This window comes from Klebsiella sp. RCJ4 (genome assembly GCF_009025755.1).
Classification (GTDB): domain Bacteria; phylum Pseudomonadota; class Gammaproteobacteria; order Enterobacterales; family Enterobacteriaceae; genus Klebsiella; species Klebsiella michiganensis.
Map to the genome: position 1 here is coordinate 1 of NZ_WCIN01000037.1, position 57,671 is coordinate 57,671.

Consider the following 57,671-nt stretch of genomic DNA (forward strand, 5'->3'; position numbering starts at 1 on the left):
CCGACCCGGTTGTTTGTGAAGTGATTCACATCTGCCGTGTCAGTGGGAGCGCATTATAGGGAGCTGCCGGGATATAGCAACCCTTAAAATACAAAAAACTTATCAAACGCTCATAATTTAAACTTCTCAAGCCCCATCCACGCCAGAAAAAATGGGAAAAAGCCAGACGCCACGCGGGCTGCAGCGAATTCAGGCAAAAGCGACATTTTGCGAAAATCAACGTTATCCGCTTTACGTTTTCCCCTCTCTTACCGCGTCGTGACTTCAGATGATGAATTAAGCACCAGCCTTGACCCATGACAAAGCGGCTTGAGGGTGCATATTTCTATAATCAGGCCCGTTTCTTCTTATTGGTATGAACCTATGGCTTATCAACTCAACATTAACTGGCCCGAGTTTTTAGAAAAGTACTGGCAAAAGCAGCCGGTCGTATTAAAGAAGGCTTTCGCGAATTTCGTCGATCCGATTACGCCGGATGAGCTGGCCGGGCTGGCCATGGAACCGGAAGTCGATAGTCGACTGGTGAGCCTCAAGAACGGTCAATGGCAGGCCAGCAACGGGCCGTTTGAACATTTTGATGGCCTGGGCGAAACCGGCTGGTCGCTCCTGGCTCAGGCGGTAAACCACTGGCATATGCCCGCCGCTGAACTGGTGCGCCCCTTCCGCGTGCTGCCGGACTGGCGTTTAGACGATCTGATGATCTCCTTTTCCGTACCGGGCGGCGGCGTGGGCCCGCATATCGACCAGTACGACGTCTTTATTATTCAGGGCATGGGCAGCCGCCGCTGGCGCGTGGGCGATAAGCTACCGATGCGTCAGTTCTGCCCGCATCCGGCGCTGCTGCACGTTGACCCGTTCCCGCCGATCATTGATGAAGATCTGCAACCTGGCGATATTCTGTACATTCCGCCCGGATTCCCGCACGACGGAATCACTCACGAAACGGCGCTGAACTACTCCGTCGGCTTCCGTGGGCCAAACGGCCGCGATTTGATCAGCAGCTTTGCCGATTATGCGCTGGAAAACGATCTCGGCGGCGAGCACTACAGCGATCCGGATTTGACCTGCCGCGAACATCCGGGACGGGTAGAAGAGTATGAACTGGAACGCCTGCGCGGCATGATGATCGAGATGATTAACCAGCCGGAAGATTTCCGCCGCTGGTTTGGGCGTTTTGCCACGACGCCGCGCCACGAGCTGGATATTGCGCCCGCTGAACCGCCTTTTGAAGAAGAGGAGATTGTCGACGCGCTGGCGGGCGGTGAAATGCTGACTCGCCTGAGCGGCCTGCGCGTACTGCACATCGGCGACAGCTTCTTTGTGAATAGCGAACAGCTGGAGCCAACCGATCCCGCGGCTCTGGACGCGCTGTGCCGCTATACCCTGCTGGGTAAAGAGGAGCTAGGCGAGGCCGCGCTGCGCAATCCGGCTTTTATCGCCGATCTGACCCGCCTGATTAACCAGGGCTACTGGTTCTTCGACGAATAGCGCTTCATCATCGGTTCATATAAAGAAGGCGCGGAACCCGCGCCTTCTTCTTTACTATCGCTACAGCATCATTTACCGAGCAGCGCCTCAAACTGCGCCTGGTAGTGCGGCGCGTTCCATGAACCATCAAACAGGGTGTAAGTAATATATCCTTTGTTGAGCCAGCCCGAGTCATTATCCCCTTCCGCCGGTTTCATCGCCTCCGGATTCATCGTCTGTTTGGCGGTACCGTCCGCCAGAAGTTCATAACCAATCTGCGGCACAGGGAATTGTTCATTCTCAATATAATGAACACCCTTAATTTCAGCCGACGGCAGCGGCGGATAGTTAATGCTCAACCCGGCCCCCTGCGGCATAATCGGGCTTCCCGGTTTATGCGCGGCGTTAAGTTTATCCACCAGCGAGACGACATAATCCACCGAATCAGGCCAGTACTTATGCGTGCTCGGCCATTTGTTCTTCATCTCTTCTTCCGTGAAGCGGTAGCCAATGCTGGCGGCAATCGCCGGGAAACCGTAGCGTACGGCGCGGGCCGCGGCGCTCACGGTGCCGGAGTTAACCTGCGCCATACCGGTATTGGGACCATCGTTGACGCCCGAAATCACCAGATCCGGCGGCGCGTCTTTCAGCACGCCCCACAGGCCAAAATCCAGCGCATCGGCAGGAGTTCCAGGGAAGCAGTAGCGTTTGTCAGCGGCTTTTTTGACATCAAAAACTTTACCCGTTTTAAAGGTAATTGCCGACCCGATACCGCTCTGATTCGTTGCCGGCGCCACCATCCAGACGTCATACCCTTTGGCCGCCAGTTTTTCCTGCAGCGAAGTGGTCCCCACAGACTGGCAGCCATCATCGTTAACCAGCAGTATTTTCAGCGGTTTTTCAGCAGCCTGTACGCCAGCGGCAGATAACGCCAGAATGGCGGCAGTCAGGATTTTCGTTCTCATCATCACTCCTTGTTGGGTAGCAGAGGTATTTCTTAGGCGCAAAAAAAAACCTAAGACTCCTGCCGCACGCCAAATTGGCGGACAGGGGTCTTAGGTTTTGCCTGTGGTCAGTAACAATCCCAGAGTGCTGCGAAAATAACGCCAGAGCGTAAAAGAGTCCAGCCCGGACATCATTATTCTGTGACGGAGATCAATCCTCTAAAATTATTTAAGCCGAAAACTGCCAATTAATCTGAAAATTAAACTTAAGATACAACTCAATCGACAAAATTACCTCCATGAAGACGATCACATTTATTGACATTCATAATAAATAGAGGATGTCTTTTCTCATAATTAGTGCTAACGTCGCCCTTGTTGGATTGTTACTGTTTAGAACAGGCGAAACCTACGTTATAGACGTTCGAGCGAACATAATCTTATTTATGCTTCGCGTCGAATATCTGACGTAGGTTTTTTTTTGCTTATAAAAAGACCATTCAGGTGGAGCGTTATATGAAGAAGTGGCTAATAGCATTAATGATGGCGGCAGGTGCGGCAACCTGCTCTGCGGCGGAAGTTAAAAACGATGACGGCGTGAATATCTATTTCGCCCGCCATGGCAAAACGCTGCTGAATACGTTTGACCGCGTGCAGGGTTGGGCGGACTCACCGCTTACCGAAGACGGCATTCGCGTCGCTCGTTATCTCGGCGAGGGGCTTAAAGGTATTCCTTTTGATAGCTTCTATTCCAGCGATGCCGGACGTCAGCGTGAAACCATGCAGGTGATCCTTAAGCAAGCCGGAGTAAGTGATTACAAACTTACTGAGCTCAGCGGCCTGCGGGAAGCCTTCTTCGGCGGTTTCGAAGGCGGCTATAACAAAGATATGGCCGACGCCGGCGCCAGACAGCTGGGGCTTAAAGACGGCGCTGCGCTGTTCAGCCAAATGAAAGCGGGCACCCTGGCCGTCGATACCAACCAGAACGCGCTGGCAGCGGCCGACCCAAAGGGTATGGCGGAAAACTATCAGCAGGTAAAAACCCGTACCCAGGCAACGCTGCACACTATCGTTGAAAACGCGCAGGCCCGGGGCGATAAAAACGTGCTGGCAATTTCATCCGGTACCGCAATGCAGATTATGATTTCCGATTTAACCGACGATAACGCGAAAAACAAGCCGCTTGCCAATGCCGCGGTGGTTAAAATTGTTTATAAAGACGGCAAATATACCGTTCCAGAAATTGGCACCATGAAATATGTTGAAGCCGGAAAACAGGCTCTCGATAAAAAATAATACCCACGCTTAATTATTTATTACGGCAGACTTCAGGCGAAAACACCTCGCCTGGATCGCTGCGTCCCTACTCTGGGGTTTATTATGAAAATCAATACTACAACAGTCGCCATTATGCTGCTGGCTATTCCCGCCAGCGCCTGGTCAGCTTCGACCACTAACAGCCTGAAGGAGCGCGATTATATCGATACCGTGCTCGACGATCCGTTATTCAGCCAGTCCCATATGAATTTATCGTTTAAAAACTACTGGAAATATCTTAAGGAAGAAGAGACCGAGCCAAAGAAAGTCCATAATGCCTGGGGTCAGGGCGTCGCTGTCGATTATCAGTCCGGCTATTTTGCCGATATTATTGGCTTTGATGCCACTTACTACGGAGCGGTAAAGCTCGGCGCCAGCGATTACTTTAACTCCCGCGGCGTGCTGTATAACAACGGCAGCGGGAATAAAAAGAGCAACGCTGAAGGCTTTTCCAAATTTGGTCAACGCAACGTCAAGCTACAGTATCGCCTGGCGGACACTCATCTGAACGCCCGCTGGGGCTGGCAGACGATGAAAAACTTTGGCGTCATCTCCAACTCCACCCGCCTCTCTCCGACCACCTACCTGGGCTGGACCGGCGCGGTGAACTACGGTCCCTTCACGCTGCGCGGCGCGTACATCGAAAGCGCGATGGATCGTAACTCGCCGGATAAGAAACGCTTCCAGACCAACAGCGGACAGTACATTAACCATATCGCCAGCGGCGATATTCTGTGGCAAAGCGAGCACCTGAACATGCAGTACGGCTATGGTGAAAGCGATAACTATCTGCGCCGCCATATTCTGTTTACCAATATTAAGCCGATAAAAGCGCTGAACATCGGTACTCAGGTCTACGCCACTCACGCGCTGGACGAGTATAAAGCGATGCCAGCGAATAAGCGTGACTTTGACGACGACGCCTGGCACATCGCCATGGATGTGAAGTGGCAGGCGGACAACTGGAGCACCAAGTGGGGTCTGGGCTATACCGATGCGAACAAGGCCAATGAAGTAGGCTTCTACCCGCGCCATATGAGTAAAAACTCGCGCGGGACCTTTATCTCAATGGCTTACGCCGGTAACGACTATATGCGCGACGGTGAACTGGTTCTCTCTAATATGTCGGACTATAACCTGACGCCGGAGCTGGCGATCGGTCTCGCCGGCAACATCGCCCAGTTTAACTACCGCGGCAACCACGTCCGTACCGGGGAAATTAACGCCTTCAGCCGCTGGGTGCCGACGCACCCAAGACTGAAAAATCTCACCGTCTGGGCGATGTTCGGGCCGGGCTGGTCCTATAAGATGAATGGCAAAACGCCGGTGCTTACCGACGGCCATTACAGCCGGGCCAACTCGCTCTCTTCGGAAGTGATTATCGAATATAAATTTAATCTGTTCTGATACGCCCGCCCCGCCGGTCATGGCGGGGCAACCCTCCCCGGCTACTTCTTCACCTCATTAAGCTCATCGTTATAGCTTTCCCGCGTCACGCAGACGCACAGGATGGTAATCAGTGCCATGCAGGCGAGAAACAGCGAGATGGGCCACGATGCGCCGCCGGACCACACCAGCAGCAAGGTACCGATCATCGGCGTTAGGCCGCCGACGATGTTCGCCAGCTGAAAGCCGAGCGAGACGCCGGTATAGCGCACGCTGGTGTCAAAAAGCTCCGAAAAGAAGGCCGGCTGAACGCTGAACATCATGCCCAGCCCCACGGAATAGCAGAAGGTGGTGGCGAACATAAACATCTTCACCGAGCCGGAATCGATCATCCAGAATAGCGGGAAAGCAAAGATCAGCGTGATGGCGGCGCCGGCCAGATAGACCGGTCGGCGGCCAATTTTATCGGAAAGCCAGCCGAAGAACGGAAAGGTAAAAATGCCGACAAAGCTGGCCAGCAGCAGCCCGTTCAGCGCCGTTTCGCGAGTGAAGTTGAGTTCCCTTGTCACATAGGACATAAAGAACGCCACCGTCAGCCAGCCCAGAACAATCTCCCCCATGCGCATGCCCATCGCCAGGAACACCGCTTTACGGTGATGCTTGAGTACGGTGAGAATGGGAAACTTCTGCTCCGCCGCTTTCGGCGCGTTCTGCTGCTGTTTCTGATTCTCCTGGAACACCGGCGTCTCTTCGATCCTTGAGCGGATAAACATCCCGACAAACAGCAGCGCGATGCTTAACAGGAAAGGCACGCGCCAGCCCCAGGACATCAGGTCATCCTCCGGCAGCATCACCACCAGCGCAAAAACGCCGGTGGCGATAAACAGGCCAAGCACGTTGCCCAACTGAACAAAAGTGCCGAAAAAGCCCCGGCGATGGCGCGGCGCATACTCGGTGATCAGCGTCGTCGCCCCACCCCATTCGCCGCCGATGGCAAAGCCCTGGCAGAGGCGCAAAAAGATAAGTATCAGCGGCGCGGCGTTGCCTATGGTGTCGTAGCTGGGGATTAAGCCTATGAAAAAAGTCGAAATACCCATAATCATCAGCGACAGAACCAGCGATTTTTTGCGGCCGATCTTATCGCCATAGTGGCCAAATACGATGGCCCCGATGGGCCGGCTGACGAAGGTAATCGACAGCGTCAGGAAGGACACCAGCAGCGCCATCAGCGGCGAGAGGTTAGGAAAAAACAGCGACGGAAACACCAGCGCGGCGGCGGTGCCGTAGATAAAAAAGTCATAGAACTCAATCGTTGTGCCGGAAAGACCGGAGCCCAGCACGGTGAGCAGCTTTCTTCTTTCATGCGTTTGTTGCGATGTTTGTTCATTTTTTGCAGGGGTCATGGCGGGCGAGGTAAGCATAGTCATCATTAAATCCTCTGTCCTGAATCATTATTGTTAAGTCGGGCAGCGCCTGGCTAACCGCGGTGGCGAGGGAAAATCGCCCGCAAGCTAACTCGAATTAGCTAATTATAACAAGATACGGAGATTCACAACGTAAATGCTAAAAGAGTGTGACCAGGATCGGTTAAATTTTAACACTCGCGCCAGCGCCGCGAGACAAATCGCTCACGAAATAACGTAAATAATTTATTAAATTCAATTAATTATATATTTAATGCTGATTTACCGTCCCCGCTGCGCTTCCCGTCCGCTTTGCTGCCCGCCTTTATGCCGCCTCAGCAAGCGTTCCCTGTCACCTCGACCCACCGTTTAAAATAAAGAGTTAAATATTAATAAGTTAATAATTGCACATTGATAGCCATCACAAATCCCCAGTAAAGAGTTTGTTCCTGTCTTTTTTTTATCCTAATTTGCTAATTCGAGTTAGCTTAAGAAATTAGCCAGCAACAGAACGATTGATGCCGCGCTTACCCCGGCGCAGCACGCTCAACGATAACTAAGCGACCTATCCCCTACAGGAGAAATTCACATGCTGAATTTAACGTTACCCGCGGAAGCCGGGCTTATTACCCCGCAGCCAGGCGAAGTGTTGATGGTGACCAATGCGGATCTCCGCGAACCGGCTAACGTCACCTGCTGGCCCACGCAGAAGCTGTTTGAAGAGCGTCTGGAAACGGCGCTGGAAACATTAGGCTATCGCCTGCGCCGCGCCCATCCGGTCAACGAGCAGCGCGGTCACGGGTTTATCAGCAGCCAGAAAGAGGGTAGCGAGCTGTTCGCCGGGATCGATCCGGATGCGCCGGTTATTGTCCTGCTTACCGCCTGGCAATACTCCCATCACCTTGCTCCTTCGCTGGTACATCATCGCGGCCCTATTTTGCTGCTCGCCAATTTTGACGGTACCTGGCCGGGCCTCGTCGGCATGCTCTGTATGGCAGGCTGCCTCACCAGCCTGGAGCGCAACTACTCGCGGCTTTGGTCGGAAACCTTCGCCGACGAGGCGTTTATTCGCGGCTTAGACACCTGGCTGCGCGACGGCCATCTCAGCCATAAGCTCAGCTATCTGCATCCGGTTGCGCCCAGCGCGCCGCTGCTGGCCAGCGAAGCCGGGCAGATTGGCGTGAAGGTCGGGCAGTCGATCCTCAAACACAAGGCCATTGTCGGACTGTTCGATACCTTCTGTATGGGGATGATCAACGGCGTGTTCCCGCAAAAAGCGATGATCGACGTGGGGATGCCGGTGGAGTCGCTGTCGCAATCGGCGCTGCTGGTTGAAATGAACAAGGTGCCGACCGCCCTGCGCGAAGCCTGTCTCGACTGGTATGAGACCCGCGGTATGCGCTTCCGGTTCGGCGCCGACGGGGCGAAGGATCTGACCCGGGAGCAGGTGCTGGAACAGTGCGCGATGATGATCGCCATGGCGCGCTTCGTGAAGCGCTTCGGCCTGACGGCGGTGGGCGTGCAGTATCAGCAGGGGCTCAAAGACAGCTGCGCCGCTTCGGATTTTGCCGAAGGCGCCATCGGTAACGCGGAACGTTTCCCGATCCCGGATGAGAATGGCGAGATCGTCTGTCCGGACGCGCCGATCCCCTGCATCAACGAGGTGGATATGGGCAGCGCCATCCCGCAGGTGATGCTGGCGAAGCTGCTCGGCGCGCTGGGCATGGCGAGCGAAACCACCCTTCACGATATCCGCTGGGGTAGCGAGTACAACGGCACGTTCTACTGGGATCTGGAGATCTCCGGCGCTGTGCCGTTCGCCCATCTGAAAGGCGGGATCGCCGGGGCCACCGGCTATCGCCAGCCGGCGATGTTCTTCCCCTATGGCGGCTCGACCATTGCCGGTCAGGGCAAAGCCGGACGCTTTATCTGGGCGCGAGCGCACTACGAAGGCACCCAGGTGATCCTGCATATCGGCACCGGCACCGCCGTCGAACTACCGCATGACGAATTCGAACGCCGCCGCCGGGCGACCAACTACGAGTGGCCGTTACTCAACGCCGTTCTCGACGGGGTTTCGCGCGACGATTTAATGGCGGGACACCAGAGCAACCATCTCAGTCTGGCTTACGTAGAGGAGGAGGTATTATCCGAAGTGCTGAACGCCTTTATTGCCCAGGCGCTGACGCAAAATATGAAAGTCTTTATCGCAGGCGATGCGCATTTATTAATGAAATAACAACTGATTCGCTTATGTAATTTTTACGTTGTTAGCGATCCTGGCAAACATCCGCTTTATTCGTCTCTTTATCGCCCATAAAGAGCGGATCAACGCGCATCTGTCCGGGCGGGCTCTCCGCCTGCCCGGATAAGAGAGGATTATATGTATCAGCAGCAACATATTGAATTTATTATCCAGAAGGCAAAGAAACGGCTCGATCTGCAGGAGGCCCCTGGCTGCACCAAAGCGGGATGGCTGATGATCACCGCATTATTAATTGAGTCATGGGATATTTATTCCATGGCGTTTATTTTATTCGCCCTGAAAGATATTTATGAGCCCAGCAGCTGGCTGCTTGGTTTTACCGCCGCCGGCACCCAGCTTGGCGCGGTGGTCGGCGCGCTGCTCGGCGGCTGGCTGACCGATAAGCTCGGACGGCGTAAAATTTTCCTCTGGTCGATGATCCTGTTCGCGATCTTCGCCGTTCTTCAGGGCCTGGCGCCCAATATGTACTGGCTGGCGATTATTCGCTGCCTCGCCGGGATCCCGGTGGGCGCGGACGTGGCTAACGGCTTTACCTACATCATGGAGGTGATGCCGAAGGGCAAGCGCGAAGTGATGGCTAACCGCTGGCAGTTTATGTTCGCGCTGGGAATTATCGCCGCCATTCTGCTGGTCACCACGCTGGTGGCGCTTGATGTTCACCCGGATATGATCTGGCGCATCGTGCTGGCGGTCCCGGCGATCCCGGCCTGCCTGCTGCTGTTTATGCGTCGGGAGCTGCCGGAGACGCCAGCGTGGTTCGTCGAACGCGGCCGCTTTATCGAAGCGAAAAAAGCCTCCCGTGAATATTACGGCGAACAGGATGGCCGTCTGCTGGACGACATTCTGCCCAATGAAAACGTCACTATCGCCGACCCGACGCTCAAAGAGACGCTGCACGATCTGTTCCGCCGTCCGTTTACCCGCCGCACCACCCTGTTCGGCTGGTTCTCCTGCGCCGTGCAGTCGTTTGAAAACTACGCCTTCTCCTTCTTCCTGCCGCTGATCCTCGTGACCATCGGGATTTCCGGGCAGATCCAGAATAACCTCGCCCTGCTGGCGGTGAACTGTATCGCCGCGCTCTCGGCATTTGTCGGCCCGCTGCTGTTGCCGAAGCTCGGGCATAAAGGACTGAGCAAATACGGCTTCCTGCTGGTCACCATCGGTATTTCGATATCGGCGTGGGGCGTCTACAGCAGCAGCTTCGCATTTATCATCTTCGGCGCGGCGCTAATGCTGTGGGGCCACTACTGGGATTCCGAAAGCGGCATGACGGTGATCTCGCTGGTGGCAAAACCGCGCTATCGCGGGGTGGCCTCCGGCATCGGCTACACCATCGTCAAGGTCACCGCTTTCGTTACCACCCTGGTCTTCCCGGCCCTGTTTGAAGCGGTCGGCGTACCGGTCGCCTCGATGATTATCGCTATCGCGCCGTTCTGCGCCTTCCTCGCCTCCATCTTCCTGCTGCCGGAAGTCTTCGGCCATGCGGTGGGCGACGAAAACGATCGAGAACATGACGCCAGCCCGGCAATCGCCCTGGAGGGTCATGAATCCCCGGCCTCCAAACATTAACCGCCCGGGCCGCAGGGGCGGCCCCCGCTGAACCCATATAAGGAAGGAATCAGATGAACAGCACAAAAATGCCCGTGATTGAAAATATCGAACTGATGACCGCCCGCGTTCCGCTGCCGGAAGGCCCGTGGGGAGATCAAATTCACCACGTCACCGATATCGAAGTGGCGATTGTTGACGTCTACGGTTCTAACGGCCACGTCGGCACCGGCTTTAGCCACACTTCCGGCTGGTGCGGGAAAACCATCTCCGCGCTGATTGCCGAGATTATCCCGGACGTTATTGGCCAGCCGCTCTCCCCGCGCGGCCTGTGGCATCGCTCGTATAAACACGTACACGACGTCGGCGGCGCGGGCGTCACCACCCATGCCCTGGCGGCGCTGGATATTGCCTACTGGGATCTGTTAGGTAAAACCCTCAATGCGCCGATTATCGACATTCTTGGCCGCGTACGCGATCGCGTTCCGCTGTACGGCAGCGGCATCAACCTGCATCTGTCCATTGAGGAAGTGATTGACCAGGTCAAACGCTGGAAAAGCACCGGCTACCTGGCGGCGAAAGTGAAAGTGGGCAAACCGACGCTGGAGGAGGACGTGGAGCGGCTGCGTAAGATTCAGGAAGCAGTGCCGGGCTTCCCGCTGGCGGTGGACGCCAACCAGGGCTGGAGCTTCCCGCAGGCGCTGCGCGCGTTCAAGCTGTTCGAGCCACTCAATCTGCTGTGGATTGAGGAGCCGCTGCCCTCCGACGATATCGCCGGCCACCTGCGGCTGCGCGAACGCAGCGCCACGCCTATCGCGCTGGGAGAAAACGTCTATAACTTAAACCAGTTTACGCAGTACATCGAGAGCGGCAGCGCGGATTACATCCAGGCGGATCTCGGCCGCGTCGGCGGGATCACCGGCTATCTGGATATCGCCGCCATCGCCCGCGCGCACAACCTGCCAATGACGCCGCATTTTGTCATGGAGCTCAGCGCCAGCCTGCTGGCAACGGTGCCGAATATCTCATACGCCGAGATGACCGACGGCGGGCGCTGGAAAGATCTGCGCATCATCGCCGAAGCGGGCGAAGAGGTGGACGGCTACTACGTGCCGAGCGAAAGGCCGGGCCACGGCATTATTCTCGATCGTGATTACCTCGCAACCCACAAAATCTAACCACGCAGTGAGGGGAAAGGACAATGGAAGACACGTTATTCTCGGTTAAAGACAAGGTCATCATCGTGACCGGCGGCCTGGGACAGCTGGGGGCGCAGTATGTGAAGACGTTACACGACCGCGGCGCGAAGGTGGCGGCGCTGGCCACCCGCGTCGATGCCGCGCGCGTCGACCGCGTGCTGGGGGCGATTAAGGACTCCGACCGCCTGCTGTGCGCGGAAGTGAATATTACCGATAAAGCCAGCATTAACCGGGTGCTGGATAGCATTGAAGCGAAGTGGGGCGTCCCGGATGGCCTGGTCAACAACGCGGGCGTCGACACCCAGCCCAGCGCGCCGCCGGAAGTCTCCGGCCCGTTTGAAGAGTTTCCGGAAGAGGTGTTCCGCGAGGTGGTGGAAGTGAACCTGGTCGGCACCTTCCTGATGACCCAGCAGGTCGGCAAGCGCATGAAACAGGCCGGCAAAGGCGGCTCGATCATCAACGTCGGTTCGATCTACGGCGTGGTCTCCCCTGTGCAGGATATCTATAGCTACAAAAAAGAGGACACCGGCATTCCGTTCGTCAAACCGGTGGCCTATTCGGCGGCAAAGTCCGGGCTGTATAACTTTACCCGCTACTGCGCCACCTACTGGGGGCGCGACGGCATTCGCGTCAATACTCTGACCCTCTCCGGCGTCGAGCGCAGCGATCAGGACCCGCGCTTCCAGAAAAACTACACCAGCCGTATCCCCATCGGACGGATGGCGAAAGCCCACGAGTACAACGGCGCGGTGGTGTTTTTGCTCTCCGACGCCTCGGTCTATATGACCGGTTCCAACGTGGTGGTGGATGGAGGCTGGACCGCATGGTAAGCGATAAATGGCAGGTTTTTCGCGGCATTATCTCCGCCGTGGTGACGCCGATGCACGCCGATGAGTCGGTGAACTACGCGGCGCTGGACGCTCTCGCCCGCGCCCAGCTGGCGCGCGGGGTTGAGGGCTTTTACTGCTGCGGCTCCTCCGGGGAGGGGCCGTTGCTGCGTTTCGATGAGCGCCGGCAGGTGCTGGCAACGCTGGTGCAGTCGGCGGGCGGTCGCGTGCCGGTGATCGCCCACGTGGGGACGCCGCGCACCCGGGATGCCGTCGAGCTGGCGAAGCACGCCGAGCAGGACGGCGCCAGCGCGGTGTCGCTGGTGCCGCCCTACTACTACAAATATAGCCGCGAGGAGATTATCGCCTACTACCGTCGGGTGCTGGACGCCATTTCGATTCCGGTGATTTTGTATAATATTCCGCAGTTTACCGGCGTCGAGCTGGATGCCCAGAGCGCCGACGCGCTGCTCGGCGATGAGCAGGTTCTGGGGGTGAAGCATACTTCGCATAACCTCTATTCGCTGGAACGGATGATCGCCCGCTACCCGGAGAAAGTCTTTTTTAACGGTTTCGATGAGATCTTCCTTTCCAGCCTCGCGGCGGGCGCGACGGCCACGGTTGGCACCACGGTTAACCTACAGCCGGAGCTGTTTCTCGCCCTGCGCAGCGCTTTTCAGCAGGGCGACATTGCCCGGGCGCAGCGCCTGCAGCAGCAGATCAACGAGGTGGTGGAGCAGCTGGTCGCGCGCGGCGTGTTCCAGTCGGCGAAGTATCTTACCGCGAAAGAGACCGTCGATACCGGCCCCACCCGCGAGCCGTTTGTGGCGCTGACGGCGGCGCAGAAAGGCGAGCTGGATGACCTCTATCTGCGCTTAAGGGGGTATATCGCCGATGCCGGACAATGACGCGCTCTGTCCCCAGATCCGTCTGAACGATAGCGTCGTGTGCCAGCAGGTCGCGCGGTTTTTACGGGAGACGGAAAGCGATGCGCGAACCCGGGGGCTGGCGGTGGCGGTTGTCGGGCCGGAGGGCGAGCTCATCGCCTTTGGCGCGCACGTTCGCTGCCCACCGCTACCGCGCCAGCTGGCACAGCGCAAGGCCTGGAGCGCCCTGCGCTTTCGCCGTCCGACGGCAACGCTGGCGCAAGAGGTCAGCGCCGGCGCCCTGCAGCTGGCGGTATTTAACGACCCGCAGCTGCTGGCGATGCCGGGCGGCGAGCCGGTGATCGTCGACGGGCTGGCCATTGGCGGCGTCGGGATCAGCGGCCTGCCGCCGGAGCTGGACGCCGGGCTGGCGGCGCGGTTTGTTCAGCGATTGACTTGATGAGGGATCGTTAAGGGTTCCCGGATTGCGGCGCCCGCGCCTTATCCGGGCTACCAGCGCGCGCAGGATGCGGTATTTGTAGCCCCGGCCAGCATAGCGCAGCCGGGGATTGACGTGTTCACACTAGCCGTGTCATTTACTGGCTCCGCTGCTTCTCCACCGACAGCGGACGATGAATCAGGGTCATCGGCACGGTGATCTTCACATCAGCATTTTCCCCCTGCAGCTTCTGCTGCATCAGATGAAACGCGTGCTGCGCCCAGGCGTCCTCATCCTGGCGCATCGACCATACCTCGTTCGGCAGAAATCCCAGCATCTGATGTTCATCGAAGGTGCCGATGGGAATATCCGACGGAATAAAGCCGTAGGTTTCCCGCAGCGCGCTCAGCGTCCCTTCCAGAATGGGCAGAGAGGAGGCGATAAACGCCTTCGGCGGCTCGCGGTGCTGACGGAGAAAATCGAGCATCAGCTGTTTGCCCTCTTCCTGACGGTTATGGCTGGCGGACAATATCCACTCCTTGCCGGCGGGCAGCTCGCTCAGGTAGCCCTGCAGACGACGCTGGATCGACGGCTGCTGGGTATCCCCGGCGATAAAAAAAATCGGCGAGACGTCCACCGCCAGGGTCATCGCCTGCACCAGCTTTTTGCTGCCGTTGTAGTTATCGCTCACCACCAGCGACACGTCGCTCTCGCCAAAATCGCGGTCGAGCAGCACCAGCGGCCGCTTGCGCGCTACCTTCTGGTGATGCAGCTGCGTTTCCCGGGTAGAGGGCACCACGAAGAGCCCGTCAACGTTGCGCGCCAGCAGTCCTTCAACCAGACTGTTTTCATGCTCGCTGTCGCTGTAGGTGCAGGCAATCATTAGCTGATACCCCGCCTGACGGCAGCAGGCTTCGAGCTTTTCCGCCAGGGTGGAGAAAAACAGGTTGGATAAACGCGGGATCACCAGCCCTAAGGTCTCGGTTTTATTGAGCTTCAGGCTGCGGGCGATATGGTTAACGACCAGCCCGTTCTCGGCGATGTAATCATTAATACGCTGCTGCGTTTTGGCGCTGATGCGATACTGCTCAGCTTTGCCACCCAGCACCAGGCGCACGGTGGTAATCGAGATTCCCAGCGCCCTGGCGACTTGCTCAACGGTTTTGGCCATAAACTCATTTTCCATAACGAACAGAACGGCTTAATCATAAACTAATTCGAGTTAGCAATACATTAGCCGCGCTGTTATTTTGAACAAGGCGTCAGTTTTCTGACGCCACTGGCGCTGTCGATCGCGATCCCGCTACGCGGAGGATCGTTAAGATCCTTCCCTGTCCTCTCTGTCGGCGTGTGTGTCGGGAGAGATTCTGGCCGAGTGATTTCACTTTGCCGGTTTAACCTCGGTCACCCAGGTGGGGAGATCCCATGTCCCGCCGAGGCGAAGATAGCGGCACATCCCCGTGGTCGCTTCACGGCTTTTGCGGAACGTTGTGCCATCCCAGAGCCAGCTCGCCGTCCCCCAGCAATCGCCGAGCCCTCGCCCTTTCTGGCTCATAAAAATCTCGCCGTCGCCATACTCAGAACCGGAAACCGTAATAAGCGTTGGATTACCCTCAAGTTTGCTATCCACAACCCAATAGCCGTATCCCTCGTTATAGGCCGCCCGCCAGCACAAGGCCGAAATCAGGGAATGCGCGTTATCCAGCGGCGTCAGGCTGATGGTTTCAGCCTCCTCCCCCTCCTCAGGCTGGAGGCGATCGCACCAATCATCGTTATTTAGCGTGGCCAGAAGCTTCGGCTTGAGCACCGCCAGCTCAGGCGCGGTTAACGCTCTCTCCTGCGCCTTCTCAGGCATGACCCGGTGAATGACCGGGGCAGGAATCGCCGCCCGGACGCTGCTTTCCGGCCTGTCGCCTTTTTTGGTCAACGCGCCCGGCGTGCCGATTCGCCCCTGAACATCGTCCATTTTCAGCAGTACCGCGTAAGCGCCTTCGCCGGAAATCACAAACGGCGCCTCCCCGCCTGTAAATTCGACCTTCCCGCTGCCTTTGATGGCGTTAACGATCGCCCGGGCCTGTTTCTCCGACAGCGGCCAGCTCTCTTTTGCTGGCTTCACATCGCCTGCCGGCTGGCCATTGATCCACAGCGTCAGTTTGCCCGGCAGAACGTCGCTGTCGGTCACCTCCGCCAGCATCAGCTCTCCCGAGACGGCGGTGCCCGCTCCGGCCTGGCGGGTCAGCAGCACCGAACCTCCGCTTCCTTCTTCAGCGCTGTATCCCGCCGCCCGGCAGGTCAGCGTGTTATCGCATACCACTTCCCAGTCTTTGTGGCTGAATGACACGCCTGTTTTCGCCATCGCGGGGAGACTAAGTACGGCCAGTGCCAGCACGCCTCTCCAGAGTTCCTTTTTCATATCTTCTCTCCTTAATCGGTCATCCGCGTAGTCTGAGTAATCCTCCTCGCAGAGAGAAGCGTTTTCCCCTGCCGCGACATTTTTTCAGACAACGACATGGATGCCGCACCGCTTTACGCTTCGTCGAGCATATTCCCACCCGTTCAGCCCGGCTGAAAATAGCGGGCTTGAGAGTCTGGTCACCTCATTCAACATCATTTCTGGATTCACAAAATAACATCCGCCGTGATGTTAAATCATCTTGTGATATTCCGCGCAGCTGCGACCGGCTAACTCTTTTTACGCTCTCACTTCATCTTTGCGATTCATAGCTGAATTCCGCTCTGGTTATTCAGGGGGTTCTTTTATGCATCGGTTCATCTTTTCTTTGACGTCATCAATAATATGAAGCTATCCCGAGTATTCAGCGTTCTGCCGTCGCTATTTTTTGCCGTCGCGTGCGCTGCCGCATCATCCGGCGTGGATCATTGTGAAGTGGGCTGCCCGACCGGCGGAAGCGCGCAGACGCTGGTTCGCGAAGCCTATACGCTCAATAACAACGGCCAGCGCAAATTCGCTAATTGGGTGGCGTATAAAATCACCAAAGCCAGCCTGGCCAGCGGGCGTTCGCGCAGCTGGAAGCGCGATCCGGATTTACCCGCTGCGGATACCCTTGCCCCCGCGGCATACAAAGGGGCCAGCGCAGCATTGGCGGTCGATCGCGGGCATCAGGCGCCGCTCGCCGGGCTCGGCGCCAGCACAGACTGGCAGGCGTTAAACTATCTTTCCAATATCACCCCGCAGGCCTCCAACCTGAATCAGGGGGCGTGGGCGCGGCTGGAGGATAAGGAGCGCGCCCTCGCCGAGCGCCGCGACGTGGCGGCGGTGTGGTCCGTTACCGGGCCGCTGTTCGAACGGCATATCGCCACCCTGCCCGCCGCGCCCGAGGTGGAGCTTCCCAGCGGCTACTGGAAGATTATTTTTATCGGCTCCAGTCCGGATAAAGGCGAATACGCGGCGTTTTTGCTGGATCAGGCGACGCCCAAAAGCGCCAGTTTTTGTGATTATCAGGTTACGGTGGAGGAGATTGAGCGGCGGACTCATCCGGCGCTCTCGTTCTGGTCCGCCCTGCCGGCAGGTATCGCCCGCCGCCTGAAGTCCCGGAAGGGTACGCTGGCTAAAGAGATGGGGTGCCCGTAATTGGGCATGGGCATCCTGTTGCGCGCATTATCTCGCTTTTGTTTTTTGAATCTGCTTTGCGGTTATTTCCGCAATATCAGGAAAGGCATTTTCCACAAGCGCTAATTAATAGCGTCACGCATTCTGTTAATTCTTAATTTGCGGTTAAAGACGTTTATTATGTCCGATTAAAGTCTGGACTTTATTTTTATTACTGGTTAGGTTTACAGGTGTTATTTAGCGCGGTGCGAATGTGTTGGCGCACACCCGCACCGCTGATCACAATTACTATTTCGCGAGAATAGCAACCATGACTAATGATGATTGTATTGTAGATTCGTTTGATCCAGAAGTGTCGCCGAAAAATAAGCGTCAGTTGACGGTGAGTTATGTGAGACGTTTGCCAGATCGTCGTCTTGTTCCGGCGATGATCATGAAGGGCCAGTGGCTGGCGGCGGCAGGGTTTTCGACCGGCACCCGGGTGGAGGTGCGGGTGATGGAGGGCTGTATTGTGCTGACGGCGGTTGAGCCGGAACCGGAGCTAGAAGCCGCGATGCGCAGGGTGGAGAAGCTGTCGGCCAGGAAGCAGAAGCAGGTCAGAGAGTTTATCGGGGTGATTGGGGGACGGGGTTGAGGGGTCAGGATTGCGGTGACAGACAGGATTTTAATGTCATGCTCTATTGACTGAGATTCATCGTCATCCCGGGCCTGTACTCATCCATCAAATCCGTACAACGTTCCTTTTAGATAACGGATAAATACCTGTTAATACGACTGAATGAGGAAACCATCATGGAGACTTACCGATTACATCGCGGCAGGCTTATCGACCATATCCAGCTTGTGGTAAATGATTTCGAGGCCAGCAAAGCGTTTTATACAGCCGTGCTGGCGGTCCTTGAGATCCCTGTCGTGAATACCTACGACGATTATTTTTGGGCTGATGAGCTTGTTGTTTCATCCATTAATAGCCCCGGTTCCGCAGGTAAGCCGACAGGACGCCATCATCTGGCTTTCCAGGCCAGGGATCGTGAGACGGTGGATGCTTTTTACCAGGCAGCGCTGGCACACGGCGGCAGTGATAACGGCGCACCCGGTGAGCGAACTTATCACCCGGGATACTACGCGGCCTTTGTACTCGATCCCGATGGTAACAACATCGAAGCGGTTTACCATGGCGAGGGGGAACGCAGCGCGGCATCGGTGGAGATTGGCTTCAGTCTTTAAGTATAACGGCCTCCGGGCAGGGGTCGTATTGGGCGGTTGGCATTAAGTCAGACCAGGAGCCAGCCCAGGAATTAGTCATATCGAAGCCCTCATAATAATGAGGGCTACATAAAATAAATTCAGTGTTGTAAATTTATTGCGTATTCATTTTATAAAGGAATAACGATGGGAGCTATTAACGAGATAGATATTGCAAAGCTGGTTTTGCTACCCGCGATTTTATATGTGGCTAAAAAGATCATCGACTGGGCGGGAAAAGTGATGTCCAGCCCGCCAGCAAAGCGAAAAATCCGCTTCGAAAAGGTACCTATTGAAACGAAAATAGAGGTGCTGAATAAAATCGCTGAGATAGCGAACGCTGAAATACCCGACACTAAACTCTCGAGGACGCATCAGACGGTACAAATGAAATTTTTATATGAGCAGATCGGGATAACTCTTCCTGTCTGGCACGCCCATCAGCTGATCGCGTTTATCGCTGATAAAAATATCGGCTCATATGATGTACGATTAATGAGTTTCCTTAAAAATCCATCCTTTTATCGTTGTGAAGAAAATCATTTTTCTGTAGATGCTGAAAAAATAAAAAAATTTCACATCGTTAGTGGAGGTTTCTGGCTAATTTCAATCGTCATTTTTGCCTGCGCCTGGTGGACAACAATACAATCGTTACTGGCCAGCGGGGGCGTAAATTCGGTTATCGCATTTTCACTGTTTTACTTTATTTCCGCTATTGTGGTCACTGGCTTTATCTTGAGCCAGGTTGGAGAAACCTGGCAAAGCGCCAGATTCGCCAGGCTGTTTGAAAGGTGGTGTGAGGATGAAGCGCGGGTGGAAAGTGGGGAGGGTGCTGTGCTGGCCATGTCGGAGCCAGAAGAACAGACGCCTCAACAGGAGGTTTTCAAATGATGAAATGCAGATACAAAAAAGTATTTTAGTGGACTGATTGGGGGATTTGGTGCGAAGGCCGGACTCGAACATCGCAACTATCCTTATGATCTTAAGAGATTAAAACTTAACATAGTGGGTTAGATACCATCATTGATACCATCAGTCCCGATTGGTGATAATCGAACACTATAAAAAATCATGACGAACATTATGAATGTAATTTAATTCATGTATTTTTAGCAAGAATTTTTTAAAGAACACCAAAATAACTCGTATATTTATTTTTTCATCCGATTAAAAAATAGGATAATTTATATACAGCTTATAAGGATTCTTGAGTTATGGTAATATAAAACAACAAATATATTGCTTGGAGAAATGAACTTGGATACATTATTTAAGATTTTTGAAAAATTTAGTTCAAGACCGCTTTATTTTATTTTCTTTGGTTTATCAGTATGTGAATTTTTACAAAAAGAGTCAGCATTAAAAAGTCCTAACATAGAAAACATACTATATCTTTTATCTGCAATGATAATGGTAGTCTTTTTAACAGGGGGATATGAATGGCTCATATTTAAGTTCAATGTCACATTGGAACCTCATGATCAGGGCGATATCGGCCCTACGATTGGAACGGCAACATTAGCAGTTTATTTGGTTTATGCATTTCATTTTTTAAGTGAGCAACCAGATGCCTTAAATCTCAAGTTGCTAACTAATTCAGGATTCATTTATAGCACAACTTTATTGTTATTTTCGCTTGAGTCAATGAAACTTAGGAGATTAAAGCAAAGATAATAATTAAGTTTCGGAAGAGTATTAAATATAACTTGGTACTATAAAAAGCCGATATGATTATACTCCTATATCATATCGGCTTTTCATGTTTTAAGGCATCATAGATACATAATCTACACCAATTCTAGAACTGTATTGCGACGCAATAGCTTGGTATCGTTCAGCATAACCACTTCGAAGCTGGGACTTTAATTTCAGTTTAACTGGTACATTTTGTACGTTGTCATCCATGCTACTCAAGAATACCGCTGAAAGTATATTTTTCTCTTCCCCCGGAACGGTATGGCCGTGATTTAAAACAACCATATAATCAACTACTGGTAAAGTTTTATCGCCTTCAAATATAGATAAATACTTTCTGGTATTCTTATGAATTACATAAATATACTTGGATTGTTCTGCATTAGGTAATGCTTTATTCTGGTTAGCATTGAAAAGTTCTAACACCTTAATTAAACGATGAGGACTTAATCTTTTATGATGTGGATCATTACCCTGAGTAGGCACAAGATCGCAGGCAGCAGAAACACATAAATACCATTTTTCAGATTCAGTATCGAAGAAAATTGTACCTGTCGAAATATGTCCTTCTTCAAAATTTTTAGAAGACAGATTCATGTTCAAAGCATGATACATCTCATTAAATGAGCTTGCATTTGCAGGTAAATTCATTTGTTTTGAACAATACTCTAATGATTTCGCTTCTCCACTACTTTTAAAATCAGTTGTATATGTTTCAAAAACATCATTAATGAAGCCTACTAAAGATTTATTTCCCTTCAATCTTTCATAGAGTTCTTCAGATAAATTACTAAAAACAAATTCAATGTTTTTCCTTTTAATTTCATCAGAAGCAGAATTTAATATTTGATTCAACCATCCAGCTTGACCATAACCATCATTAGCTAAATGGTTATTGAAAGAAAGTGCTTCGGCTTCAATAGTATTTTGAATCTCTGACTTGATAATTTGATAGTAAGATGGGTTCCATTCAATTAATGATTCATTTAGTGTTTGCCAAATTCTCTCACCATCACTTTCATGATCATCTTTATCCTTATGGAACACACTGATAAATATATTACCACTTTGAATCCATTTAATACCGGCAGTATCCCCTACAACCATACTTTTTGTCACATAATCTGGAATGACGGCATTTTCAGCGACTGCATATTCAGAAATCATCTTAGCAATGAAATTAATATCATTTTGCTCTGTAAGGCTTCCATCATCTCGGATTGCTTTCTTAATACGCTTACATAGGCAGTCATTTTGGATATATAGTACAGTTTCATCCCTCGTTAATGCCCTTTCTCCTTTGTGGATCAAATCAGGTAAAATAACACTCTGCCAGTATTCAATTAATTCATCATTTTCTGTTTCAAGTATTTTATCATTACAATTTTCGATCCCTCTTAGAGAAGAAGCAATTTGCATCCAAACAGTTTTGAGCTCCTCTCTCGTATAAATAACAATCATATTCAAATGATCTGAATTTTTTAATTCTTTTAAAATTGTAATAGTTTTATCTGGTGCACTGTTATCTAAATGATAGTCCATTATAACCAAATCTGACTTACGGATGCGGTCAACATCAAAGTTTACCGAACCGTTATCAATATCACAGATCATATTCTTGGCTTGAAAATATTCTTCGAGAGTAGCAGCACGCTTTGAGGAATCAATTTTTGCTGGGTCTAGTTTCATCTCACTGTTAAGTGCTTTAATAGAGTCAGAATAAGTAATAAAATCGTCATCTATCATTACGACCGAACGAATAGCATTATCACAAAAAGTTTTCTGCACAAGGGAATTATAAGTTGTTATAGCCATGTTATGACTCCACTCCATTGAACTTAATTACGAAATTAGCACCATCTTTAATTAAATAGTCATCTTCAACATTTGGGTCAGAGTACCAAATCTTGTGGTGTGCTACAGCTAAATTCTCCCTGCATAAATATAGCCCAACACCATGACCATTAGCTCTTTTGCTATAAAATAATTCAAATAAACGAGGAATATCATCTGGATCTATCGCAGGCCCCGTATTTGCTATTATAACCAAAGAATTAACGAAATCTATTTTGATAAGACGATCATTGGACAAACTTACCCAATACATTGCATTATTTATGATATTAGTGAAAACCGGATATATTCGTGAAGGTATATCATTGATAGATATGTTCTTGAAATCATCACCGAATTCAATAGTAATACGCTGTCTTTCAAAACGGTCACCAAAAAATTTCAGGATATAATCCATTATATTTTTCCCGGTAATTTTTTGCCTTGACTGATATCCAGATATTTTCAAAGGTGATAAAAATCTGATTTGTTGTGTTAATGATCTATGTGCGTTCAGTGCTAATGTGAAACCGGGATGTTCCTTCGCGGTTGAAGGCAAAGAATTCAGTCCTCGTGTAACCATAGAGTCCATTTCTTCAAGCTCGTGTGAGAGTATTTCGACACTGATACCTAACTGAGCCAGAGCATTTAGACTCTTAGCTTTATCCTCAAAATACTCTCTCTCTTCTTCTGAAAGCGAAAAAGCAGAGTCTAAATTTACTCCTTCAAATAACCTTTCCAATCCTTTATTTATTGATTGATATTTGAATGTTAGTGAGTCAATTGTTTCAATATAGATACTATCGAGTAAATTTAAAACATTCTCGATCTCAGTATTATTGTTAATTGAATCAACTATTGATATAGCTTTAGAGTAATATATAGCTCTATCACTTTTAATTTCTTCCCCCCATTTCTTTAAGAGAGCATTTGTTTTTTCATCAATGTTATTACTAAATTTTGTTAATCTGGCGTTTATGATCCCTTGATTTTTATCAAGATGATTTTTACCCACTAACGAAGGTTCTAACTTATTTAATTCAGAATCTAACTTATTAACTATTAATTTCATCTCTAATATATACGCAGAGAATTCATTGTATTTATCACGATAATTTCTATATCTCTCCTCATATACACCAATTTTAGGTGGCTTAGTTGGAGTTTTTATTTCTGTTCTCAATGATTCTAAATTAGCAAGGTCAGCATCTATTTCTTTTATATAATTATAATCATGCTTGTTTTGATTACTATCTAATTTATTCTTCAATTTTTTTACAGCTTCAAGCGAAGCATCTAAAACGGGAGTTTGCGTTTTTAGTGCCTCAGAGAAACTCTTTTGTGTAGATTTACGAGCTTGTTGCTGTGCTGATTTTCTTAATTCCTTTTCACGTTTAACTTGTTCAAGAAGTTCTTTACGATCTTCGGACTTTCCTCCAAAATATCTATCAGCTAATGATGTTAATAGATCTGAAACTAATGTTTTCAATTCTCTGGCAGCTTGGTTTCTAATGAATCCTTCCCTTCCAGATTTATCCTTTAGTTCTTTATTATTTGATTGTGTGATACTGATAAATCCGAAAATTCTTCGGTTAGACCAATAGTACCGCCCAGCATTCCATGAACGTCTTTCCTCGATCTGGAAGAAATCATTATCTACTCGTCCATATGGCAACACTCTTAAATTATCCCGAAACACCATAAGCCCAGCATATTTTTTTGCTTTGAGGTCAAAATGTGTATGCTCTCGCTCGGTGTGCGAGGTATTTTGCGGCAGAAATTCTAATGTCCCAATTTGAATTTCAAATGGTCCAACTCCAGAATCAGAATTAACACTTATGCTGGCAGGAATAACTACTTCGCCCTTATCCTCACCAAAAGCTTTTACGCGGCCTCTAAACCAACCTTTCTCATCAACATAGCCTACAACAGTGTGCTCTAAAGCATCAAAATCGCTTTTACTAAATACATCCGATTGCTTTAATATTTGACGATGGTAACCATTGGCCTTAACTGTATATATCTCATAAGAGAATGATAGATCCTCTAAAATATAAGGATTTACAAATGCCCTTAAAGTGTCAACCAAGCTTTGTTCAACATCAGATAACTCTGCATTATCCTTAGCTAAATCCCCTGCATTGGTTAATAATGACAAATCTCGTCCAAGCTCCAATAAAAAGAGAGCGGTACCATGTTTATCACCGTCTATCTTTTCAACTTTGATTAAGATTTCTTCCCAAGGAACAAAGACATTAGGATCAATTTTAAATTGATCACAAAAATTAATTATTTTATCTTGAGTAGTAGTAAAGTCACTTTTTTCATTTAAAGCTTTCTCGTCTTCTGAGAATTTTTCCCAAGCTGCTTTTGCGAGAAGATGATTAAAATGACGAGATTCATCTTCATCTTCATCTTCATCTTTGCTGGGAAAGGATACATTCTTCTTAAGTTCAATGAGCAAACCAGATAAAACATCAGAGAGAGAATCTATTTTTTCAAACTCTCTGAATGGAACAGTGACATCGTCAAATGAGAGATACGGGTTTTCGAAAAGCCTCCAATCAATTAGTAAGGCAACATAATTATTATCCATTTTCTTAGTAACAAGAAAAGTTACGGGAGATAGAAAAGCAGCAGATAATCGCCCAATTCCTTTTTCTCCTTGAGTTTTTCGGATACCTAATCCGAACCGCTCATTTTCTTCTAAGGTGTTCTTTCTCGTTTTAGATTCGGTACCAACAACAAGCCAATTATCAATAATTTGTTGCAAGGACATTCCGCAACCATTATCTATAAGGGCTCCGCAAGGATAATCGCCATCTATTGTGTATAATGCCACATCTCTTGCATAAGCATCATATGCATTTTTCCAAAGCTCGCTTACAGCAGTTGGGCAATCTGCAATCTGCCCCTTACCGAGATGTTCAATTGTCCTTGCTCTCGCTTTAAAGCTAAGAGATCTCATCTGCATTTTTATCATCCCTATGAGAGTTATTGATTATTATTTCAACACAAGATTTCAGAAGAATTTTCCCCAGATTTACAGGAACAGCATTTCCCACCTGTTTCCCTTGGCTAATGATCCCTCCAGAAAAAATGTAATCATCGGGGAATGTTTGAAATCTAGCCGCCTGCCTTACAGTAATTCCATGGTTGTCCCACGGATGTAGGAAACGGCCCTTTGAAGGATTAAAACAACCAGTCGTTATTGTTGGGCCAGGTAATGATAGCCTTATCCGACCATATACATCTTTATGACCAACATAGCCATTCGAATGACAAGGCAATCTAAAATCAACATCTTCCCGACTGCCATTAATTGGTGTCAAACAAAATCTTTCAATCATATAATCAGCATGATTCATATGAATATTATTTGGATCACTTTTATTTTCTTTAAGCGTATTTTTAAATTTTAATTTCTGTACGACATCTTGCCCTAAAACAGCAGTAATTTTTTCAATAATAGAAGGTGTAGGTTTTTCAAAGATTTCAGAAGCATTAACCCAATAAGGTTTTTTATCTTTGAAATGAGTTGGGGAAGGTGGCCAATCACCATCGCTGATAGAAATATCATCTCTGAGACCTAAGATAAATACCCGGTTTCTGTTTTGAGGAACTCCATAATCTTTTGCATTCAACTTTAATGGACCCAAGATATTATATCCACTATTAGCGGCAAGCCTTTTAAAGTTGTTTAAATAGTCTTTATGTTTTTCCCAAAGCAAACCTGGCACATTTTCAACAAGAAACATCTTAGGCTGAAAAATTTTTACAAAATCATAGTAGCGAATAAGTAATTCGTTTCTTGGATCATTAACACCAGCATTTTTTATCCTATGAGATGAAAAACCTTGGCAAGGTGGCCCACCAATGATTAGATCCAACTCTTTTTCTTTCAGTTGTAAGCTATCCATTAACTCATCAGGTGAAATAGTCATAATATCTTTGTTTAGTAATTTTATGCTATTTTCTCTTTTTTGAATTAAATTTTTTCTGTATGTATCACAAGCATCTTTATCAAGTTCTATTGCTGCTAAAATTTCAATACCCAGATCCAGAGCGGCTAACGAAAAGCCTCCCGCACCTGAAAAAAGATCTATGGCCTTGATTTTGTTCAATTTATCCTTCACTCTTTTAAACGAATGTGTTCCTATAGGTGATTTTACCGTATACCTTCCATTATCACAATCCATAGATAACATCAAGTGAATGAGTGCGTATTTGAAGGCGAAAGGATAATGTCTCGTATATCGAGATAGTTAAAGTTAACCTGCATTTGATAGATTAAAGAATAAGATTAATTTTTTCCAAACTTATCAATCCCAGTACTAATCTTTCAAGATAGAACACATTATGCTCTACAAATCTGGGGGAGCTTACTTTTAAAAATCCAGAGTATAAGACATACAACTTGTATACATCAAAATCATTTAGAATCTTTTTTAATTTAATATATTGAATTATTTGAAATGCCTGTAGGATATTGTTAACCTTTAAAAACTCAAATAACTCATCAATCTTAACCTCTGTTTCCTTTTCATTAATTTTTGAAATTATTTTTTTAGAAAAGATAGTGATATTTAATTCATCCTCATTTTTAATTTTGCTTTCTATTTCAAGCTTGATAAATTCCTTGATCCCATATTCATTAATTTCTATATATAGTTCTTTTATGCCCATATCTTTTTTTTGAGTAACTATATCTTGAAGAGAATAGTTATCATAAAGTTTTAATTCGCTGTTCTTAATAAATTCATAGCTATAACCACATTCATTTATCCCATTAATATAGACGAAATTTTTATCTGTTATAAAAATTTTATAAAGTACGGTCCTTTTATTCTTATGAAAATTTACTTCGCTCGGAATCACAAATACCTCCTTAGTTAGAATATATATATACGTAATAATTTCCTGTTGTCAAATTACAGCGCAACATCTATGATATCAGATCATTGCACCTTAACTTAAAGGAAGTGATATGAGTTCTCACAATTATCAACTAATAAAAATTTGTTACCCACTAGTTTTAATTCCACTCAACCCATTCATTCTGGATATAATATCCAATAATTGCGGTTGCCCTAATGATTACATAGCGATTTATTTACTCCAAGATCGTGGACAAATAGATAAAACCAAATTCTTCTTCAACTATTCACAAGCTTTAAAAGAATATAAAAGCAAGTTAAAGAATGAAGAAAAAGAAGTGATAATAGATGAAAGTGATTTATTAAAATTCCAAGTTGATATAGACATTAGTTTTGATTATTCCACCAATATAATTAATGATATCAACCTTTTTAAAGTGAGTTTCATCACTCCACATCCCGATGAAATTTCAACAAATATAGAAAAAGAATTAAAAAAATACAATTCAAGCCAAAAGGAGGTTATGATAGATATCAAGCAAGACTCCTTTAACATTTATGATAAAGTAAGGGATGGGAACATTGAACTTAAAAGAATATTGGATTCAAGTGAATTAAGTACCACCACAACCTCAAAAAGAAAATTATCTTTTTAAAGGCATTAATCTTACAAGCAAGAGCTAATTTATAGAAGCGGTTGCACCGTTCTATAAAGCTCTTGCTTTTCTTGCTTCCTTTCAGTCAGACAATAAAAGAAAATCAAAACAATCAAGCCTATAGATTGACAAAAAACTTATTCATTATATAAGTGATATATAAAGCATATGGATTATGCTTACCAATTAATATCATATAAAATGGAGTTTATATGCATAAGATAAATTATACAGATGATATAGATCTTTCCAAAATTTCCCGCCGTGGTAGTTTTAATAAAAATAAAATACCTTCAGAAGCAGTAAGAAGCTATTGTGTCAGTGTCCGTTTGAATGTTGAAGAACTGCAACTCCTGAATATTAAGCGAGGCTCTTATAAAAAGGGAGAGTGGCTTCGTATGGCTTCCCTTCAAAAGTTGCCTCCTGTTATACCAACGATTAATACCAAAGCCTGGAAAGCTTTAACTGATATATCGCAAAAGTTAAATCGAATTGCGATCCATATCGATGGTAAGAGCAAAGATAGCCAGCTTACTCATACAGAGCTTTTCGCTGTGAAGCGACAACTTGAAGAGCTTCGTCACAACTTGTTAAGAACAGATTTTTGGAGTATCCCTCGTGAAGGGTATGCGGAAGATCAAGAGGGGTAAAAGCTTCGCAGGTGTTGTTCAATATGCATTGAAGCCGGGAGCACATCATAAAAGCGATCCAGTCGTCATTGGCGGGAACATGTTAGGTGATTCAGCCTCTAAACTGATCACTGAATTTGATGGCACTAAACCGCTTCGGCCCGATGTTCAGAAACCAGTTTGGCACAACTCGCTACGATTGCCTGACGGAGAAACATTATCAAATGACCAATGGGTAAACATAGCAGATGACTACATGAAGAGGATGGGGTTCAGTGATACTCACCTCCGTTGCTATGTCTTACATGACGACGAAGGCCAGCACATACACATTATCGCCAGCAGAATCGACATAGCCGGTAGGAAGCTCTACTTGGGTAGGAACGAAAACCTTATAAGCACACGGATCATTAGTGAACTCGAAATCGCTCATGGTCTGACAGTGACCAAGACAGCACCATCCCTCTCAAATACACAACCGAAGCGGAAGAGAATCTCTCGAAACGAACAGAAGCTATCAGAACGGACTGGTGTTCCCTGTCCCAAGAAATTCCTTCAACAGATCATTGATAAAAGTTTGGCTGATAAGCCTGACCTTTTAACTTTTATCAAGAGGCTGGAAGAAGCAGAAGTATCCTGGAAGGCCAATATTGCCTCTACCGGTAAAATGAACGGCTTCTCTTTCGAATTCTCAGGAATAGCTTTCAAAGCTTCGCAATTGGGTAAAAGCTACAGTTGGGCAAATCTTAGTAACAGGCTCAACTACAACCCAGATCATCTAGAAGCTCTTCTAACGGGCATACCACCAGAAGAACCCCCTGCTCCTGCTCCTGCTCCTGCTCCTGCTCCTGCTCCTGCAAAAGATGTTGCAACAACGGATATTCCAAGGGAAAGCATAAGTGAAAAAATTGTCGAACTGGAACTACGGCTCAGAGAAGACAAACGGAATGAAATCGTAGAAAAGATTCTTCAAAAAAATGCCGTCAAAAGGCAAAAGCATCTCAGGCTCATCGGCTGGATTCCATTTATCAGAAGGTTCATTGAGCTTCTCAGAAGCTATGGTAAGAGCATTCTTCACAAAACCCACACGACCTTCTCAAATATCTACGCAATGCAACCTTTAAACAAGGCGAGAAAAATTCGTTTATAGACAGTCAATTGCAAATTCTTATCGTAACCGCACCCCATCCGTAGTAAAGCATTTTTGTTTAGTCAAGAAAATATTGATCGTTATTACAGATCGATAACTCAATTATGATAGAAATTAACTATCAAGCAACGATCATCGATCGGTACAAGTGATTTTACTTTAGCCAGTCAGCCATCGAGAATCCCTACAAACACGCAGTAAATCTTCCACCCTGGGGTTGCTATGAAAAACGAAACAATTAAGTGCCCGTTCTGCTTTCAGGAGAGTCCGTTTGGTGTCCGTGTCTGCACCGGTTGTCATTCAACCATCAAATATGGAGCCGTTTCAGCCTGGTTAGCTTTACTAATAGGAATTGTGCTGTTAGCGATTGCTTTCTTCATATTCGCTATCAGTCAAAGTTTTATATTAACTGTCGTTATCTATTTTGCCTCAGCAATTTTTTTAAGATTTTATTTACGTAAGAAATTTGCACACAGAGCCGTTTTCACACATAAAAGCTAACCCTGGTCAAATATAATAAGGATCATTAAATGAATAAAATTATTGTTACATCCTTTTTTATTGCAATATGCTTAATTACCGGTTGCTCAACATCAGGGAACCAAAAGATTAAAAATGAAACTGCTCAAAGTCTACAATCAAAAATAATTAAAAACAAAACAACTAAGACGGAATTACTCACTAAATTAGGTGAGCCTGATACAAGAACCACACTCGATGACGGAAATGAGCAGTGGAGATATTTCATGTATAACAATCAGTTCAATGCCTCGACTTTTATCCCTGTTGTCGGATTGCTAACTGGCGGTTCTCAGACTCAGTCTAAAACGCTTGAAATCGACTTCAAGGGAGAGACCGTAAGTAGATGGGCTTTCTCCTCTGACAACAACAACACCAAAACTGGCATTCTTAATTAATTATTTCTGGATAATAAAATGAAAATATACTCAATCCTTACAGTTATCCTTACTACATGTCTTCTAACTGCATGTAACAGTGAACCATCGCAAGACGATATATACAATGCTTTCAAAAATGTTGTAGATAGATCAAATGCAAGTATGAAAGCTCTGAACTCAAGTATTCCCGAAAAAGATCTTTTAAGAATCGATTATGTGAAGAAAGTTAGCTGCACAGAAGAAGCAAACAATGTTTATAATTGCATTGTCGATGCCTCTATTAGCAACATGAAACAGACAAAGCCTGTAAAGCTTGTGAAAGCTGATGGTAACTGGAAAGAAGTTCAGTAGTAGCCTATATCAAGAAGTCTCTTTTAGCCCCCGCATAGGGGCTTTTTATTGCCTATAACCTGACGGCTCTTACGCGAACTTCATGGGTTAACTCTTTCTCGATTACTTTCATTTCATATTGTGCTCTGACAGTAGCATAGATTTCTCCGGCTTTTTCTTGATTGTTATCAATATAGTTAACGAGAGAATTTAGCTCCCTAAGAACCCCTTCTTTGTTATTTAATCGTTGTAGTAGATTGCTTGTCAGACTTTTGTATACCGAACTGAACATGGTCATCACATTGTCTATATTGCGATCCGATTTGGAATAAATTCTTTTAGGATAGAAATACTTTAAATGATAGCCCACAAAAATTAGGTAAAGTTGATATGAGAAACTTTTATCTCCTGGATGGTATCTTTTTGAGATATACTTATCGACAATAATGATAAGTTGCTCTTCCAGAGTAAACTCTGAATTGATGATGTTTTTGTCCATAAAATGCATCCTTGCATAATTGAAATAGTCTTCCTGACCATATATTTATATTTATCGTATTTATTTAACTTGTCAATAGGTGTAACCTATCAACCATTATTTTTTATTAAATGGTCTATTCAATTGTTCCATAGTGAGACCATGTCTATAAGCATTATACTGCCAATAACTAAATTGCTCTTTGTATCTATTGTTCTGTTTTTTTAACATTTCATTTTCGGCTTTTAGATTTAATATTTGTTGTGCCGCAATCGTTAAATTAGCTGGTTTTTTAAGACCTGATTTTTTCAAATTAGCCAAATTTTTCTTTGATCTAAATGCTTCAACAACTTCATTATGAGCACTTAAAGATTGCCTTGTGATAGTTCTGTTTAAATTCTTATAAACTGATTCACATAAATCACTCCATGTGATTTTGCCGTCCCAAGTCAATATAATGTGTGTAATTGCCTTTATTTCACTCCTGTTTAAATGTTTTGCCATATGCATCTCCTGTTTCAATTATTCAAAAGTTTATTAATTCTTTCCAAGTTTTTTTCGTGGTGCTGCAACCATTTATCAGCCCCATAGTCACCATTTTCAAAAGCGATCTGAGTTATATTTATCAATTGCATTAATTTTTCTCGGATTGATTCCAGTCTAATTCTATCTACTGATTTCATGTCCAGTGTTTCATTATCATATTCTATAAATTCATTGATTTTAGTACAAGGACGAACTAAATAGTTATGCACACAGTAGCCAAATTCTGTTAAGTGAATTGCTCCTTGATTCAGGTTATCAAAATCAACTGTCAATTCATTTGTGGATATTGACTTCCTTTGACAATAATTTCCCATGCTCAATTTAATAGTTTTGATTTTATCTAACATATCTTCTTCTGACACGTGATTATAAACTCTGTTCTGATTCACATTGACACGACCAGACCATTTAGCTATATCCAGTTCAGACATTTCACCATAATGGGCAATTGTATTTAAAAGGTGCCGTGGTTGGTGTGACCGGATAAGTAACGGCTTACCTTCAATATCATAATATCCGTATCGGGCGAAAATATTTTTAAATCCAGACTCGTGACGAATTTTATTTTGTATATCATTAAAAAAGAATCCTTTAGTAGGTTTGTAAAATGAATAGATATCACTCATTTGGGATAAAGAAAATTGGCGAGGATTCAATAAACATAATGCATTACTAAATCTTATAGATTTTTCTTCATCATACCAAGGAAAGTCTCTGCTAAAACCAGAGCTAATCATTTCCCATAGCTCACTCAATGAATAGTTATAATCATTGGAGTTTAAGAAACTTTTCCCACCATCCAAACTCGTTCTTTTAATTTTTAGAACGCATGATTTACGATCATGTAAAGGGTAGCCAAGTGCATGACAAACCTGTACAACAGTCAACTTTAATTTTTCATCAACTTTTGGGCAAAGTTCATGTCGGTAAAATTTATCAGGGTATTTTTCGCACCATTGAGCTAATTCCCTTGCATTTTGTGATAAGGAAAGCAGTCTCCTAATCGCTTTCTTCGCAACTGGTATCATAACCTGTGGAATCCACTTGATATTAGGGCCATACCCCTTAACCGAATAGAATCTCAGACCATATCTTTCGACCCCCCTCTCATCTTTTTGTGTAATCTCACAATCAGCAGGTAAGGCTAAAATCTCAGAAATTCTGCTCGGACAACAAAGCAGAAGTGCAAATACTGCACTGGTGAATTTATCCCTTGGACTCAGTAGCTCATCATTTTTAGAAAAAATATCAGCAATAGCAAGTAATGCCGTTTCATCTGGTAACTTATCGTTTCTGTGATAGTCCTCCATCTCAGGAAGATAGTTGTTTTTGACCTTCTGCTTCACATGGTTTTTCCAGGATATGTATCCTGATTTCACAAGGTTATGTTCACATAGAAATTTTGATAATTTTTCAAGCTGTATCCCACATTGAGCGAGAACATTACCTTCAAAATATTTACTTCCGATTTGCATTGCCTCATCAAAAACAACGGCTGTAACATTATAAATGAGAGCATTGCTCAGAACCTGCAAAAGAGCCTGTTCGAGACATCTCAAAGCCATCATTATGGCCCCATAATTTTTCAAGGGTTTCAATGAGTGCTGACACCTAATATATGCTTTTGCAAAATCGAGAAAATCTTCATGCATTGCATCTTTGGAGTTAAATACTTTATGTCCAACCCCTATCTTTCTAAAGGTTACATACCCTTTCCAAACATATTGTTCCCAATCCTGAGTTTGGGTTAGCCCAGATAGTTGATAGCGACAAAATTTTATGAATTCATTATAATTGTTTTCTGCCGTAAGTTGTTTTTTAGACTTAAATAAAATGATATTGTTCATTGGGCATTTTCCTCATCAATATCAACTGGCATAAAGAAAGCACATTTATTACAAGGGAAACTTGCATTTAAATTCTGATTTTCGCATTTTCTCGAAGAGCAAAATTTGAAATCTTTTTTCTCTTTAGACTTTATTCCATTCATAAAAATATCAGCGACAAATGACAATTGTTCTGAAACAGCGGAATCAATTCTTTCAACACTCCCAGCAAGATTTTTAATATAAATGCCCGTACTTGAAGTAGAAGAATGATCCAACAATTCAGCTATAGTATTGGCATTATGTCCCTCTCTAGCCAGCATGGTTGCTATCGTATAGCGAAGCCTGCGAGGAGTAGCATTGAGTAGAGATCCTGTACGATTTGAAAATAAGTTCCCAGTATTAATAATGTTCTTCAATGCTGTATTAGCAATTGTTGGTTTTGCATATATTTTATTAGACTCCAGGAAGTTAAAATCTATTATGGCTAAATCAAGCAGTTTTTCCTCGTTCAAAAAAACTGGAACCTTGCCTTTGTCATGATCATCAAGGGTTTTGCCAAGGGTTTGCTCAACAAGCCTCACGGAATGATTAGCTTGAAGTTGTACAATTGATGCAACCTCTGAGATTATTGGCAGTTTTCGATATTGTAGTTGTTTACCCCGTTGTTTAACTCGTGGTACTAAAATTAAATATTCTACTTTATCATTATCTAAGTTCTTTTGAAGAAGGTCTTTATATTTCAACATAACTAACTGCTGAGGTCTTCTACCTGTCAGACTCATTAATAGCGATATTGCATAATCTGACAGTGACAGTACGCCTATTCTATATGCATGATTCATAGCCCTGATCAAGGAAGTATGTTCCTCTTTAGTTAGTGGGCCCTTTGTTGGATCATCTTGTAACACAGATTGACCAGCTTTTTTTATTTTTAGGTCCAAATGCTTTAACAGTTCTACTGCACTTTCATCTATTCCAGGATATCCAAACTCAAACCATTTAATCAAAAATGGTCGTAAAACACGAAATGATGCTGGGGCTTTTGATGATTGCTTATTTTGATATTCAATTAGAATCCTATCATCAATATGAGTAGGAGATAGTTTACGGATAAGACTCTCCATATTTCTAACAATACTTTTTACATACAAATAGCTGTTGCTATTAAAATAATATTGTACTGTATATACAAATCCACAAACCAATTTTTCATTCATGAAACATATCAATTCTCTAATGTTGATTCCATTGTTTTCAATCGAACTGACGATTTTATGTTCATGCAAAGACATTTTATCAGAGTTATATTTAATCAAATTATTCATCAAATCCTCCTTTGAATAGTTGCTCTTGTTGTTCAAGTGCAGTTTTTTTCGATAGCTCAAAAATATGCCTGCGATTATAAATTATTGAAGTATCTGAACCAGGTCGCCATCCCATTAGATAAGAACGGATTTGTTGCTCTTTTTCGTCGGATATGTCCTTAGCCTTATCTATTGTTTTCGAGAACTCATAATTCCATGTGTGTCGTAATTTATGGCCTGTTAATCCACTTAGAAGCGAGGATGATTGACGAACAACACTCACTATCTTATGGTATGAAGAAAATGACAGCGGTTGCCCTTGAGTCTTCCCTTCTTTATAGGTAATAAAAAGAAAGTCATGCTTATTAGCATTTTTGACTTTCCTGCGATCATTCAAGATATAATCTGAAATTTCACATATAAGGTTCGCATCAGCAATTAACTTCCTCTCACAAGTCTTCACTAATGGCTGATAAACTCGTGAATCTGTTTTATCATTTGCTCTCCTCCTTATTGCTATTGTTGATTCTGCAAAATCTATGTCACCAATTCGCAGATTCAAAAGTTCACCCGCTCTCATGCCAAAGCAATGTAATAATAGGAAAATTAGGTTATTTCTTTTTTGTACTATTTCCGTAAACGGATTCAAGTTACTTCCTGGCGAAAGAATGCTAAACAAAGAATCCAGTTGAGCTTTGTCTAAGCTCTTTTCGATATCCATAACATATTTGTCATTGTTTCTTGGTTTCTTTCTTTTTATGTTGTTAATGAAAACAAGTATCTCTTTGATTGTATCTTTCTGACATGTATGAGAAAGAAGTATTTTACATAGCCATTCCAGATAGTTAGCTATTGTTGTAATCCGAAAATACTTAGTTGGTTTTTTGACATTTGAAACGCAAAAATCACTATCTACACCACTTTTAAAATTGAATGAAGTAAACTCAATCAAATCATCAATTTCATGAGGAGCCAGAAATATCCTTTTCTGAATTCTTTCATCAATATTGATCTCTTTCCTCATAAAGAATCGATATAACAATGAAATGCTACCGGCTATAACTTTCATTGTTGATATAGACTCTGACCGATTTCTGACTTGTGTTGTTATATACAAATTTGGATAATACAATGGTTCACCAGTTTTTTTATTTACAACATGGCAATACCTCTCACCATTTTCCAACATAAACGAATCTACACAAATACTGCTCATATTTACCTCCTAAACCTTACAAAAAGTATAATTCCAATATATTAATAATAAGCATTTTGTAGATTTACAAATTTATTTGAATAGTTAGAATCATTTATTTAAATTAAAACAGTGAGATAGACGAATATTCCTGTCAAATTATCATCTGGTAGATCTAGTTAATATTATGTACACCTAATACTTCGAAAACTATCTCACTGCCTTGCTAATAAACGGCATCCAAAATAATGTAAGCAATTTTGTAAGGTTTTAAGTTAAAATATGGAGTCAAACTTTACATTTTTACAAAAGAGTTCTCAGTCCAATGTGGTATTGGATTATTCGCTTTGAAAGACTTTTCATCTCAATAGGACATTTAATTAGCGAGAACCATGTCTCATAAACGTAAAACTGATTGAACATATTAAGCTCAGAGATCGCATCTAGCGGTTCTCTCAGATTCCCTACTAAATACTGGCTTAACCAGTAAATAATCTTTCTGTTAAATTCATTATCAGGTAAATCATAGATTGACCCCAACTCGAAGATCTTGTAAAAAAGATCTTCGCCTAAATTACACATATGGTTTTCTTCACTCACAAATTCTTCGATATCCATAAAATCTCTCCTAAGTTCAATTAAGCAACATTATTTCGACTTGTTTCGATAACAGACTGAATCCAGGCATCAATCTCACTTTCGACGAAAGCTACTGCACGAGTTCCAATTTTGACAGGGGCAGGAAACTTACCATCTTTGATCAGACGATAGACCCAGGCTTTGCCGAAACCAGTTCGTTTCAAGACTTCTGGTAAACGAATTAAGCTTTGATTGGTTGTATCGGTTGTATTCATTTGGCTACCTCCTCCGCTTCCGTTACGAAGATATTAGCCACACAGATTTGTATCTATGAAGGGAATGCTGATAACTGAAAAGTTAGATGAGGGAAGAATGAAAGGAAATTCCAGGGAAGAAAAATATTTATGCCCTCCCCTTGACAATTAACATGATGATTTACAACTAGAAAGAGCCTAGTTCCGAAATCGGTATGTTGAGGAGATGGCTGTTTTTGCTGATAAAATGTTCCAGACTACGGGTTGTTTCTCCACTCAATGACTTCTCTGCAACAGGCCTGTCTGTATCTTTAATGTGATCTTCTCCTCTGATCTCACTTGTAAAGTCGGGATACAAGACACGAGACAAGACCATATTTGAGATTTTTACTTTTTTAAATTTTGCCCAAATCAATAGATCCATCATTGGGATAATATTGTAATCGACAAGTTTTCTTATTTTTGCAAGTCCAATTTTTTCTGTTTTGACTGGCTCAATTTCATATTCTTTCCTAAGATCTGGTAGCATCGTTTGTAAGGCTGTTATAATTTCTTCATCGCTGGATAAGCCTAAATCAAAGGAAACATACATCTTGCTACTATTTTGGTTTAGAAAAAAGTCTCTCATAGTTTTTGTTATTGGTTTCTTTTTCAAATCTTTTTTGAAATCACCATTTTCTTCAAAAAAATCCATGCTAAACATTATTAACTTGTTCTCTAATTTTTTTATATCACCAAAGCTAACCTGCGCAACATGCCTTTGCCCCTTGCCAAAATGACCATGATTATTATCTCGTCTGCTTAAAATAGGATTGCCTTCCAGGATAGACCTTAAATTTTGATTATCATCTTCCCATCCAAAATTTACACTGTCGAAAATCGCTTCTCTAAATGCAAGCTCAGTATGCAGTTCTTTGATTGTAAGTGATTTTAACTGCTCATAGTTTTCGAGACTAAACCAGCTTTTTAATTCTTCATAAGGGCTTACTACTTTCATTAATCCCTCCACTGTATTCAAAGCTTGAATGAGTTAATACTGCTTATTTAAATTAATTCTCCCTTAACAAGGTTGATAAGGGAGAGCGATTAATTAACTACTTATTCATAGTTAAGTCTTTTTAAAATCAAATGGTGAAACTTGTCGTATTCTAAGGAGGTCAAGGTAATCGGCCCACCACTGCAACATAAGCTTTCTCTCATCAAGGTGCTCTGCTTTATGTATGTAGGCAGCACGAACTGAGTTCCGCTCCTGATGGCTCATTTGCCGTTCAACAGCATCTTTCGACCACAAGCCGGATTCAATCAAGGCACTACAAGCCATAGCTCTGAATCCATGTCCACAGACCTCCACGGTTGTGTCATAGCCCATAGACCTCAAAGCCTTGTTTACCGTATTTTCACTCATAGGCTTTCTGAAATCATGGTCGCCAATGAAAACAAGTTCATGATCACCGCTGATCTCTTTAATTTCCATCAACACAGCCAATGCCTGACAACTCAAAGGAACAAGGTGTGGAGTTCGCATTTTCGAACCACGGTGCGAATGTTTCACTCCGGGTAGTGGTTCTCGTTCAGCGGGAATAGTCCACATTGCATTCTCGAAATCGATTTCCGACCATCTTGCGAATCTGAGTTCACTGGAACGAATGAAAATGAGCAATGTCAGCTTTACGGCTAACTTCGTGAGTTTTCTACCCTTGAAACTATCAATTCGTTCTAAAAGTTCTGAGAATCGTTCGAATGGCAAAGCTGGCCTGTGGACTCTTTTAGCTACCGCAATAGCTCCTGCCATCTCCTGGGCAGGGTTGTAATCTATCAGCCCGTTCTGGACAGCATATCTCATTACTGCCGTTGTTCTTTGCTGTAGTCGGGAAGCAACTTCCAATCGCCCGGAAGCTTCAACAGCCTTGATAGGGGCAAGAAGATCTCTGGTATTAAGCTCGGATATTTTTCTTTTACCAATAGCAGTAAAGAGACCATCTTCCATGCTTTTTAGAACTCTCTCGCTGTGGGAGTCAGACCATTTCCTTTTACAGGCAGTATGCCAATCCCTTGCGACAGCCTCGAATGTCAGGGCTTCGCTTTGCTCGATCTTGTCGGCTTTTTTCTTCTCGGAAGGGTCGATACCATCAGATACCAACTTTTTGGCCTCATCTCGTTTCCTGCGAGCTTCACCAAGAGAGACCATTGGATAAACACCCAATGCTAAAATTTTCTGTTTGCCATCGAAACGGTATTGGAGTCGCCAGTATTTTGAACCATTGGGATTGATCAGCAGGTGCATACCCTGCCCATCGGTGAGTTTGAAGGGTTTGTCGGAGGGCTTGGTAGTCCTAACTTTGATATCGGTGAGAGCCATCAGTTGATACCTCCAGTGTTGGTACCAAAATCAATCGAACCGGGAATACCATCAGTTATACCATCATCAGTTGGTATATGTTCAAGGAATTGAGTAGACGTGGACAGACTAAGAAAAGCCAGAAACCTGCTTAACTTACTGTTTTTATGGACTAAAGTAGACGTTAGTAGACTTGAAAAAAGCTTTGTATGGTGCCGAAGGCCGGACTCGAACCGGCACGTATTTCTACGGTTGATTTTGAATCAACTGCGTCTACCGATTTCGCCACTCCGGCACGGAAAGGATACGGAAAACGTTCTGGATTATACCTGTCACTGGCTGCTGCGCAAGCGGCAGAGTGCGATCGCCACGCTAAGTGTTGAAAAAAACAGCGCAAGCTGCATTTCGGCCAACATTCAATACGTTCCAGATATAAACCCCTCGTTCTCACCTTTCCCACTCGCGGTTTCCTCTTTCTCCGAGCCTGCTCGCAAAATCCTGCAAACGGCTCAATTCGGTTTACATTTTCGGCAATTTGTTATCAGATCCTGTTATTAGTACGCGTAATAACGCCGGTACTTTCCCAAAACAGGATTTCCGCAATGCGCTTCTATCAGATCGAACCGACGCTGGAGAACTACTGGCGCGGCATTATTCTTTTTGGCAAAAACGTCGCCTCCTATAAGTTTGCGCTGGCGCATGCGCTGTACGATATCCGCCGCGACGGTAGCGATCTGATACGCCTCGAGGAGCTGGCGGTGCCGTTCAGCCAGCATCTGTGTCGCCATCTTGAGCACGCCCCCAAACAGATCACGTCGCCAAAAAGCCAGTTTCTCAGCGCCTGTAGCCGCTTCAATCGCCAGGAGATAACCCAGGATCAGCTCATCGCGGCAACGGTTAAGCTCGGCTTTAGCGTGGTGCTGGATAAATTTCATAACGTGAATCAGGGCGAAATCGCCAGGCGCTTTTTTATCGACGAGCGTAAAACGCATCAGGGTATCCGTCTGACCGACGACTTTTATTCTCTGACGGAGCGCCAGCAGTACCAGAACCTGATCCACGAAACGGACGCCCGCTGGCGTCTGGTGGAGCAGGCGTGGGCGATGAACATCGCCAGCAGCCTGATCGCCGTGGAATATGATGCCGCCGAACAGCAGCTCTTCAGCACCCTGAATACCCGACGAGTTGCCATCTCCAGCTGTCGCGACAGCCTGAACGGCTACCAAAAAGGCCGCTGCTTTTACTGCTATGCGCCGATTAGTCTCGAAAGCGGAGATGAGAACCTGGCCGACGTTGACCACTTTATCCCGTGGGCGGCGCGCGGCGAGGTGGCGAATATCAACGGCGTCTGGAACCTCGTTCTCGCCTGCAAGAGCTGCAACCGTGGTGAGAAAGGCAAGTTTATGCGGGTACCGTCGGCAAAACTGCTGCGCCGCCTGCGCGACAGAAACGAATATTTTATTACCAGCCACCTTCCCTTGCGTGAAACCTTAATCCGCCAGACCGGCAACACGACCGCCCGACGCGATGACTTCCTCGCCAAAATCTGGAACACTGCGCGCATTACGCTCCTTCATGAATGGGAACCTCAGGCCGCCGGAACGGATATATTCTGATGACAATCAACTACTACCAGCAGAACGCTGACAGCTTTGTGGCTTCAACCGTCGCTGTCGATATGACCTCTCTGTACGCGCCTTTTATCGGGGCAATTGAACCGAACGGGCTGATCCTCGATGCGGGATGCGGCTCCGGACGCGATGCAAAAGCCTTTGCCGATATGGGCTACCGGGTCGAGGCGTTTGACGCCTCACCGGCAATGGTCGAGCGGGCTGCGCAACACAGCGGGCTGGCCGTGCGTCAGGCGACCTTTCAAAGTATCAGCGAAAGCGCGCGGTATGACGGCATCTGGTGCTGCGCTTCGCTGCTGCACGTTCCCGCCGCGGAGCTGCCGGGAGTGATGCACAAACTGGCTATGGCCCTCAAACCCGGCGGCGTCTGGTACGTCTCATTTAAATACGGTTCAGGCGAGCGAGAAAAAGAGGGGCGGCGGTTTACCGATCTCCACGAAGCAGGGCTGACGGCGCTGGTCGAACCGCTGGCGGATATCCGTCTTGCCAACATGTGGCAGACGGTGGATAAGCGCCCGGAGCGGAGCGAAATCTGGCTCAACGCGCTGTTACTCAAAAGCTGAACTATCGCGATGGCTTCTCTCTCGCGGAGAAGCCGGCTTGCACAAGCTTAACCCCCCATCCCCCCTCCTTCTGCCAGGCGTCCCCTCGCCCCATGCTCTACACTTCCTTCTTAACTACGCCAAACCCAAGGAAACTGTCATGAGCACTATTAAAAGTTACGCCGCCAAAGAAGCGGGCGCCGATCTGTCGCTGTGGGAGTACGATGCCGGCGACCTTAAGCCGGAAGATGTCGAAGTGCAGGTGGAGTACTGCGGGATCTGCCACTCCGACCTGTCGATGATCGACAACGAATGGGGCATGTCGAGCTATCCGCTGGTGGCCGGTCACGAGGTGATTGGCCGGGTGGCGGCCCTGGGCAGCGCGGCGCAGGATAAAGGGCTGAAGGTTGGCCAGAAGGTCGGCATTGGCTGGACGGCGCGCAGCTGCGGCCACTGCGACGCCTGTATCAGCGGCAACCACGTGAACTGTCTGGAAGGCTCGGTGCCCACCATCATCAACCGCGGCGGCTTCGCCGATAAGCTGCGCGCCGACTGGCAATGGGTGATCCCGCTGCCGGAAAACGTCGATCTCGAATCCGCCGGGCCGATGCTCTGCGGCGGCATTACCGTCTTCAAGCCGCTGCTGATGCATCACGTCACGGCGAACAGCCGCGTCGGCGTCATCGGCATTGGCGGCCTCGGCCATATCGCCATCAAGCTGCTGCACGCGATGGGCGCGGAAGTCACCGCCTTTAGCTCCAATCCGGCGAAAGAGCAGGAAGTGCTGGCAATGGGCGCCGATCGCGTGGTGAACAGCCGCGATCCCGAAGCCTTAAAGGCGCTGGCTGGCCAGTTCGACCTGATTATCAACACCGTCGCCGTCGACCTCGACTGGCAGCCGTACTTTGAAGCGCTGGCGTACGGCGGCAACTTCCACACCGTCGGCGCGGTAATGAAGCCGTTCCCGGTCCCCGCTTTTACCCTGATTGGCGGCGACCGCAGCATCTCCGGTTCGGCCACCGGCAACCCGGCCGAGCTGCGCAAGCTGATGAAATTTGCCGGACGCAGCAAAGTCGCGCCGACCACCGAGCTGTTCCCGATGTCGCAGATCAACGAGGCGCTGAAGCACGTTCGCGAGGGCAAGGCCCGCTACCGCGTGGTGCTAAAAGCCGACTTCTGATCAACCCTCGTCATGCTTCAGGCCGCAGCCGCGCGGCCTGAACGCCACTGACCGGGGTGATGCCGGGCGGCCCGTCTGCCCGGCGCTTGTTTCCCTGGTCATTAAACCGTCATCTCCCCGCCATACGTTTGCAGTCAATCCTTCTCACAATCCGGGCTTCTACAAACGCCTGAATGAGACGTCCGCCACCATGAGAAAAACCTGGCTCCCCTGGCTGATACTGTCGCCTTCCCTGCTGTTTTTATTGCTGTTTACCTGGTTTCCCCTCGGGCGATCGATTTATGACAGCCTGTTCGATACCCGCATGGTCAGCGACGGCGGCCAGTATGTCGGGCTGGAGAACTTCAGTCGTCTGTTCGCCGACAGCGTCTTCTGGCAGTCGCTGGTGAATAACCTGCTTTATATCCTGCTGACGGTGGTACCGGGCGTGACGCTCGCCCTGCTGCTGGCGGTCGCCCTGACCGAGAATCACCGCGTCAACCGCTGGCTGCGCACCGCCTTCTTCTTCCCGATGATTATCCCGATGGTCAGCGCCGCCGCGCTGTGGCTGTTTATCTTTATGCCCGGCCTTGGCCTGCTCGACCACTATCTGGCGAAGCTGTTTGGCCCGATGAACAACAACTGGCTGGGGCGCAGCAATAGCGCGCTGCTGGCGCTGGCGCTGATTGGCGTGTGGAAGTTCGCCGGTTACTACATGCTGTTTTTCCTCGCCGGGCTGCAAAGCATTCCGGCCTCCACGCGCGAAGCGGCGATCGTGGAAGGCGCCACCCGCACGCAGGTGTTCTTTAAGGTCACGCTGCCGCTGCTGCGCCCGACCCTGAGCTTCGTGATAACCACGGCGCTGATCTACTCCATCACCCAGATCGACCACGTGGCGGTGATGACCCGCGGCGGGCCGGATAACGCCACTACCGTGCTGCTCTACTACATCCAGAACCTCGCCTGGGACACCCATGATTTAGGTAAAGCTTCCGCCGCCACCTTCCTGACGCTGGCCGGGCTGTTTGCCTTCTCGCTGATTAACCTCAAACTGCTGGAGAAAGGAGCGCACTATGAGCGCTGAAATCTCGCCGCTGGCGCTGCGATCGCACAGCGTATCGCGCCCACTCTGGCTGCGCCTGCGCCGCTCGCAGCCCTTTACGCTCACGGTATTAATGTGCTGCCTGGCGCTGCTGTGGATGAGCCCGTTTTTATGGATGCTGGCGACCTCGTTCAGCGCCACGACCTTCGGCGAGGATATGGCCTCGCTGCTGCCCCGTATGCCGCTGACGCTGGATAACTTCCGCGATGCCTGGGCCAGCGCCGACTGGCTGAGCCTCTACGCCAACACCCTTATCTTCACCTTCGGCACCTTCTTCGTGCAGCTGTTGACCATCACCACCGCCGGCTACGTCTTCGCCTGCCACGAGTTCCGCGGCAAAAAGACGCTGTTCCTGATGTTCCTCGTCCAGCTGATGATCATGCCGGTGGTGATGATGGTGCCGAACATGCTGACCCTGAAAACCTTCGGCCTGCTCAACACCCTCACCGGGGTAATGATGCCCTACTTCACCTCGGCGTTCGGCGTGTTCCTGATGCGTCAGGCGTTTCTGGCCATCCCCAAAGAGCTGGAAGAGGCGGCGCTGATGGAGGGCTGTCGCTGGTGGCAGGTGCTGTTCCGCGTGCTGCTGCCGATGTCCTGGCCGTCGGTGCTGGCCTTCGCCACCGTCAGCATTACCTACCACTGGAACGAGTATCTGTGGCCGCTGATGATGCTGAACGACCCGGACAAACAGGTGCTGACCGTGGGGCTGGTCTCGTTCGCCATGGGCGCAGAATCCGGCGGTCAGTGGGGCATCATCGGCGCCGGCACGCTGATGGTCTGCCTGCCGCTGATGCTGGCGTTCATCCTCTTCCAGAAACAGTTCCTGCGAAGCTTCGGCTTCTCCGGGATCAAATAAGGAGCTCTTCATGCTGTTAGCGCAAATTTCCGATACCCATTTCCGCAGCCGCGGCCAGAAGCTGTACGGCTTTATTGACGTCAACGCCGCCAATGCCGACGTCGTCTCCCAGCTGAATGCCCTGCAGGAGCGTCCGGACGCGGTGGTGGTGAGCGGCGATATCGTCAACTGCGGCCGCCCGGAAGAGTATGAGGTCGCCCGCCAGATCCTCGGCAGCCTGAACTATCCGCTGTATCTCATTCCCGGCAACCACGACGATAAAGCGCTGTTTCTGGAATACCTGCATCCGCTGTGCCCGCAACTCGGCCGCGACGCGCAAAACATGCACTACGCGGTAGACGATTTTGCCACTCGCCTGCTGTTTATCGACTCCAGCCGGGCGGGTACGTCGAAAGGCTGGCTGACCGAGGAAACCATCAAGTGGCTGGAAGCCCAGCTGTTTGATGGCGGCGATAAACCGGCGACGGTGTTTATGCATCATCCGCCGCTGCCGCTGGGCAACGCGCAGATGGACCCTATCGCCTGCGAAAACGGCCATCGTCTGCTGGCGCTGGTTGAGCGTTTCCCGTCGCTGACGCGCATTTTCTGCGGCCATAACCACAGCCTGACCATGACCCAGTATCGCCAGGCCATCATCTCCACCATCCCGGGAACCGTCCACCAGGTGCCCTATTTTCATGAAGATACCCGTCCGTATTACGACCTCTCTCCGGCGTCGTGCCTGATGCATCGCCAGGTCGACGAGCAGTGGGTGAGCTATCAGCATCCTCTGACCCATTACGCCGGACCGTGGATGTACGACGAAAATATCAGCTGCCCAACGGAAGATTGCTAAACGCCATGCTTAGTCTGCAAAACATCAGTAAACAGTTTGACGGTAAACCGGCCCTCAGCGCCCTGTCGCTGGATATTCGCGAAGGGGAATTCGTGGTGCTGGTGGGCCCGTCCGGCTGCGGTAAAAGCACCCTGCTGCGCCTGCTCGCCGGGCTGGAGCCGGTCAGCGAGGGGGAGATCTGGCTGCACGATGAGAACATCACCGAAATGTCGCCCAGAGAGCGCAACTTCGCGATGATCTTCCAGAACTATGCGCTGTTTCCGCACCTGTCGGTGCGCGACAACATCACCTTCGGCATGAAGGTGCGCAAAGAGGAGAAGACCAGCTGGCAGCCGCGGGTGGATAAAGTCGCGCAGATGCTGCAGCTGGATACCCTGCTCGATCGCAAACCGGCGAAGCTCTCCGGCGGCCAGCGGCAGCGGGTGGCGATGGCGCGGGCGATTGTGCGCAATCCGCGCCTGTTCCTGATGGATGAGCCGCTCTCCAACCTCGACGCCCGCCTGCGTAGCGAAGTGCGCGACAGCATTATGGACCTCCACCAGCAGCTCAGAACCAGCACTGTCTACGTCACCCATGACCAGACGGAAGCGATGTCGATGGCCGACCGCATCGTGGTGATGAACGGCGGCCACGTACAGCAGGTCGGGCGACCGGAGTATCTGTACGCCAACCCGGCCAACCTGTTTGTCGCCGGGTTTATCGGATCTCCGGCGATGAATCTGCTCTCACTGCCCTGCGCTGATGGTGAGGTATTACTGGGTGAGTTGCGCTATCCGCTGCCGCCGCGCTACCGTGAAGAATCCCGGGTGTGGTTAGGCATTCGCCCGGAACATATCAGCGACCGCGTGGAGGAGAGCCATCTGCGCCTGCCCGCCACCGTGCTGCAACGAGAACTGATGGGAGCCGATTATTTGCTCCACGTCAGCACCCCCATCGGCACCCTACGCTTTAGCCGTCGCCATCGCGGCGCGGTGCCGGAGAAAGGCGATTCGCTGATCCTCGGCTTTTCACCTGCCGATGTGCATCTTTTTCATGCTGAGAAACAGCATAATTTACTGATGGAGACAGACCATGTTTAAACCTCTCACCGCTCTCGCGGTTGGGCTCAGCCTTGCCCTGAGCGGCGCGGCGCTGGCGAAAGAGAAGATCGACTTCATGTTTCCGGCGCCGGTGGACGGCAAGCTGACCATGGAGATGACCCGCGTCATTAAGCAATTCAACGAGTCGCAGCAGGATGTCGAAGTGCGCGGGATCTTTACCGGCAACTACGACACCACCAAGATCAAAGCCGAATCGGCGCAGAAGGCCGGGCAGCCGCCCGCGCTGGTGATTATGTCCGCTAACTTCACCACCGATCTGGCGCTGAAGGATGAGATCCTGCCGATGGACGAGCTGTTCCAGTATGGCGATCAAAAAGCGGGGGATTTCCTGGTGAAGGCCTTCTGGCCCGCAATGCATAAAAACGCCCAGGTGATGGGCACCACCTATGCGATCCCGTTCCATAACTCGACGCCGATCCTCTACTACAACAAAACGATGTTCGATCGGGCCGGGATCAAACAGCCGCCGCAAACCTGGGCCGAGCTGCTGGCGGACGCCAGAAAGCTGACCGACGAAAGCAAAGGCCAGTGGGGGATCATGCTGCCGTCGACCAACGATGATTACGGCGGCTGGATCTTCTCGGCGCTGGTGCGCGCCAACGGCGGAAAATACTTTAACGAGGACTATCCGGGCGAAGTCTATTACAACACGCCAACCACCATCGGCGCCCTGCGCTTCTGGCAGAACCTGGTCTATAAAGACAAAGTCATGCCTTCCGGCGTGCTGAATTCGAAACAGATCGGCGCCAGCTTCTTCTCCGGCAAAGTCGGGATGGCGATGCTGAGCACCGGCGCGCTGGGCTTTATGCGCGAGAACAGCAAAGATTTTGAGCTGGGCGTGGCGATGCTGCCGGCCAAAGAGCAGCGCGCGGTACCGATCGGCGGCGCCAGCCTGGTGAGCTTCAAGGGCATCAACGACGCGCAGAAAAAAGCGGCGTATCAGTTCCTGACGTATCTGGTGAGCCCGCAGGTCAACGGCGCCTGGAGCCGCTTTACCGGCTACTTCTCCCCGCGTAAGGCCGCCTACGATACGCCGGAAATGAAGGCGTATCTGCAGCAGGATCCGCGCGCGGCTATCGCCCTCGAACAGCTGAAGTATGCCCATCCGTGGTACTCCACCTGGGAGACCGTTGCCGTGCGTAAAGCGATGGAAAACCAGCTGGCCGCGGTGGTCAACGATGCCAAAGTCACCCCGGAAGCCGCGGTGCAGGCGGCGCAGAAGGAGGCCGATGCGCTGATGAAGCCCTACGTCGATAAGACCGCGCTGGCGGAAGTGAAGTAGGCCTTTCCCTCACTATCCCCGCAGATAGCTGAGGTATCTTCTGCAATACCGTACGGAAGCAGTGTGCCCCCTCCCCCTTTTCAAGGGGAGGGGTTCGTTCGATACGGCTCGTTAGCCCGGACCGTGCAGACCGCTGAGCACCGCTCCAGCATTGCAGATACCGTTGGCAATCAGCCTTACACTTTATCCGCCTGCGATTCAGCCACTATTCGCCGGGCCCTGGCGGCCTGCCCTTCTTCACTGGTGTCCAGCTTATCCCGCAGATAGTGCTCGATTTGTTCAAGACTACGGTGGCGGGTTTCCGGTACGCATTTAATTACGAATATCGCGCCAAATACGCCAATACCGGCGAAGATAAAGAAGGTGCCTGAAAGCCCTAACCACGCCAGCAGTATCGGGAAGAACAGGGAGATCAGGAAGTTGGCAATCCACATTGAAAATACCGCCCCCCCCATAAAAATACCGCGCAGGCGAGTTGGAAATATTTCCGACATGAGCAGCCAGGTCACTGGCGATAGCGCCCCCTGCTGAAAGCTCAGAAACAGTAACATCCCTGCCAGAACCATATAGGCGCGCAGCGCATCAGGCTGGCCGTTAACCGTCTCCGGCAGCAGATAGCTGACCGCACCGATAAAGACCAGGCAAGCGGTGCAGCCAAACTGACCAATCATGGTCATCGGGCGACGGCCAATTTTGCCAAGCATCCAGATGCCAACGAATGTCATCAATACTGAGACTACGCCATTGGCGATAGTGGCAAACAGCGCGGCATTATCAGTCATACCAACCGAGGTCAGTACCGTGGGAGCATAGTACATAATGGTATTTACACCGGTAAGCTGTTGGATAACCGCTATACCAATACCGATCATAAACAGCTTGAACAACCACGGGGTCATAATCTCGCTGAACCGGGGCTTACCGAGATTGCGCTGCTCATCCAGCGTTTCGGTGATCTCCAGCAGCTCCCACTCAACATCATCTTTATGCCGGGTGCGCTCAAGCACGCGACGGGCTTCCGCCAGGCGCCCTTTCATCGCGTACCAGCGCGGTGAATCCGGCATAAACATCATGCCAAACCAGAGCAGCACGGCGGGTAGCGTCGCCACCGCCAGCATCCAGCGCCAGGTGCTTTCCCCGCCCCAGACTTCATGGAACGTGGCATTAGAAATATAGGCCAGCAGCTGACCGGATACGATCATCAGCTCCTGCAAAGTAACCAGCTGTCCGCGCTTATTCGCGGGAGCTATCTCGGCAATATAGACCGGAACGGTGGCCGCCGCCCCGCCGACCGCCACGCCGAGAATAAGGCGAAAGAAAATCATCCAGTTAACGTCCGGCGCCATAGAGGTGCCTATCGCGCCGATGGCAAAAAGCACCGCCAGCCACAGAATAATTTTCTTTCTGCCCGCTGCATTCGCCAGATTGCCAGAAAGCAGCGCGCCAAAGGCGGCACCGAATAGCAGCGAGCTGGTGACCAGACCGGTGGTAAAGGGAGTAAGATGAAGCTCGGTGCCCATAAAGAGTAAGGCACCGGAAATCACCCCGGTATCATAGCCAAAAAGTAAACCGCCAAGCGTCGCGATCAGGGCGACAACTTTTACAAAGGGCGTTGTCGGGGTCTCGCTATTCGGTCCCGACGCTTTATTGAGTGTAAGATATTGTTCCTTAGACATAATAGACTCCAGTAACCCGCCTTGTTTGAGGGAAGATTTGCTCTAGTCTGAATGCAGAGGCCGAGGCCTCACCGACGTGTTGTTTTCGTTCTACGTCTTGAGCTACTGCTGAGTGATGGGGTAAAAAAAGCAGGCCATACGACGTATGGCCTGAAAATAAAACAACGATTAGATTCCTGCCGTCTCGCGGATATATTTGCGCGCTTTTACGGCGTATTCGAATGGGTTGGCCAGCGCCGGATCCTGCTCGGCCTCAACCACCATCCAGCCTTTATAGCCATGCTCGTCCAGCAGCTTGAACACCGGACGGAAATCAATGACGCCGTCGCCCGGCACGGTGAAGGTCCCCTTCTTCACGCCGTCCAGGAAGGAGAGCCCTTCGCGACGCACCTGCTCGATCACCGGCGGACGCACGTCTTTCAGGTGCACGTGGTTAATGCGCGGCAGATATTTTTTCAGAATCGCCAGCATCGGCTCTTCGCCGCCTTCGGAATACCAGGCGTGTCCGGTGTCGTAGAGCAGGAAGACTTTGTCATCCACCAGCGACATAAACTTGTCGATCTCTGCCGTCGTCTGGATACCGGTGCCCATATGGTGGTGCAGACAAACCTGCATGCCCTTTTCCGCCGCCAGGCGACCGAGGGTGTTATAGCCTTCCGCCACCCGCTGCCACTCTTCTTCGCTAAAGCACGGTTTCGCATTCTCCAGGATGGGCTTTTCCAGCCCCTGGATGCTGCCGCTCTGCTCAGAGCAGCCGATCACTTTCGCGCCCATAGCATGCAGGAAATTCATGTGGTTAACGAATTCATCAATGGTCTTTTCCCGCTGGCCGTTAGCAAAAAAGGTGCTGAACCAGGCGTTGCAAATCTGAATGCCGCGGATATCCAGCATCGGCTTGAGAACCGCCGGATCGCGTGGATATTTGCTGCCGACTTCGCTGCCGGTAAAGCCCGCCAGCGCCATTTCGCTGACGATTTGCTGGAAAGTATTCTCGCTGCCCAGCTCCGGCATATCGTCGTTAGTCCAGCCAATCGGGGCGATAGCCAGTTTTACGTTATCTTTGTTCATAGTAGGGGGCTCCTGCCGCTGCGCCTTACCGGCGCAGCAATTCACGTTCGATGAGTTCACGGGTTTCCACTGCCTGGTATTTCATCTTTTCCGGGTAGCCGAACAGCGAGGTGGCCACAATCGGCTCACCGCCGACCTTGAAGGTCTGCTCGGCAAATTTCATATCGCGTAGAGTGCGGAACAGCGCGTCGAAATCAACATCCCCTTCTCCGACGCCCACGTGCTGGTGAACGACGGCATCTACGCCCGGTGGGTTAACGATATAGCGGCAGTGTTTTGTATGGTTGCGGGTATCCGCGATCAGCACATGGGAGAGATCGCTTCCCGCGTAGCGCAGCATCTTCTCAACGTCGCCCACGCCTTTGTCATAGAAGAAGGTGTGCGGGACGCTGTAAACGTACTTAACGTTATCGCTGCGGAACGACTTCACGATATCGACGGTTTCGTTGTTCTCTTCGCAGAAGTCCCACGGATGTGCCTGAATTTCAACGCGGATGCCTTCGCGCTCAAATATCGGCAGCAGCTCTTCCATGGAGCGATAGAACATCTCATCGCAAATCTCGGGCTGGTTAGGATCGCCGGAGAACTCGGTGTTGATCACCTGTACACCCATTTCAACCGCGATTTCGATCAGCCGTTTCCAGTTTTTCACTGCCGCCTGACGGCGCAGCTCATCCGGACCGGACCAGCGGTAGACGCAGATAAACGAGGAGAGCTCCACGCCGGTATCGCGCAGCGCCTGCTTGTACTCAGCCATAATTTCCCGGCTGGCGCGCGGGTGCTTGTAGAACGGGTTGATCTGCGGGTGCGGCGATTGCTCAATGTACTTGTAGCCCCACTCCGCCACCTGATGGACCATTCGGGTTACCCCGAGGTCTTTAATGACATCAACGTCAAAAGCAATTTTCATCGTCGTTACCTGTGCAAAGAAGTTCCGTCAGCAAAGCGGGATTAGCGTTTGTAGAATGCCGGGCATTCCGGCAGCGTCACCTCAACCGGCTCGCTGGTTTCCTGGGCTTTGATACAGGCGTCGGCAGCAACGGACGCCGCGTAGCCATCCCACGCCGATGGGCCGTGCAGCTGGCCGGCCTGAACATCATTGATAAAGGCCTGTAGTTCAACGTCATACGCTTTGATAAAGCGATCCTTCCAGTCGGTCAGGATAGCGGTCGACAGGTTAGCGGCTTTGCGCATTTGCACAGCCGACGGCTCAGGCAGGCGGGCAATCCCGGTTTCCCCTACCACTTCACACTGGATGTCGTAGCCGTACTGGCAGTTCACGAAGACTTCCACGTCGATCAGCGTGCCTTTTTTGGTTTCAAACGACACGATCTGCGGGTCTTTCAGGCGCGCGTGGGTGTGGGACGTGGAGCGCGGGAAGCGCACCTGCACGGAAACATAGTCGTCATTCAGCAGCCAGCGCAGAACGTCCAGTTCGTGAATCAGGGTGTTGGTGATCGCCATGTTGGTGATGTAATCCTCGCCCACCGACTGGTTGCGGTGCGCGCAGCGCAGCATCAGCGGCGCGCCGATGTCGCCGTCATCGATCACTTTTTTCAGCGCCAGATAGCCTTCGTCGTAAGGGCGCATAAATCCAACCTGCACCAGGCGGCGACCGGCCTTCATTTCCGCATCAACGATACGGCGGCAGCCTTCCGCGCTCATCGCCAGCGGCTTCTCGCAGAACACCGGCTTCCCGGCGGCGATGGCGGCCAGGGTGTACTCTTCGTGGGTGGGATCCCATGAGGTGACCAGAATAGCGTCCACATCGCTGGCCTTAATCACGTCATGACCGTCGGCGTACACTTCGGCGTGCACGCCCGGCAGCGCAACCGCGGCGCGGGCGTTCTCTTCGTTGATATCCGAAACCGCCACTACCGTGGCTCCCTGCAGTACCTGAGTGCAACGACGGATATGCTCTTTACCGATAGCGCCGGCACCGATGACACCTAATTTGAGTGACATAGTTGGTTTTCTCCCGAGATTTGTAGGGTTCAGGGTTTGTGTTCTGTTTTAGTAATCCCGCGCCTGAGCGCGTTTTTCATTGATCATTTGCGCCACCTTGCGGATCCGCTCGGAGAGCGCAGACTGCGCGACGCCGACGTTCCACCAGCTGCCGTATTTGTGCACCATGGTTTTCGGCAGCACTTTAATGTCTATCAGGGTGCTGACGGTTTCGCGGCGCGCGGCGTCCAGCGCGTGGCGTAGTTCTTCTAGCGTCGTGACGCGCCAGGTTTTGCAGCCGTAGCCGGCAGCGACGGTGGCGAAATCTACCGGCACCAGGCCGCCCTGCAGCTGGCCCGATTCGGCGCAGCGGAAGCGGAACTCGGTGCCGAAGCTGTCCATACCGTGCTCCATTTGCAGGTTGTTAATGCAGCCGTTGGCCATGTTGTCGAGCAACACGATGTTGATCTTCGCGCGCTCCTGCAGGGAGGTCACCAGCTCGGAGTGCAGCATCATGAACGAGCCGTCGCCGACCAGCGAATAGACCTCGCTTTGCGGTTGGGCTAACTTCACGCCCAGCGCGGCGCTGACTTCGTACCCCATGCAGGAGTAGCCGTATTCCACGTGATAGGTGTTGGTGGCCCGGTTGCGCCAGACGCGCTGCAGGTCTCCCGGCAGGCTACCTGCCGCCGCCACAATCACCGCATCCGCCGGCAGCGTTTCGTTGAGTACGCCAAGGACGCTGCTTTGCGTCAGGGTGGAGTCGGTTATCTGGCGAAATTCGCGATACACCGATTCCCGATCCAGATGGTCGTCGATTTCCGGGACGAAAGCGGTTTCCTGCCAGACCGCCTGGTAAACGCGCTGGGTCTCTTTCAGCTGGCGGCTCTGCACGCTTTCAATCTGCTCGCCCCAGCCAGCCTGCCAGGATTCGCCGGACAGGGCGTCGTCCAGGGCAGTGAGGGCTTCGCGAGCATCCGCCAGCATCGGGATGCCATCCAGCTTCCAGGCGTCGAAGTTGCTGACGTTAATATTGAGGAAGCGCACGCCCGGGTGCTGGAAAATCCATTTTGACGAGGTGGTGAAATCGCTGAAACGCGTGCCGAGACCGATGACCAGATCCGCCTCTTTCGCCAGCAGGTTCGCCGCCAGGCAGCCGGTTTCGCCGACGCCGCCCACGTTATACGGATGCGAAGAGACAACGCTGCCTTTACCCGCCTGAGTTTCGGCAAACGGCACGCCGTAGCGCTCGGCAAAACGGGTCAACGCCTCGCCGGCGCCGGAGTATTTCACCCCGCCGCCGCAGACGATCAGCGGCTTACGGCTGGCTTTAATCGCCGCCACGGCATCCGCCAGCTGCGCGGCGCTGGCCGGACGGCGATCAAGGCGGTGTACCCGGCGGGTAAAGAAGGATTCCGGATAATCCCAGGCTTCGCCCTGGACATCCTGCGGCAGACAGAGCGTGACCGCACCGGTTTCCGCCGGGTCGGTCAACACGCGCATGGCGTTGATGCAGGCGCTCATCAGCTGTTCCGGACGGGTGATGCGATCCCAATATTTACTCACCGCGCGAAACGCGTCGTTAGTGGTAATGCTGAGATCGTGGCTCTGTTCGATTTGCTGCAGCACCGGGTCAGGCTGGCGGGTCGCAAACACATCGCCCGGCAGCAGCAGCAGCGGGATGCGGTTGGCGGTCGCGGTGGCGGCAGCGGTAATCATGTTCGCCGCGCCGGGGCCAATGGAGGAGGTGCAGGCAATAATCTGACGACGCAGGGACTGTCTGGCAAAACCGGTGGCGACATGCGCCATCCCTTGCTCGTTACGCCCCTGATAGACCCGCATTTCACCGCTATCTTGTTCAAGGGCCTGACCCATTCCCAACACGTTGCCGTGGCCAAAGATAGCAAAGATGCCTTTGACGAACTTATGCTCTTCGCCATCGACTTCCAGGTACTGGTTATCCAGGAACTTCACCAGCGCCTGCGCCATTGTCAGTCTCAGTTTGCCCATGTTGCCCAATCCTTATTGTTCAGTATTTGCGTGTGGGTTCGCGTTTTGCCCTGCCCAGCGATACAGCGATGAGTCAGGGAAATCGTTAACGTCACTGGAATACTTCTGGATTATAGGCAAACATTTTTTTCATTAAATAGAAATACAGAAGAAATATTTCATTTTGCGAGAGCGATCAAACTCTCTATGCATTTCACCCGTTTCATTCGCATCCTGTATACGGGATAACGCGCAAATTACGCGGCCCACCTCTTAATATCCCCTTAAAAATCATAGGTAAAGACCGCATCTAAAAGGGCTCTGGTTCAACTTTCAGCCGCAGCCCAGGATCCGAGGCAGAATGAGGCTCAGCGCGGCATAGTGGTATATCCCTCACATTTTTGGTTTTTTAATTTCGATCTAGTTTGCAAATGAAATATTTATTTCTCAAACTAGAGATAACCAATAACCCTCAGGCTGTTTTCGGAGACGCTGTCGGTATCCCGACTCTTCCGTACAGCAGAAATGCAAAAGGAAACCCTAGCTATGAATGCAGCAGTAAAGCGACTCGACGTCATCTGTATTGGCCGGGTGGCAGTCGATCTCTATGCCCAGCAGATTGGCGCGAGGCTGGAAGATGTCGCCAGTTTTTCTAAATACCTGGGTGGCTCTTCCGGCAACGTCGCCTTCGGCACCGCCATTCAGGGATTAAAATCGGCAATGCTCGCTCGCGTGGGCGATGAGCATAATGGTCGTTTTCTACGCGAAACCCTGAGCCGCGCCGGCGTCGATACCGAATATCTGATCACCGATAAGCAGCGCCTGACGGCGTTAGTGATGCTGGGGATTAAAGATCAGGAGACGTTTCCGCTGATTTTTTACCGCGATAACTGCGCCGATATGGCCCTTTCGCCAGAAGATATTAAGGAAGAGTACATCGCCTCTTCCCGGGCGCTGGCGGTAACCGGCACCCACCTTTCGCACTCTAACACGCGCGAAGCGGTGCTGAAGGCGCTGGAGTACGCCCGCCGTCACGGCCTGCGTACCGCGCTGGATATCGACTATCGTCCGGTGCTTTGGGGGTTAACGTCTTTAGGAGACGGTGAAACGCGTTTCATTGAATCCGGCCAGGTGACCAGCCAGCTGCAGGAAGTCCTGCATCTGTTCGATTTAGTGGTGGGGACAGAAGAGGAGTTTCATATTGCCGGCGGCAGCACCGATACCCTGACCGCGCTGAAAAACGTGCGTAACGCCACGAAAGCGACGCTGGTTTGCAAGCGCGGTCCGATGGGCTGCGTGGTGCTGGAAGGCGCTATTCCCGACAGCTGGGATAGCGTGCCGCTGCAGCAGGGCGTACGCGTAGACGTGCTTAACGTCCTGGGCGCGGGCGATGCCTTTATGTCCGGCCTGCTGCGCGGCTGGCTTAACGATGAAGGCTGGGAGCAGGCCTGCCGCTACGCTAACGCCTGCGGCGCGCTGGTGGTTTCACGCCACGGCTGCGCACCCGCAATGCCGACCAAAGCCGAGCTTGACGACTATCTGTCGCGGGCAGAATCGGTGCCGCGTCCGGATATCGACGATCGTCTCAACCATCTCCATCGCGTCACCAGCCGCCGCCAGGCGTGGCCGGAGCTGTGCATTTTCGCCTTTGACCACCGTAAACAGCTGGCAGATCTGGCGCTGGAAACCGGGCGTGATGAATCCTGCATTCCGCAGCTGAAGCTGCTGCTGCTGGCGGCCGCGGAAGCCGCCGCAGACGAAGCCGGTCTTGACGGTCGCAGCGGCATCCTCGCCGATGGCACCTACGGCCAGCGCTCGCTCAATGCCATCACCGGCAAGGGCTGGTGGATTGGTCGACCGATTGAAATGCCGAGCTCGCGCCCGCTGCGTCTGGAACATGGCAACATCGGTTCCCAGCTGATCGACTGGCCGCTGGAGCACGTGGTGAAATGCCTGGTCTTCTATCATCCGGCCGATCCGGCCGAGCTGCGCGCCGAACAGGATGCGCTGCTGCTGGAGGTCTGGCAGGCGTGCAACAAGTCCGGGCATGAGCTGCTGCTGGAAATTATTCTGCCGGAAAACGGCCCGGATAAAGATGAACGCCACTACCACGACATGCTGGAGCACTTCTATCAGCTGGGCATCCAGCCGGACTGGTGGAAGCTGCCGCCGCTGTCGAGCGCGGAATGGGAAAGGATTGGCAAACTGATCGCGCGCGAAGATAGCTGGTGCCGCGGGATCTTAATCCTCGGCCTGGACGCCCCTTCGGACCGTCTGCGCGCCGGTTTTGCCGAAGCGGCGAAGCATCCGATGATCAAAGGTTTTGCCGTAGGACGCACCATTTTTGGCCAGCCTTCACGGCGCTGGATGCAGGGAGAGCTCAGCGACGAGGCGCTGATTAACGAAGTGAAACGCAACTACCTCACGCTCATCGGCTACTGGCGAGAAGCCCGCGGCTGATTCCGCCCAGGCCCGCATCCTCTTCAGAAGATGCGGGCTTTTTTCTGGATCTTCGTGAAATGAATCGCGTATTTCATCGTAGTAAATGAAAAATTCGCTTCATTTGATACACTGGAAATTATATTCCTTTCATTTTCTCAGAGCGCAATCTATGGCCAATAATCCGACCCAACTTACCATCTTGCAGGATGAAATCAGGCGTCGCTACGACACGTTAAGCAAACGCCTGAAACAGGTAGCCCGCTATATTCTCGATAACAGCAATAGCGTGGCTTTCGACACCGTGGCCTCTATCGCGCAACAAGCTGACGTCCCCCCTTCCACGCTGATCCGCTTCGCTAACGCCTTTGGTTTTAGCGGCTTCAACGAAATGAAGCAGATGTTCAAGCAGCACCTGATGGAAGAGACGGCTAACTATACCGAGCGCGCGCGTCTGTTCCGCCAGACCACCACGGATGACGCAACCCCGCCGGAAACGCCGACCGAAATCCTGAATATGTTCACCATGGTCAATACCCAGGCGCTGCAGCAGCTGGCGATGCAGACCTCCGGCGACGATCTGCAGCGCGCGGTCGCGCTGCTGGCGGAAGCTGAGAATATCTACGTTATTGGCCTGCGCCGCTCCTTTAGCGTCGCCTCCTATCTGACCTACGCCCTGCGCCATCTGGACCGTAAAGCGTTCCTGATTGACGGTCTGGGCGGCATGTTTACCGAGCAGCTCAGCCTGGTCGGGCCGAAAGATGTCGTGGTGGCGGTGAGCTTCTCTCCGTATGCGCGGGAAGTGGTTGAACTGGTGGAGCTCGGCGCGCAGCGTAAAGCACGGCAGATAGCGATTACCGACAGCCAGGTCAGCCCGCTGGCGGCCTTCAGCGACGTCTGCTTTGTGGTGCGCGAGGCGCAGGTTGATGGTTTCCGCTCGCAGGTGGCCTCGCTGTGCCTGGCTCAAACGCTGGC

General features: G+C 49.6%; 52 protein-coding genes and 1 tRNA gene (1 of these 53 running past the window's edge). 30 read left to right on the forward strand and 23 right to left on the reverse strand.

Going from position 1 to position 57,671, the window contains the following annotated elements:
• Nucleotides 1-363: 363 nt before the first annotated feature.
• The gene (locus tag F8562_RS13515; protein WP_014837295.1) at nt 364-1,488 is read left to right on the forward strand and encodes a cupin domain-containing protein; all 1,125 of its coding nucleotides are present in this window, start codon (nt 364-366) and stop codon (nt 1,486-1,488) included.
• Between the two features lie 68 nt (nt 1,489-1,556).
• Here the strand turns inward: F8562_RS13515 and surE are convergent, their stop codons facing one another.
• Nucleotides 1,557-2,432: a 5'/3'-nucleotidase SurE gene (gene surE / locus F8562_RS13520; protein ID WP_014837294.1), complete on the reverse strand. Its 876-nt coding sequence runs from the start codon at nt 2,430-2,432 to the stop codon at nt 1,557-1,559.
• Nucleotides 2,433-2,927: 495 nt separating this feature from the next.
• Between surE and F8562_RS13525 the strand changes: the two genes are divergently transcribed.
• On the forward strand, nt 2,928-3,707 hold the full coding sequence (locus F8562_RS13525) for a histidine phosphatase family protein (protein WP_014837293.1): 780 nt from the start codon (nt 2,928-2,930) through the stop codon (nt 3,705-3,707).
• A gap of 84 nt (nt 3,708-3,791) precedes the next feature.
• Nucleotides 3,792-5,135 (forward strand): OprD family outer membrane porin, encoded by a 1,344-nt coding sequence (locus tag F8562_RS13530; RefSeq protein ID WP_009654447.1) that lies wholly within the window; start codon nt 3,792-3,794, stop codon nt 5,133-5,135.
• A 41-nt stretch (nt 5,136-5,176) separates the two neighbouring features.
• Here F8562_RS13530 and F8562_RS13535 read toward each other — a convergent pair whose 3' ends face one another.
• A complete protein-coding gene (locus F8562_RS13535; protein ID WP_014227732.1) occupies nt 5,177-6,541 on the reverse strand; it encodes an MFS transporter in 1,365 nt (454 codons plus the stop codon).
• 565 nt (nt 6,542-7,106) lie between these two features.
• Here F8562_RS13535 and F8562_RS13540 point away from each other — a divergent pair.
• The 6 genes from F8562_RS13540 to F8562_RS13565 all read left to right on the forward strand — a co-directional run bounded on the left by F8562_RS13540 (nt 7,107) and on the right by F8562_RS13565 (nt 13,683).
• Nucleotides 7,107-8,756 (forward strand): signal transduction protein, encoded by a 1,650-nt coding sequence (locus F8562_RS13540; RefSeq protein ID WP_089046408.1) that lies wholly within the window; start codon nt 7,107-7,109, stop codon nt 8,754-8,756.
• A gap of 144 nt (nt 8,757-8,900) precedes the next feature.
• Nucleotides 8,901-10,352, forward strand: coding sequence for an MFS transporter (locus F8562_RS13545; RefSeq protein ID WP_014227730.1), 1,452 nt, complete (start codon nt 8,901-8,903; stop codon nt 10,350-10,352).
• Nucleotides 10,353-10,405: 53 nt separating this feature from the next.
• Entirely contained in the window at nt 10,406-11,509 is a 1,104-nt protein-coding gene (locus tag F8562_RS13550; protein WP_014227729.1) for a mandelate racemase/muconate lactonizing enzyme family protein, read from the forward strand.
• A gap of 23 nt (nt 11,510-11,532) precedes the next feature.
• Nucleotides 11,533-12,360 carry an SDR family oxidoreductase gene (locus F8562_RS13555; RefSeq protein ID WP_004133472.1) on the forward strand — a complete coding sequence of 276 codons (828 nt, stop codon included), beginning with the start codon at nt 11,533-11,535 and terminating at the stop codon, nt 12,358-12,360.
• Nucleotides 12,354-13,265, forward strand: a complete 912-nt coding sequence (locus F8562_RS13560) for a dihydrodipicolinate synthase family protein (RefSeq protein WP_014837290.1) — start codon at nt 12,354-12,356, stop codon at nt 13,263-13,265. Before F8562_RS13555 ends, F8562_RS13560 begins: the two co-directional genes overlap by 7 nt.
• Entirely contained in the window at nt 13,252-13,683 is a 432-nt protein-coding gene (locus F8562_RS13565) for a GlcG/HbpS family heme-binding protein (RefSeq protein WP_042933971.1), read from the forward strand. Before F8562_RS13560 ends, F8562_RS13565 begins: the two co-directional genes overlap by 14 nt.
• A 136-nt stretch (nt 13,684-13,819) precedes the next feature.
• Here the strand turns inward: F8562_RS13565 and F8562_RS13570 are convergent, their stop codons facing one another.
• Nucleotides 13,820-14,833, reverse strand: coding sequence for a LacI family DNA-binding transcriptional regulator (locus F8562_RS13570; RefSeq protein ID WP_014837288.1), 1,014 nt, complete (start codon nt 14,831-14,833; stop codon nt 13,820-13,822).
• A 210-nt stretch (nt 14,834-15,043) separates the two neighbouring features.
• Nucleotides 15,044-16,075, reverse strand: a complete 1,032-nt coding sequence (locus tag F8562_RS13575) for a DUF1176 domain-containing protein (protein ID WP_014837287.1) — start codon at nt 16,073-16,075, stop codon at nt 15,044-15,046.
• 474 nt (nt 16,076-16,549) lie between these two features.
• On the opposite strand from F8562_RS13575, the gene F8562_RS13580 reads away from it, so the two are divergent.
• The 5 genes from F8562_RS13580 (at nt 16,550) to F8562_RS13600 (ending at nt 20,152) form a co-directional block, all read left to right on the forward strand.
• Nucleotides 16,550-17,254, forward strand: coding sequence for a DNA/RNA non-specific endonuclease (locus tag F8562_RS13580; protein ID WP_014837286.1), 705 nt, complete (start codon nt 16,550-16,552; stop codon nt 17,252-17,254).
• 289 nt (nt 17,255-17,543) lie between these two features.
• Nucleotides 17,544-17,867 carry an endoribonuclease SymE gene (symE, locus tag F8562_RS13585; RefSeq protein ID WP_014837285.1) on the forward strand — a complete coding sequence of 108 codons (324 nt, stop codon included), beginning with the start codon at nt 17,544-17,546 and terminating at the stop codon, nt 17,865-17,867.
• Nucleotides 17,868-18,025: 158 nt separating this feature from the next.
• On the forward strand, nt 18,026-18,460 hold the full coding sequence (locus F8562_RS13590; protein ID WP_004098173.1) for a VOC family protein: 435 nt from the start codon (nt 18,026-18,028) through the stop codon (nt 18,458-18,460).
• A gap of 165 nt (nt 18,461-18,625) precedes the next feature.
• Nucleotides 18,626-19,369 (forward strand): hypothetical protein, encoded by a 744-nt coding sequence (locus tag F8562_RS13595; protein ID WP_014837284.1) that lies wholly within the window; start codon nt 18,626-18,628, stop codon nt 19,367-19,369.
• Nucleotides 19,370-19,729: 360 nt separating this feature from the next.
• The gene (locus F8562_RS13600) at nt 19,730-20,152 is read left to right on the forward strand and encodes a hypothetical protein (protein ID WP_023240650.1); all 423 of its coding nucleotides are present in this window, start codon (nt 19,730-19,732) and stop codon (nt 20,150-20,152) included.
• A 90-nt stretch (nt 20,153-20,242) separates the two neighbouring features.
• Here the strand turns inward: F8562_RS13600 and F8562_RS13605 are convergent, their stop codons facing one another.
• The 4 genes from F8562_RS13605 to F8562_RS13620 form a co-directional block, all read right to left on the reverse strand.
• Nucleotides 20,243-21,988, reverse strand: coding sequence for a response regulator receiver domain (locus tag F8562_RS13605; RefSeq protein WP_117032509.1), 1,746 nt, complete (start codon nt 21,986-21,988; stop codon nt 20,243-20,245).
• A 1-nt stretch (nt 21,989) separates the two neighbouring features.
• Entirely contained in the window at nt 21,990-24,980 is a 2,991-nt protein-coding gene (locus F8562_RS13610) for an ATP-binding protein (protein WP_151891913.1), read from the reverse strand.
• Nucleotides 24,961-26,121: a DNA cytosine methyltransferase gene (locus F8562_RS13615; RefSeq protein WP_413465657.1), complete on the reverse strand. Its 1,161-nt coding sequence runs from the start codon at nt 26,119-26,121 to the stop codon at nt 24,961-24,963. The genes F8562_RS13610 and F8562_RS13615 overlap by 20 nt, the downstream gene beginning before the upstream one ends.
• A gap of 175 nt (nt 26,122-26,296) precedes the next feature.
• On the reverse strand, nt 26,297-26,884 hold the full coding sequence (locus F8562_RS13620; protein WP_151891915.1) for a hypothetical protein: 588 nt from the start codon (nt 26,882-26,884) through the stop codon (nt 26,297-26,299).
• Nucleotides 26,885-26,993: 109 nt separating this feature from the next.
• Here F8562_RS13620 and F8562_RS13625 point away from each other — a divergent pair, with 109 nt between their 5' ends.
• From F8562_RS13625 to F8562_RS13650, 6 genes are all read left to right on the forward strand, one after another.
• The gene (locus F8562_RS13625) at nt 26,994-27,539 is read left to right on the forward strand and encodes a hypothetical protein (RefSeq protein ID WP_023240645.1); all 546 of its coding nucleotides are present in this window, start codon (nt 26,994-26,996) and stop codon (nt 27,537-27,539) included.
• 212 nt (nt 27,540-27,751) lie between these two features.
• Nucleotides 27,752-28,189 (forward strand): hypothetical protein, encoded by a 438-nt coding sequence (locus F8562_RS13630; RefSeq protein WP_151891916.1) that lies wholly within the window; start codon nt 27,752-27,754, stop codon nt 28,187-28,189.
• Nucleotides 28,158-29,318 (forward strand): relaxase/mobilization nuclease domain-containing protein, encoded by a 1,161-nt coding sequence (locus F8562_RS13635; RefSeq protein WP_151891917.1) that lies wholly within the window; start codon nt 28,158-28,160, stop codon nt 29,316-29,318. Before F8562_RS13630 ends, F8562_RS13635 begins: the two co-directional genes overlap by 32 nt.
• 222 nt (nt 29,319-29,540) lie before the next feature.
• Nucleotides 29,541-29,819: a hypothetical protein gene (locus F8562_RS13640; RefSeq protein ID WP_151891918.1), complete on the forward strand. Its 279-nt coding sequence runs from the start codon at nt 29,541-29,543 to the stop codon at nt 29,817-29,819.
• Between the two features lie 29 nt (nt 29,820-29,848).
• Nucleotides 29,849-30,235, forward strand: a complete 387-nt coding sequence (locus F8562_RS13645) for a hypothetical protein (protein WP_151891919.1) — start codon at nt 29,849-29,851, stop codon at nt 30,233-30,235.
• An 18-nt stretch (nt 30,236-30,253) separates the two neighbouring features.
• On the forward strand, nt 30,254-30,568 hold the full coding sequence (locus F8562_RS13650) for a cell wall-binding protein (RefSeq protein ID WP_080201006.1): 315 nt from the start codon (nt 30,254-30,256) through the stop codon (nt 30,566-30,568).
• Nucleotides 30,569-30,620: 52 nt separating this feature from the next.
• Here the strand turns inward: F8562_RS13650 and F8562_RS13655 are convergent, their stop codons facing one another.
• From F8562_RS13655 to F8562_RS13700, 10 genes are all read right to left on the reverse strand, one after another.
• On the reverse strand, nt 30,621-31,046 hold the full coding sequence (locus F8562_RS13655) for a hypothetical protein (RefSeq protein ID WP_151891920.1): 426 nt from the start codon (nt 31,044-31,046) through the stop codon (nt 30,621-30,623).
• 96 nt (nt 31,047-31,142) lie between these two features.
• Complete coding sequence (locus F8562_RS13660) at nt 31,143-31,529, reverse strand: hypothetical protein (protein WP_151891921.1); 387 nt, start codon at nt 31,527-31,529, stop codon at nt 31,143-31,145.
• Nucleotides 31,530-31,543: 14 nt separating this feature from the next.
• On the reverse strand, nt 31,544-33,418 hold the full coding sequence (locus F8562_RS13665; RefSeq protein WP_151891922.1) for a DNA-binding protein: 1,875 nt from the start codon (nt 33,416-33,418) through the stop codon (nt 31,544-31,546).
• Nucleotides 33,415-34,725: a tyrosine-type recombinase/integrase gene (locus F8562_RS13670; RefSeq protein WP_151891923.1), complete on the reverse strand. Its 1,311-nt coding sequence runs from the start codon at nt 34,723-34,725 to the stop codon at nt 33,415-33,417. The genes F8562_RS13665 and F8562_RS13670 overlap by 4 nt, the downstream gene beginning before the upstream one ends.
• Entirely contained in the window at nt 34,718-35,920 is a 1,203-nt protein-coding gene (locus F8562_RS13675; protein ID WP_134883262.1) for a tyrosine-type recombinase/integrase, read from the reverse strand. The genes F8562_RS13670 and F8562_RS13675 overlap by 8 nt, the downstream gene beginning before the upstream one ends.
• Nucleotides 35,921-36,202: 282 nt before the next feature.
• Nucleotides 36,203-36,517, reverse strand: a complete 315-nt coding sequence (locus F8562_RS29470) for a hypothetical protein (protein ID WP_052934709.1) — start codon at nt 36,515-36,517, stop codon at nt 36,203-36,205.
• 20 nt (nt 36,518-36,537) lie between these two features.
• Nucleotides 36,538-36,753, reverse strand: a complete 216-nt coding sequence (locus tag F8562_RS13685; protein WP_001098294.1) for a helix-turn-helix transcriptional regulator — start codon at nt 36,751-36,753, stop codon at nt 36,538-36,540.
• A gap of 166 nt (nt 36,754-36,919) precedes the next feature.
• Nucleotides 36,920-37,729: a DUF6387 family protein gene (locus F8562_RS13690; protein WP_151891924.1), complete on the reverse strand. Its 810-nt coding sequence runs from the start codon at nt 37,727-37,729 to the stop codon at nt 36,920-36,922.
• Between the two features lie 111 nt (nt 37,730-37,840).
• The gene (locus F8562_RS13695; RefSeq protein ID WP_017465848.1) at nt 37,841-39,091 is read right to left on the reverse strand and encodes a tyrosine-type recombinase/integrase; all 1,251 of its coding nucleotides are present in this window, start codon (nt 39,089-39,091) and stop codon (nt 37,841-37,843) included.
• Nucleotides 39,092-39,280: 189 nt separating this feature from the next.
• Nucleotides 39,281-39,365, reverse strand: a tRNA-Leu gene (locus F8562_RS13700).
• A 307-nt stretch (nt 39,366-39,672) separates the two neighbouring features.
• On the opposite strand from F8562_RS13700, the gene F8562_RS13705 reads away from it, so the two are divergent.
• The 8 genes from F8562_RS13705 to F8562_RS13740 all read left to right on the forward strand — a co-directional run bounded on the left by F8562_RS13705 (nt 39,673) and on the right by F8562_RS13740 (nt 47,580).
• Nucleotides 39,673-40,686, forward strand: coding sequence for an HNH endonuclease domain-containing protein (locus tag F8562_RS13705; protein WP_014837231.1), 1,014 nt, complete (start codon nt 39,673-39,675; stop codon nt 40,684-40,686).
• On the forward strand, nt 40,686-41,264 hold the full coding sequence (locus tag F8562_RS13710) for a class I SAM-dependent methyltransferase (RefSeq protein WP_014837230.1): 579 nt from the start codon (nt 40,686-40,688) through the stop codon (nt 41,262-41,264). The genes F8562_RS13705 and F8562_RS13710 overlap by 1 nt, the downstream gene beginning before the upstream one ends.
• A 139-nt stretch (nt 41,265-41,403) precedes the next feature.
• Complete coding sequence (gene ahr / locus F8562_RS13715; protein WP_004128305.1) at nt 41,404-42,423, forward strand: NADPH-dependent aldehyde reductase Ahr; 1,020 nt, start codon at nt 41,404-41,406, stop codon at nt 42,421-42,423.
• A gap of 190 nt (nt 42,424-42,613) precedes the next feature.
• Nucleotides 42,614-43,486 (forward strand): carbohydrate ABC transporter permease, encoded by an 873-nt coding sequence (locus tag F8562_RS13720; protein WP_014227687.1) that lies wholly within the window; start codon nt 42,614-42,616, stop codon nt 43,484-43,486.
• Entirely contained in the window at nt 43,476-44,363 is an 888-nt protein-coding gene (locus tag F8562_RS13725) for a carbohydrate ABC transporter permease (protein WP_014227686.1), read from the forward strand. Before F8562_RS13720 ends, F8562_RS13725 begins: the two co-directional genes overlap by 11 nt.
• A gap of 10 nt (nt 44,364-44,373) precedes the next feature.
• The gene (locus F8562_RS13730; RefSeq protein WP_004117574.1) at nt 44,374-45,198 is read left to right on the forward strand and encodes a phosphodiesterase; all 825 of its coding nucleotides are present in this window, start codon (nt 44,374-44,376) and stop codon (nt 45,196-45,198) included.
• Nucleotides 45,199-45,203: 5 nt separating this feature from the next.
• Nucleotides 45,204-46,277: an ABC transporter ATP-binding protein gene (locus F8562_RS13735; protein WP_014227685.1), complete on the forward strand. Its 1,074-nt coding sequence runs from the start codon at nt 45,204-45,206 to the stop codon at nt 46,275-46,277.
• Nucleotides 46,270-47,580, forward strand: a complete 1,311-nt coding sequence (locus tag F8562_RS13740) for an ABC transporter substrate-binding protein (RefSeq protein WP_014837229.1) — start codon at nt 46,270-46,272, stop codon at nt 47,578-47,580. Before F8562_RS13735 ends, F8562_RS13740 begins: the two co-directional genes overlap by 8 nt.
• A 176-nt stretch (nt 47,581-47,756) precedes the next feature.
• Here F8562_RS13740 and F8562_RS13745 read toward each other — a convergent pair whose 3' ends face one another.
• The 5 genes from F8562_RS13745 to iolD all read right to left on the reverse strand — a co-directional run bounded on the left by F8562_RS13745 (nt 47,757) and on the right by iolD (nt 54,278).
• A complete protein-coding gene (locus F8562_RS13745) occupies nt 47,757-49,256 on the reverse strand; it encodes a sugar porter family MFS transporter (protein ID WP_014837228.1) in 1,500 nt (499 codons plus the stop codon).
• 168 nt (nt 49,257-49,424) lie between these two features.
• Entirely contained in the window at nt 49,425-50,324 is a 900-nt protein-coding gene (iolE, locus tag F8562_RS13750) for a myo-inosose-2 dehydratase (protein WP_004098147.1), read from the reverse strand.
• Nucleotides 50,325-50,349: 25 nt separating this feature from the next.
• Entirely contained in the window at nt 50,350-51,234 is an 885-nt protein-coding gene (locus F8562_RS13755; protein ID WP_004098146.1) for a sugar phosphate isomerase/epimerase family protein, read from the reverse strand.
• A gap of 41 nt (nt 51,235-51,275) precedes the next feature.
• Nucleotides 51,276-52,289, reverse strand: a complete 1,014-nt coding sequence (locus F8562_RS13760) for a Gfo/Idh/MocA family protein (protein WP_004098145.1) — start codon at nt 52,287-52,289, stop codon at nt 51,276-51,278.
• A 48-nt stretch (nt 52,290-52,337) separates the two neighbouring features.
• Nucleotides 52,338-54,278 (reverse strand): 3D-(3,5/4)-trihydroxycyclohexane-1,2-dione acylhydrolase (decyclizing), encoded by a 1,941-nt coding sequence (iolD, locus tag F8562_RS13765; RefSeq protein WP_014227682.1) that lies wholly within the window; start codon nt 54,276-54,278, stop codon nt 52,338-52,340.
• Nucleotides 54,279-54,803: 525 nt separating this feature from the next.
• Between iolD and F8562_RS13770 the strand changes: the two genes are divergently transcribed.
• Together F8562_RS13770 and F8562_RS13775 are read left to right on the forward strand one after the other, a co-directional pair.
• Nucleotides 54,804-56,717, forward strand: coding sequence for a bifunctional 5-dehydro-2-deoxygluconokinase/5-dehydro-2-deoxyphosphogluconate aldolase (locus F8562_RS13770; RefSeq protein ID WP_014837227.1), 1,914 nt, complete (start codon nt 54,804-54,806; stop codon nt 56,715-56,717).
• Nucleotides 56,718-56,868: 151 nt separating this feature from the next.
• Nucleotides 56,869-57,671, forward strand: partial view of a MurR/RpiR family transcriptional regulator gene (locus tag F8562_RS13775; RefSeq protein ID WP_004098142.1) — the 5' portion only. Its footprint extends 55 nt past the window's final position; the window shows 803 of its 858 coding nt (coding positions 1-803); it begins with the start codon at nt 56,869-56,871; the stop codon falls past the right edge of the window.

What these genes read in the sequence shown, in the direction of transcription:
- F8562_RS13630 (WP_151891916.1), top strand. Translation starts at nt 27,752, where the DNA reads ATGCATAAGATAAATTATACAGATGATATAGATCTTTCCAAAATTTCC.
- iolE (WP_004098147.1), bottom strand. Translation starts at nt 50,324, where the DNA reads ATGAACAAAGATAACGTAAAACTGGCTATCGCCCCGATTGGCTGGACT.
- F8562_RS13740 (WP_014837229.1), top strand. Translation starts at nt 46,270, where the DNA reads ATGTTTAAACCTCTCACCGCTCTCGCGGTTGGGCTCAGCCTTGCCCTG.
- F8562_RS13545 (WP_014227730.1), top strand. Translation starts at nt 8,901, where the DNA reads ATGTATCAGCAGCAACATATTGAATTTATTATCCAGAAGGCAAAGAAA.
- F8562_RS13730 (WP_004117574.1), top strand. Translation starts at nt 44,374, where the DNA reads ATGCTGTTAGCGCAAATTTCCGATACCCATTTCCGCAGCCGCGGCCAG.
- F8562_RS13570 (WP_014837288.1), bottom strand. Translation starts at nt 14,833, where the DNA reads ATGGCCAAAACCGTTGAGCAAGTCGCCAGGGCGCTGGGAATCTCGATT.
- symE (WP_014837285.1), top strand. Translation starts at nt 17,544, where the DNA reads ATGACTAATGATGATTGTATTGTAGATTCGTTTGATCCAGAAGTGTCG.
- F8562_RS13540 (WP_089046408.1), top strand. Translation starts at nt 7,107, where the DNA reads ATGCTGAATTTAACGTTACCCGCGGAAGCCGGGCTTATTACCCCGCAG.
- F8562_RS13600 (WP_023240650.1), top strand. Translation starts at nt 19,730, where the DNA reads ATGAACTTGGATACATTATTTAAGATTTTTGAAAAATTTAGTTCAAGA.
- F8562_RS13705 (WP_014837231.1), top strand. Translation starts at nt 39,673, where the DNA reads ATGCGCTTCTATCAGATCGAACCGACGCTGGAGAACTACTGGCGCGGC.
- F8562_RS13565 (WP_042933971.1), top strand. Translation starts at nt 13,252, where the DNA reads ATGCCGGACAATGACGCGCTCTGTCCCCAGATCCGTCTGAACGATAGC.
- F8562_RS13575 (WP_014837287.1), bottom strand. Translation starts at nt 16,075, where the DNA reads ATGAAAAAGGAACTCTGGAGAGGCGTGCTGGCACTGGCCGTACTTAGT.
- F8562_RS13560 (WP_014837290.1), top strand. Translation starts at nt 12,354, where the DNA reads ATGGTAAGCGATAAATGGCAGGTTTTTCGCGGCATTATCTCCGCCGTG.
- F8562_RS13710 (WP_014837230.1), top strand. Translation starts at nt 40,686, where the DNA reads ATGACAATCAACTACTACCAGCAGAACGCTGACAGCTTTGTGGCTTCA.
- F8562_RS13735 (WP_014227685.1), top strand. Translation starts at nt 45,204, where the DNA reads ATGCTTAGTCTGCAAAACATCAGTAAACAGTTTGACGGTAAACCGGCC.
- iolD (WP_014227682.1), bottom strand. Translation starts at nt 54,278, where the DNA reads ATGGGCAAACTGAGACTGACAATGGCGCAGGCGCTGGTGAAGTTCCTG.
- F8562_RS13745 (WP_014837228.1), bottom strand. Translation starts at nt 49,256, where the DNA reads ATGTCTAAGGAACAATATCTTACACTCAATAAAGCGTCGGGACCGAAT.
- surE (WP_014837294.1), bottom strand. Translation starts at nt 2,432, where the DNA reads ATGAGAACGAAAATCCTGACTGCCGCCATTCTGGCGTTATCTGCCGCT.
- F8562_RS13660 (WP_151891921.1), bottom strand. Translation starts at nt 31,529, where the DNA reads ATGGCAAAACATTTAAACAGGAGTGAAATAAAGGCAATTACACACATT.
- F8562_RS13770 (WP_014837227.1), top strand. Translation starts at nt 54,804, where the DNA reads ATGAATGCAGCAGTAAAGCGACTCGACGTCATCTGTATTGGCCGGGTG.
- F8562_RS13625 (WP_023240645.1), top strand. Translation starts at nt 26,994, where the DNA reads ATGAGTTCTCACAATTATCAACTAATAAAAATTTGTTACCCACTAGTT.
- F8562_RS13755 (WP_004098146.1), bottom strand. Translation starts at nt 51,234, where the DNA reads ATGAAAATTGCTTTTGACGTTGATGTCATTAAAGACCTCGGGGTAACC.
- F8562_RS13645 (WP_151891919.1), top strand. Translation starts at nt 29,849, where the DNA reads ATGAATAAAATTATTGTTACATCCTTTTTTATTGCAATATGCTTAATT.
- F8562_RS13690 (WP_151891924.1), bottom strand. Translation starts at nt 37,729, where the DNA reads ATGAAAGTAGTAAGCCCTTATGAAGAATTAAAAAGCTGGTTTAGTCTC.
- F8562_RS13640 (WP_151891918.1), top strand. Translation starts at nt 29,541, where the DNA reads ATGAAAAACGAAACAATTAAGTGCCCGTTCTGCTTTCAGGAGAGTCCG.
- F8562_RS13655 (WP_151891920.1), bottom strand. Translation starts at nt 31,046, where the DNA reads ATGGACAAAAACATCATCAATTCAGAGTTTACTCTGGAAGAGCAACTT.
- F8562_RS13535 (WP_014227732.1), bottom strand. Translation starts at nt 6,541, where the DNA reads ATGACTATGCTTACCTCGCCCGCCATGACCCCTGCAAAAAATGAACAA.
- F8562_RS13525 (WP_014837293.1), top strand. Translation starts at nt 2,928, where the DNA reads ATGAAGAAGTGGCTAATAGCATTAATGATGGCGGCAGGTGCGGCAACC.
- F8562_RS13515 (WP_014837295.1), top strand. Translation starts at nt 364, where the DNA reads ATGGCTTATCAACTCAACATTAACTGGCCCGAGTTTTTAGAAAAGTAC.
- F8562_RS13555 (WP_004133472.1), top strand. Translation starts at nt 11,533, where the DNA reads ATGGAAGACACGTTATTCTCGGTTAAAGACAAGGTCATCATCGTGACC.
- F8562_RS13675 (WP_134883262.1), bottom strand. Translation starts at nt 35,920, where the DNA reads ATGAGCAGTATTTGTGTAGATTCGTTTATGTTGGAAAATGGTGAGAGG.
- F8562_RS13665 (WP_151891922.1), bottom strand. Translation starts at nt 33,418, where the DNA reads ATGAACAATATCATTTTATTTAAGTCTAAAAAACAACTTACGGCAGAA.
- F8562_RS13605 (WP_117032509.1), bottom strand. Translation starts at nt 21,988, where the DNA reads ATGGCTATAACAACTTATAATTCCCTTGTGCAGAAAACTTTTTGTGAT.
- F8562_RS13595 (WP_014837284.1), top strand. Translation starts at nt 18,626, where the DNA reads ATGGGAGCTATTAACGAGATAGATATTGCAAAGCTGGTTTTGCTACCC.
- F8562_RS13725 (WP_014227686.1), top strand. Translation starts at nt 43,476, where the DNA reads ATGAGCGCTGAAATCTCGCCGCTGGCGCTGCGATCGCACAGCGTATCG.
- F8562_RS13670 (WP_151891923.1), bottom strand. Translation starts at nt 34,725, where the DNA reads ATGAATAATTTGATTAAATATAACTCTGATAAAATGTCTTTGCATGAA.
- F8562_RS13610 (WP_151891913.1), bottom strand. Translation starts at nt 24,980, where the DNA reads ATGCAGATGAGATCTCTTAGCTTTAAAGCGAGAGCAAGGACAATTGAA.
- F8562_RS13760 (WP_004098145.1), bottom strand. Translation starts at nt 52,289, where the DNA reads ATGTCACTCAAATTAGGTGTCATCGGTGCCGGCGCTATCGGTAAAGAG.
- F8562_RS13685 (WP_001098294.1), bottom strand. Translation starts at nt 36,753, where the DNA reads ATGAATACAACCGATACAACCAATCAAAGCTTAATTCGTTTACCAGAA.
- F8562_RS13590 (WP_004098173.1), top strand. Translation starts at nt 18,026, where the DNA reads ATGGAGACTTACCGATTACATCGCGGCAGGCTTATCGACCATATCCAG.
- F8562_RS13720 (WP_014227687.1), top strand. Translation starts at nt 42,614, where the DNA reads ATGAGAAAAACCTGGCTCCCCTGGCTGATACTGTCGCCTTCCCTGCTG.
- F8562_RS13650 (WP_080201006.1), top strand. Translation starts at nt 30,254, where the DNA reads ATGAAAATATACTCAATCCTTACAGTTATCCTTACTACATGTCTTCTA.
- F8562_RS13695 (WP_017465848.1), bottom strand. Translation starts at nt 39,091, where the DNA reads ATGGCTCTCACCGATATCAAAGTTAGGACTACCAAGCCCTCCGACAAA.
- F8562_RS13530 (WP_009654447.1), top strand. Translation starts at nt 3,792, where the DNA reads ATGAAAATCAATACTACAACAGTCGCCATTATGCTGCTGGCTATTCCC.
- F8562_RS29470 (WP_052934709.1), bottom strand. Translation starts at nt 36,517, where the DNA reads ATGGATATCGAAGAATTTGTGAGTGAAGAAAACCATATGTGTAATTTA.
- F8562_RS13550 (WP_014227729.1), top strand. Translation starts at nt 10,406, where the DNA reads ATGAACAGCACAAAAATGCCCGTGATTGAAAATATCGAACTGATGACC.
- ahr (WP_004128305.1), top strand. Translation starts at nt 41,404, where the DNA reads ATGAGCACTATTAAAAGTTACGCCGCCAAAGAAGCGGGCGCCGATCTG.